45 protein-coding genes and 3 pseudogenes (1 of these 48 cut by a window edge) are annotated in these 56811 nt (G+C 73.9%); 12 read left to right on the top strand and 36 right to left on the bottom strand.

Annotation, left to right across the window (positions count from 1 at the left end; all coding sequences use genetic code 11):
- The first annotated feature begins 450 nt into the window (after positions 1–450).
- Positions 451–1980: a helix-turn-helix domain-containing protein gene (locus DDW44_RS24220; RefSeq protein ID WP_108907725.1), complete on the top strand. Its 1530-nt coding sequence runs from the start codon at positions 451–453 to the stop codon at positions 1978–1980.
- 312 nt (positions 1981–2292) lie between these two features.
- Here the strand turns inward: DDW44_RS24220 and DDW44_RS24215 are convergent, their stop codons facing one another.
- The 10 genes from DDW44_RS24215 to DDW44_RS24170 all read right to left on the bottom strand — a co-directional run bounded on the left by DDW44_RS24215 (position 2293) and on the right by DDW44_RS24170 (position 14327).
- Positions 2293–2772 (bottom strand): VOC family protein, encoded by a 480-nt coding sequence (locus tag DDW44_RS24215; RefSeq protein WP_051437097.1) that lies wholly within the window; start codon positions 2770–2772, stop codon positions 2293–2295.
- 1 nt (position 2773) lies between these two features.
- Entirely contained in the window at positions 2774–3754 is a 981-nt protein-coding gene (locus DDW44_RS24210; RefSeq protein WP_108907724.1) for a DUF5996 family protein, read from the bottom strand.
- Positions 3755–3979: 225 nt separating this feature from the next.
- Positions 3980–5608, bottom strand: coding sequence for an MFS transporter (locus tag DDW44_RS24205; protein ID WP_108907723.1), 1629 nt, complete (start codon positions 5606–5608; stop codon positions 3980–3982).
- 304 nt (positions 5609–5912) lie between these two features.
- Positions 5913–6629, bottom strand: coding sequence for a GntR family transcriptional regulator (locus tag DDW44_RS24200; RefSeq protein WP_108907722.1), 717 nt, complete (start codon positions 6627–6629; stop codon positions 5913–5915).
- A gap of 189 nt (positions 6630–6818) precedes the next feature.
- The gene (locus DDW44_RS24195; protein WP_108907721.1) at positions 6819–7820 is read right to left on the bottom strand and encodes a proline racemase family protein; all 1002 of its coding nucleotides are present in this window, start codon (positions 7818–7820) and stop codon (positions 6819–6821) included.
- Positions 7821–7874: 54 nt separating this feature from the next.
- A complete protein-coding gene (locus DDW44_RS24190) occupies positions 7875–8777 on the bottom strand; it encodes a dihydrodipicolinate synthase family protein (RefSeq protein ID WP_108907720.1) in 903 nt (300 codons plus the stop codon).
- Positions 8778–9047: 270 nt separating this feature from the next.
- Entirely contained in the window at positions 9048–10625 is a 1578-nt protein-coding gene (locus DDW44_RS24185; protein WP_108907719.1) for an FAD/NAD(P)-dependent oxidoreductase, read from the bottom strand.
- A complete protein-coding gene (locus DDW44_RS24180) occupies positions 10606–10920 on the bottom strand; it encodes a (2Fe-2S)-binding protein (RefSeq protein WP_108907718.1) in 315 nt (104 codons plus the stop codon). Before DDW44_RS24180 ends, DDW44_RS24185 begins: the two co-directional genes overlap by 20 nt.
- Positions 10917–12092: an NAD(P)/FAD-dependent oxidoreductase gene (locus DDW44_RS24175; RefSeq protein WP_108907717.1), complete on the bottom strand. Its 1176-nt coding sequence runs from the start codon at positions 12090–12092 to the stop codon at positions 10917–10919. The genes DDW44_RS24180 and DDW44_RS24175 overlap by 4 nt, the downstream gene beginning before the upstream one ends.
- 69 nt (positions 12093–12161) lie before the next feature.
- Positions 12162–14327, bottom strand: coding sequence for a collagenase (locus tag DDW44_RS24170; protein ID WP_108907716.1), 2166 nt, complete (start codon positions 14325–14327; stop codon positions 12162–12164).
- 20 nt (positions 14328–14347) lie between these two features.
- Here DDW44_RS24170 and DDW44_RS24165 point away from each other — a divergent pair.
- Positions 14348–14611: pseudogene (locus tag DDW44_RS24165) on the top strand (ATP-binding cassette domain-containing protein); the annotation flags it as partial.
- Positions 14612–15083: 472 nt separating this feature from the next.
- Positions 15084–16469, top strand: a complete 1386-nt coding sequence (locus DDW44_RS24160; protein WP_108907715.1) for an aminopeptidase P family protein — start codon at positions 15084–15086, stop codon at positions 16467–16469.
- Positions 16470–16605: 136 nt separating this feature from the next.
- Here the strand turns inward: DDW44_RS24160 and DDW44_RS24155 are convergent, their stop codons facing one another.
- Together DDW44_RS24155 and DDW44_RS24150 are read right to left on the bottom strand one after the other, a co-directional pair.
- Complete coding sequence (locus DDW44_RS24155) at positions 16606–17004, bottom strand: RidA family protein (RefSeq protein ID WP_017946680.1); 399 nt, start codon at positions 17002–17004, stop codon at positions 16606–16608.
- Positions 17001–18143: an acyl-CoA dehydrogenase family protein gene (locus DDW44_RS24150; RefSeq protein ID WP_108907714.1), complete on the bottom strand. Its 1143-nt coding sequence runs from the start codon at positions 18141–18143 to the stop codon at positions 17001–17003. The genes DDW44_RS24155 and DDW44_RS24150 overlap by 4 nt, the downstream gene beginning before the upstream one ends.
- Positions 18144–18288: 145 nt before the next feature.
- Between DDW44_RS24150 and DDW44_RS24145 the strand changes: the two genes are divergently transcribed.
- The gene (locus DDW44_RS24145) at positions 18289–19929 is read left to right on the top strand and encodes an AMP-binding protein (protein ID WP_108907713.1); all 1641 of its coding nucleotides are present in this window, start codon (positions 18289–18291) and stop codon (positions 19927–19929) included.
- A gap of 9 nt (positions 19930–19938) precedes the next feature.
- The gene (locus DDW44_RS24140) at positions 19939–20754 is read left to right on the top strand and encodes a PaaX family transcriptional regulator (RefSeq protein ID WP_018888517.1); all 816 of its coding nucleotides are present in this window, start codon (positions 19939–19941) and stop codon (positions 20752–20754) included.
- Between the two features lie 118 nt (positions 20755–20872).
- Here the strand turns inward: DDW44_RS24140 and DDW44_RS24135 are convergent, their stop codons facing one another.
- Both DDW44_RS24135 and DDW44_RS24125 read right to left on the bottom strand, forming a co-directional pair.
- On the bottom strand, positions 20873–23467 hold the full coding sequence (locus tag DDW44_RS24135; RefSeq protein WP_244224100.1) for a bifunctional salicylyl-CoA 5-hydroxylase/oxidoreductase: 2595 nt from the start codon (positions 23465–23467) through the stop codon (positions 20873–20875).
- Positions 23464–24291 carry an enoyl-CoA hydratase family protein gene (locus tag DDW44_RS24125; protein WP_017946674.1) on the bottom strand — a complete coding sequence of 276 codons (828 nt, stop codon included), beginning with the start codon at positions 24289–24291 and terminating at the stop codon, positions 23464–23466. Before DDW44_RS24125 ends, DDW44_RS24135 begins: the two co-directional genes overlap by 4 nt.
- Before the next feature lie 301 nt (positions 24292–24592).
- Between DDW44_RS24125 and DDW44_RS24120 the strand changes: the two genes are divergently transcribed.
- Positions 24593–25042: an ATP-binding protein gene (locus DDW44_RS24120; RefSeq protein WP_108907711.1), complete on the top strand. Its 450-nt coding sequence runs from the start codon at positions 24593–24595 to the stop codon at positions 25040–25042.
- Between the two features lie 158 nt (positions 25043–25200).
- Here the strand turns inward: DDW44_RS24120 and argF are convergent, their stop codons facing one another.
- From argF to DDW44_RS24070, 11 genes and pseudogenes are all read right to left on the bottom strand, one after another.
- Positions 25201–26223, bottom strand: a complete 1023-nt coding sequence (argF, locus tag DDW44_RS24115) for an ornithine carbamoyltransferase (protein ID WP_108907710.1) — start codon at positions 26221–26223, stop codon at positions 25201–25203.
- Positions 26224–26311: 88 nt separating this feature from the next.
- Positions 26312–27562 (bottom strand): arginine deiminase, encoded by a 1251-nt coding sequence (locus tag DDW44_RS24110; RefSeq protein ID WP_108907709.1) that lies wholly within the window; start codon positions 27560–27562, stop codon positions 26312–26314.
- A 130-nt stretch (positions 27563–27692) separates the two neighbouring features.
- Positions 27693–27782, bottom strand: a pseudogene (locus tag DDW44_RS33580) (dehydrogenase); the annotation flags it as partial.
- A 453-nt stretch (positions 27783–28235) separates the two neighbouring features.
- Positions 28236–30788, bottom strand: a complete 2553-nt coding sequence (locus tag DDW44_RS24105) for a polynucleotide kinase-phosphatase (protein WP_108907708.1) — start codon at positions 30786–30788, stop codon at positions 28236–28238.
- Positions 30785–32536, bottom strand: a complete 1752-nt coding sequence (locus DDW44_RS24100) for a 3' terminal RNA ribose 2'-O-methyltransferase Hen1 (RefSeq protein ID WP_244224099.1) — start codon at positions 32534–32536, stop codon at positions 30785–30787. The genes DDW44_RS24105 and DDW44_RS24100 overlap by 4 nt, the downstream gene beginning before the upstream one ends.
- A 94-nt stretch (positions 32537–32630) precedes the next feature.
- The gene (gene mmuM / locus DDW44_RS24095; protein ID WP_108907706.1) at positions 32631–33545 is read right to left on the bottom strand and encodes a homocysteine S-methyltransferase; all 915 of its coding nucleotides are present in this window, start codon (positions 33543–33545) and stop codon (positions 32631–32633) included.
- Positions 33546–33584: 39 nt separating this feature from the next.
- Positions 33585–34508: an LLM class F420-dependent oxidoreductase gene (locus tag DDW44_RS24090; RefSeq protein WP_108907705.1), complete on the bottom strand. Its 924-nt coding sequence runs from the start codon at positions 34506–34508 to the stop codon at positions 33585–33587.
- A gap of 343 nt (positions 34509–34851) precedes the next feature.
- On the bottom strand, positions 34852–35409 hold the full coding sequence (locus DDW44_RS24085) for a DUF6099 family protein (RefSeq protein ID WP_051093073.1): 558 nt from the start codon (positions 35407–35409) through the stop codon (positions 34852–34854).
- 125 nt (positions 35410–35534) lie between these two features.
- A complete protein-coding gene (locus tag DDW44_RS24080) occupies positions 35535–35906 on the bottom strand; it encodes a nucleotide pyrophosphohydrolase (protein ID WP_018888508.1) in 372 nt (123 codons plus the stop codon).
- The gene (locus DDW44_RS24075) at positions 35903–37045 is read right to left on the bottom strand and encodes an AAA family ATPase (protein WP_108907704.1); all 1143 of its coding nucleotides are present in this window, start codon (positions 37043–37045) and stop codon (positions 35903–35905) included. Before DDW44_RS24075 ends, DDW44_RS24080 begins: the two co-directional genes overlap by 4 nt.
- Before the next feature lie 56 nt (positions 37046–37101).
- Positions 37102–37515 carry a cell division protein SepF gene (locus DDW44_RS24070; RefSeq protein ID WP_017946662.1) on the bottom strand — a complete coding sequence of 138 codons (414 nt, stop codon included), beginning with the start codon at positions 37513–37515 and terminating at the stop codon, positions 37102–37104.
- A 452-nt stretch (positions 37516–37967) separates the two neighbouring features.
- Here DDW44_RS24070 and DDW44_RS24065 point away from each other — a divergent pair, with 452 nt between their 5' ends.
- Together DDW44_RS24065 and DDW44_RS24060 are read left to right on the top strand one after the other, a co-directional pair.
- On the top strand, positions 37968–40397 hold the full coding sequence (locus DDW44_RS24065; protein WP_108907703.1) for a SpoIIE family protein phosphatase: 2430 nt from the start codon (positions 37968–37970) through the stop codon (positions 40395–40397).
- Positions 40398–40550: 153 nt separating this feature from the next.
- Positions 40551–42626: a SpoIIE family protein phosphatase gene (locus tag DDW44_RS24060; protein WP_018888503.1), complete on the top strand. Its 2076-nt coding sequence runs from the start codon at positions 40551–40553 to the stop codon at positions 42624–42626.
- A gap of 204 nt (positions 42627–42830) precedes the next feature.
- Here the strand turns inward: DDW44_RS24060 and DDW44_RS24055 are convergent, their stop codons facing one another.
- Positions 42831–44378, bottom strand: a complete 1548-nt coding sequence (locus DDW44_RS24055; protein WP_244224098.1) for an MFS transporter — start codon at positions 44376–44378, stop codon at positions 42831–42833.
- Positions 44379–44800: 422 nt separating this feature from the next.
- On the opposite strand from DDW44_RS24055, the gene DDW44_RS24050 reads away from it, so the two are divergent.
- From DDW44_RS24050 to DDW44_RS24040, 3 genes are all read left to right on the top strand, one after another.
- Complete coding sequence (locus tag DDW44_RS24050) at positions 44801–45346, top strand: 2Fe-2S iron-sulfur cluster-binding protein (RefSeq protein ID WP_017946658.1); 546 nt, start codon at positions 44801–44803, stop codon at positions 45344–45346.
- A complete protein-coding gene (locus tag DDW44_RS24045) occupies positions 45343–47661 on the top strand; it encodes a xanthine dehydrogenase family protein molybdopterin-binding subunit (RefSeq protein WP_244224097.1) in 2319 nt (772 codons plus the stop codon). The genes DDW44_RS24050 and DDW44_RS24045 overlap by 4 nt, the downstream gene beginning before the upstream one ends.
- A gap of 184 nt (positions 47662–47845) precedes the next feature.
- Entirely contained in the window at positions 47846–48847 is a 1002-nt protein-coding gene (locus DDW44_RS24040; protein WP_108908928.1) for an FAD binding domain-containing protein, read from the top strand.
- Between the two features lie 149 nt (positions 48848–48996).
- Here the strand turns inward: DDW44_RS24040 and DDW44_RS24035 are convergent, their stop codons facing one another.
- The 3 genes from DDW44_RS24035 to DDW44_RS24025 form a co-directional block, all read right to left on the bottom strand.
- Positions 48997–49743 carry an aldehyde dehydrogenase family protein gene (locus tag DDW44_RS24035; protein ID WP_108907701.1) on the bottom strand — a complete coding sequence of 249 codons (747 nt, stop codon included), beginning with the start codon at positions 49741–49743 and terminating at the stop codon, positions 48997–48999.
- 592 nt (positions 49744–50335) lie between these two features.
- A complete protein-coding gene (locus DDW44_RS24030) occupies positions 50336–50950 on the bottom strand; it encodes a ribonuclease FAU-1 family protein (protein ID WP_244224096.1) in 615 nt (204 codons plus the stop codon).
- Positions 50951–51036: 86 nt separating this feature from the next.
- Positions 51037–51384, bottom strand: coding sequence for an alpha-amylase (locus DDW44_RS24025; protein ID WP_244224232.1), 348 nt, complete (start codon positions 51382–51384; stop codon positions 51037–51039).
- 336 nt (positions 51385–51720) lie between these two features.
- Here DDW44_RS24025 and msrA point away from each other — a divergent pair, with 336 nt between their 5' ends.
- Positions 51721–52242, top strand: a complete 522-nt coding sequence (msrA, locus tag DDW44_RS24020) for a peptide-methionine (S)-S-oxide reductase MsrA (RefSeq protein WP_017946653.1) — start codon at positions 51721–51723, stop codon at positions 52240–52242.
- Between the two features lie 227 nt (positions 52243–52469).
- On the opposite strand, the gene DDW44_RS24015 is transcribed toward msrA, so the two are convergent.
- The 7 genes and pseudogenes from DDW44_RS24015 to DDW44_RS23985 all read right to left on the bottom strand — a co-directional run.
- Positions 52470–52847 (bottom strand): nuclear transport factor 2 family protein, encoded by a 378-nt coding sequence (locus DDW44_RS24015; RefSeq protein WP_108907700.1) that lies wholly within the window; start codon positions 52845–52847, stop codon positions 52470–52472.
- Between the two features lie 128 nt (positions 52848–52975).
- A pseudogene (manB, locus tag DDW44_RS24010) lies at positions 52976–53293 on the bottom strand (phosphomannomutase/phosphoglucomutase); the annotation flags it as partial.
- Complete coding sequence (locus DDW44_RS24005) at positions 53245–54129, bottom strand: cytochrome c biogenesis CcdA family protein (RefSeq protein ID WP_108907699.1); 885 nt, start codon at positions 54127–54129, stop codon at positions 53245–53247. The pseudogene manB and the gene DDW44_RS24005, both read right to left, overlap by 49 nt.
- Positions 54130–54135: 6 nt before the next feature.
- Positions 54136–54732: a redoxin domain-containing protein gene (locus DDW44_RS24000; RefSeq protein WP_108907698.1), complete on the bottom strand. Its 597-nt coding sequence runs from the start codon at positions 54730–54732 to the stop codon at positions 54136–54138.
- Positions 54733–55097: 365 nt separating this feature from the next.
- Positions 55098–55820 carry a Crp/Fnr family transcriptional regulator gene (locus DDW44_RS23995; protein WP_240800584.1) on the bottom strand — a complete coding sequence of 241 codons (723 nt, stop codon included), beginning with the start codon at positions 55818–55820 and terminating at the stop codon, positions 55098–55100.
- Positions 55821–56008: 188 nt separating this feature from the next.
- A complete protein-coding gene (locus tag DDW44_RS23990) occupies positions 56009–56497 on the bottom strand; it encodes a hypothetical protein (protein WP_017946648.1) in 489 nt (162 codons plus the stop codon).
- A 245-nt stretch (positions 56498–56742) separates the two neighbouring features.
- Positions 56743–56811, bottom strand: the end of a protein-coding gene (locus DDW44_RS23985; RefSeq protein ID WP_108907697.1) for a class I SAM-dependent methyltransferase. Its footprint extends 723 nt past the window's final position; only the last 69 of its 792 coding nucleotides appear in the window; the start codon falls outside the window, past its right edge; it ends in the stop codon at positions 56743–56745.

Below are 56811 nucleotides of genomic sequence, written 5' to 3'. Positions count from 1 at the left end.
CGGTACGCCCCGGAACGGGTGGATAGCGACGGGTATGCGCCCGCGGCACGCACCCGCACCCGCCGGGCGGGACCCGAGGGGCGACGGGGGCGGCCGGACGGCGCGACGGCAGGACCGGCGGGGCGGCGCGACCGCGCGACGACGGGCGACGGGGTGACGACGGGGGACGACGGGGCTGTACGACGACGTGACGGCGGCGGCCCGCCACGAAGACGCCGGGAGCGCAGCCGGACCGGCAGCACCCGCATCCCTCCGAAGGCCGGGCGGACGCCACCGGGCACCCGGCACCCGGCACCCGGCACTCGACACTCGGCACTCGGCACTCGGCACCCGAACGGGCTAACCCACTTTGTCCCGGTTGGGCGGGTGATAGACCATCAAAACCCAGGCATCACCCGCATGGCCCACCCCAGTGGACTCCTCATCTCATATCTGAGATAGCCTGCCCCTATGGCAGACGACTACCTCGTACGCATCGGCAAGCTCATCCGTGACGCCCGTCAGCATCGGGGCTGGACACAGTCGCAGCTCGCCGACGCACTCGGCACCAGCCAGAGCGCCGTCAACCGCATCGAGCGCGGCAATCAGAACATCAGCCTTGAGATGATCGCCCGGATCGGCGAGGCGCTCGACAGCGAGATCGTGTCACTGGGCTACGCCGGTCCCATGCATCTGCGGGTCGTCGGCCGGCGCCGCCTCTCCGGCGCCATCGACGTCAAGACGAGCAAGAACGCCTGTGTCGCACTGCTCTGCGGATCGCTGCTCAACCAGGGACGGACCGTCCTGCGCCGGGTCGCGCGCATCGAGGAGGTCTACCGGCTGCTGGAGGTGTTGCACTCCATCGGCGTGCGCACCCGCTGGATCAACGACGGCACCGACCTCGAGATCATCCCCCCGGCCCGGCTCGACATGGACGCCATCGACGCGGAGGCCGCGCGCCGGACCCGGTCGATCATCATGTTCCTCGGTCCGCTGCTGCACCGTATGGACCGCTTCCGCCTGCCGTACGCCGGCGGCTGCGACCTCGGCACCCGTACCATCGAGCCGCACATGATCGCGCTGCGCCGCTTCGGCCTGGACATCACCGCGACCGAGGGCCAGTACCACGCGGCCGTGGAGGGTTCGGTCGCACCGGACCGCCCGATCGTGCTGACCGAGCGCGGCGACACGGTGACCGAGAACGCACTGCTGGCGGCCGCCCGCCACGACGGGGTCACGGTGATCCGCAACGCCTCCTCCAACTACATGGTCCAGGACCTGTGCTTCTTCCTGGAGGCCCTGGGAGTACGCGTCGACGGCATCGGCACGACCACGCTGACCGTCCACGGCGTGCCCGAGATCGACGTGGACGTCGACTACTCCCCCTCGGAGGACCCGGTCGAGGCGATGAGCCTGATCGCGGCCGCCGTCGTCACCGAGTCGCAGCTGACGATCCGCCGGGTGCCGATCGAGTTCCTGGAGATCGAACTCGCCGTGCTGGAGGAGATGGGCCTCGACCACGACCGCACGCCCGAGTACACGGCGGACAACGGACGGACCCGGCTGGTGGACCTGACCGTGCGCCCCTCCAAGCTGGAGGCGCCGATCGACAAGATCCACCCGATGCCGTTCCCGGGCCTCAACATCGACAACGTGCCGTTCTTCGCGGCGATCGCGGCCGTCGCCCAGGGCCAGACCCTCATCCACGACTGGGTATACGACAACCGCGCCATCTACCTCACCGACCTCAACCGCCTCGGCGGCCGGCTCCAGCTCCTCGACCCGCACCGCGTCCTGGTCGAGGGCCCGACCCGCTGGCGGGCCGCCGAGATGATGTGCCCGCCGGCACTGCGCCCGGCCGTGGTCGTCCTGCTCGCGATGATGGCGGCCGAGGGAACCTCGGTGCTGCGCAACGTCTATGTCATCAACCGCGGGTACGAGGACCTGGCCGAGCGCCTCAACTCGGTCGGCGCCCAGATCGAGATCTTCCGCGACATCTGATACGGCGATGCCGCCCGTCATACGTTGTGTCCCGTATGGCGTGGGCGGAGTTCGTCAAAGAGGCCTGACGGCCGTACGTCAGGCGTGAGCCCTGCCGCCCGATGGAGGACGGCGGGGCTCTTTGATTCGATCAGTGTTCCGGCGTCCGGGACATCGAGCCTGATCGACCTGGACCGCCGGCCGGAGCGACACCTGCCTGCGGCCCTCTCATGGATTCCACTCCGCGGAAGTGGGAGACAGCTCTGGGCGACCAGCCGGCGCAGAGTGTGCCGCCGGGCGACCGGCCGCCCGCGGGCGGACCTGCGAGGGTGCTCAGCCGGTGCCGGAGCCCGCCGGTGGGTCGGCGTAGACGCCCCGCAGTATGCCGGTCGCCTGGCCGACCTCGATGAGGCGGCCGTCGGGATCCCGCATGTAGCAGCGCAGTTCGGCCTTGCGGTCGATGGGCTCGGTCAGGAACCGGGCGCCCTTCTCCTTGGCGCGGGCGCAGAAGTCCTCGATGTCCGCGACGCGGATGTTCATGAACGCCGATACGGGGTCCCCCGGTTCGGGCGCGGTGAGGGTGATGCCGGGCTTGTCCGGGGTGGGGCCGCCGCCGGGGTTCATGATGATCCAGCTGTTCGCGGCCTTCACGATGGCCGGGTTCTCCTCCAGCACCACCTCGCCGCCGAGGACGTCGGCGTAGAAGTCCCGCGAACGGGCCACGTCGCGCACGGTCAGGAAGTGCGTCAGCAGCAGCCCCGTCTCGGGCGCCGGGAGAGCGGGCAGGTCGGGCGTCTGGGGCCGGTCGGGCATGTCAGCTCCCTTGGCGCTGCCGTCGGGGGTGGCGCGGCCGCCGGTGGGCCCACCGGTCCGGGTCGTCCTCGAGTGCCGCCCGGTCCCACCCCCCGTGCACGGCTGCCGCCTCGTAGGTCGTGTGCAGGAAGGACGCGAGGGCCCGATCGGGGTCGTCCGCGGTGCGGACCGCCTCGTAGGGCAGGAGGAACTGGCCGTGGTCCTTGCTGTAGAACGCCTCGTCCGGTGCGACCGCGTGCCCTGCGAAGCCCTCGGGTTCGGGGTAGGCGTAGGAGTAGAAGGCCCCCTCCTCGCCGCCGCCGGGCCAGAAGCCGCAGCTGCTCAGCTCGCGGGAGTAGCCCTCCTCCATCACCCAGTCGCCGCAGTTCGGCGCGCCGCCCGGGTGGGGCGGTGCAGGCCTGCCGGAGAAGCGGGTGCAGGCGAGGTCCATCGCGCCCCAGAAGAAGTGCACCGGGCTGACCTTGCCGACGAAGTACGAGCGGAACTCGCCGATGCCCCGGTCCGCCTGCAGCAACTGCCGCCAGAACAGGCGAGCGGCAGCGGGGTCGTAGGTGTCGTGCCGGTCGTCCTCGGCGAAGGGAACGGCCTCCTCGACCTCGTTCGGCGACGCCTGGATCCTCGTCTGGATCCCGAGTTCCCGGAGGGCCTGCATCGTCTCGCGGTAGAAGTCCGCCACCGGCTTGGGTTCCAGCGCGACGGTACGGACGCCGCCGTCGCTGGTACGGACGACCAGCCGGTGGTCGACGAAGTCGAACTCGACGTCGAAGACGCCCGAACGGTACGGGATCGCGGACGTGGTGAGCCCGCGGGGGCTGACATACGACGTGACCTGCCACCAGTGGTTGACCAGCGGCGCGTGCGCCAGCCTGACCTTGCCCACGATCTGCATCCACATGTGCAGCGTGTCCCGTGTGGCGGTCCAGTCGTCCACACGCAGCGCGGGCCAGGCGCTCGGCGCGCCGGCCGAGGATTCCCCCGTCATGCCCTCTCCTTCCGTCGTGACGGAGTGAGTCCGACAACCGTCCCATCACCGGAGGTGGCGGGCAACCGCGCGGCGCCGCCGTCCTGGGCCGGGGTCCGCAGGGGGCGCCGGCGGGTGGCCCGCTGTGACGGCCCCGGCGCGTAGGGCCACGATGCGGGTACCGGGGACGCGGCGAGTCGGGACGGGCCGTACGGGACGCACGGGACGCACGCGGTGCCGTGTGACTCAGTGCCTGCCCGGTTGCGCCGGTCCCGTGGGGCCCGGCCCGGTGGCGCCCGGTCCCGTCGGTCCCGTGGGGCCCTTCGGCCCCGTGGCGCCCGATCCCGCCCTGCCCTTCAGCCGCTCGATGTCCGAGGGGCGCACCTGGATGACGAGAAGCGCGATCAGCGCGGCGACACCGGTGAAGACGGCGGCGAGCACGAACGCGGCGCTGGTTCCGGCGGCGAGGACCTGCTCGCCCCAGGGCGGCGGCAGCTGTCCGGTGCGTTCGTGGAGCAGCCGTTGCGCCGGGGTGGCCCGGGCGAGGAAGTCCGGCGCCTGGCGGGCCGCCTCATGGGCGGCCGCCGCCCCGAACACCGTGACCAGGACGGACAGGCCGAGCGACCCGCCGATCTGCTGGCTGGTGTTGAGCAGTCCCGAGGCCGCGCCCGACTCGTGCGGCGGGACGTGGGAGAGCGCCATGAGGGTGAGGGAGACGAACTGCAGCCCCATGCCGGAGCCGAAGACGATCATGGGTCCGAGGACGTCTCCCGCGTACGTGGCGTCGACGCCGACACCGGTCAGCCAGGCCAGACCGGCCGTGGCGAGCAACGACCCGGTCACCAGGAAGGGCTTGGGCCCGAACCGGGGCAGCAGGCGCGACGCCAGCCACGCGCCGGTGGCGATCACCGCGCTGACGGGGAGGAAGGACAGCCCTGCCCTCAGCGGGGAGAAGCCGAGGACGTTCTGCACGAAGAGCGTCAGGAAGAAGAACATCCCGAACATGGCCGCGGCGAGGCTGAGCATCATCCCGTACGTGCCCGCACGATTGCGGTCGGCGAACATGTGCAGCGGGGTGATCGGCTGCCGGGAACGGGTCTCCACCAGGATGAACGCCGCGAGCACCACGGCCGCGGTGGCGAACGACGCCAGCGTGAGCGCGTCCCGCCAGCCGTGCTGCGCGGCGCGGATGAAGCCGTAGACGAGCATCACCATGCCGAGGGTGGACGTCAGGGCACCCGCGATGTCGAAGCGCCCGGGGTGGCGCGCCGACTCGCGGACGCGGCGCGGGGTGGCGAGGACGATGAGCAGGCCGATGGGGACGTTGACGAAGAACACCCAGCGCCAGTCGAGCCATTCGACGATGACACCGCCCGCGAGGAGCCCCAGGGCGCCTCCCGCCGCGGAGACGGCGGCGAAGACGCCGAAGGCGCGGTTGCGTTCGGGGCCCTCCCGGAACGTGGTGCTGATGAGGGCGAGCGCGGTGGGGGACGCGACCGCCCCGCCGGCGCCCTGCAGGGCGCGGGCGGCGAGGAGTTGGGGCGCGTTCTGGGCCAGCCCGCCGAGCAGTGACGCGAGGACGAAGACCAGCACGCCGGTGATGAACACCCGCCGCCGCCCGAGGATGTCGCCCATCCGGCCGCCGAGGAGCAGCAGTCCGCCGAAGGTGAGCGTGTAGGCGCTGACCACCCAGGCCAGACCGGTCGTGGAGAACTGCAGCGACCTCTGGATGTGCGGCAGGGCGATGTTCACGATGGTGGCGTCGAGGACGACCATCAACTGGCAGGAGGCGATGAGCAGCAGGGCCGTGACGTTTCCGTCCCCTCGGGAGGGGACGGCGGCGCTCGGTGCGGGGGTGGGCCGGGGCGTGGTCATGGCGTGGCTGCCTGGTCGGATGTCGGGCATCCGCCCTTCGACCGTAAGCCCGGACGGGAGGGCTGACCAGTTGATCAGAGAAGCGGTCGGCCTCGTCGGGCGTGGTCGACCGGCGTGGTCTGTTCGCGTCCGGCCCGTGTGCGGGTCGGTGGACGGCATGGGGCTGCCGGTGGAACGCGGACGGTCACGAACGGTGACGGGCGACGAACGGTGACGGGCGGCGAACGGTGGCCGGACGCCACCCAGGGCAGGATCGCGGACGGCGGGCAGGTCACGGACGGCGGGGGTGCCGGCGGCCGGACGGTCAGCGGGCGCCGAGCGTCCGTTTGCCGCGCGGTTCCGGCTCCACCGCTTCGTCCGCGGGCCGCGCCCACAGGGAGCGGACATGGCCGAGATGGCGGGCCATGCACTCCTCGGCGGCGAGTCCATCCCCCGCGGCCATCAGGTCGAGCAGTTCGTGGTGCTCCTCGGCGGAGGCAACCAGCAGACCGAGTTCGTCGAGCCGGGTCAGTCCGTAGAGCCTGGAGCGCTTGCGCAGGTCGCCCACGGTCTCGACGAGGCGGTCGTTGCCGGCCAGGGCGAGCAGGCCGAGATGGAAGCGTCGATCGGCGTCCAGATAGCCGATCAGATCGTGGTTGCCGGCGTGCTCCACGATCTCCTCGGCCACCGGGCGCAGCGCCTCCAGTTGGGCCCCGGTGGCGATCTGCGTGACCCGGCCGACGGTCGGCACCTCGATCAGGGCGCGCAGTTCGGTGTACTGGTCGAGGTCGTGCTCGCTGACCTCGGTGACCCGGAAGCCCTTGTTGCGGACGGGTTCGACCAGGCCCTCGCGGGCGAGGTCCAGCATGGCCTCGCGGACCGGTGTGGCGGAGATTCCGAAGTCCGCGGCGAGTCCCGGCGCGGAGTACACATGACCGGGGCGGAGTTCGCCGGCGACCAGCGCGGCCCGCAGGGCGTGGGCGACCTGATCGCGCAACCGCGTCTGAGCGGTGATCAGGCCGATTTGCTTCAGGTCCCCCATGGCGCTCCTCCGAGAATCCAGCGGAGGGCCAGCGTACAATGTCACGTTTCGCTGCCCTGTCCGGTCCTGGCCGCGTGATGGACGGCAGCGGCCACGGCAAGATCATGTCGGCGGCGCCGAGGTGGAGTGGGTCCCGTTGGTGCGCCGGGGTGGCCGGAGCGTTCGGCGGGTTCGGCGGGTTCGGCGCGATCACAGAAGGAAGCCTCCGGGGAACGGGTCGGACGGATCGAGGAAGTACTGGGCGGTGCCGGTGATCCAGGCGCGGCCCGTGACGGTGGGGACCACGGCGGGCAGTCCCCCGACGGCGGTCTCCGCGACCAGGCGCCCGGTGAACTCGGTGCCGATGAACGACTCGTTGACGAAGTCCCGGTTGAGGGGGAGCTCACCCCGCGCGTGGAGCTGTGCCATCCGGGCGCTGGTGCCGGTGCCGCAGGGGGAGCGGTCGAACCAGCCGGGATGGATGGCCATGGCGTGCCGGGACCGTGCGGCGTCCGAGCCCGGGGCGGTGAGGTAGACGTGCTTGACGCCCGCGATGCCGGGGGTCTCGGGGTGCACGGGGCGGTCGGTGGTGTTGACGGCGTCCATGACGGCGAGGCCGGCGGCGAGCAGGTCGTCCTTGCGGTCGCGGTCGAAGGGGAGGCCGAGGTCGTCCAGGGAGACGAAGGCGTAGAAGTTGCCGCCGTACGCCATGTCGTAGGTGACGGTGCCGTACCCGGGGACGTCCGCCGTGAGACCGAGTCCGAGGCAGAACGACGGCACGTTGGTGAGCGTGACGGAGCGCGCTGCGCCGTCCTCGACGTGGACGTCGGCGCAGACGAGGCCGGCGGGGGTGTCGAGGCGGACGGTGGTGACCGGTTCGACGACGGTCACCATGCCGGTCTCGACCAGGACGGTGGCCACGCCGATGGTGCCGTGGCCGCACATCGGCAGCAGTCCGGACACCTCGATGAACAGCACGCCGTACTGGGCGTCGGGCCGGGTGGGCGGTTGCAGCACGGCGCCGCTCATGGCGCGGTGGCCGCGCGGCTCGTACATCAGCAGGGTCCGGACGTGGTCGAGGTGCTCGGCGAAGTGCAGTCGGCGCTCGGCCATGGTGGCGCCGGGCACGACACCGACCCCTCCGGTGATGACACGGGTCGGCATCCCCTCGGTGTGGGAGTCGACGGCGTGGTAGACGTGGCGGGTGCGCATGGGTGTCCCCTTCTCGTGCTGCCCGGCCGATGCCGGCTGGTGCCGCAACGCGCCCTAGCGGTGGCCTTCCGCGAGGGCCTTCTCGGTCGCTGTGCGGACGGCGGCCTCCGGTTCGCCGGTGAGGGGCGAGCGGGGCGGGCGGGAGGGGCCGCCGTGCCGTCCGGCGAGGTCCATGGAGAGCTTGACGGCCTGGACGAACTCGGTCCGGGAGTCCCAGCGCAGCAGCGGGTGCAGGGACTTGTAGAGCGGCAGCGCGGTGTCGAGGTCGCCGGTGCGGGCGGCCCGGTAGAGCCTGGTGCACGCTGCGGGGAAGGCGTTGGGGTATCCGGCGATCCAGCCGACGGCGCCGGCCAGGGCGAGTTCGAGCAGCACGTCGTCGGCCCCGATCAGCAGATCGAGACCCGGAGCGAGTTCCGCGATCTCGTAGGCGCGGCGGACATCGCCGCTGAACTCCTTGACGGCGACGATGTTCTGCTCGCCGTGCAGTCGCGCGAGCAGCTCGGGTGTGAGGTCGATGCGGGTGTCGTGCGGGTTGTTGTAGGCGACGACGGGGAGTCCGGACCGGGCGACCTCGGCGTAGTGGGCGGCGACGGCGTCCGGGTCGGCACGGTAGGCGTTGGGGGGCAGGAGGAGGACGGAACCGGCGCCGGCCTCGGCGGCCTGGTCGGCCCAGCGGCGGGCTTCGGCGCTGCCGTAGGCCGAGACGCCGGGCATCACGCGCTGCCCGTCGCCCGCCGCCTCGACGGCGGTGCGGACGACGCGGGCGCGTTCGTCGTCGGTGAGTGTCTGGTACTCGCCAAGTGAGCCGTTGGGGACGACGCCGTCGCAGCCGTTGTCGATCAGCCGGGCGACCTGGGCGGCATAGGCGTCGTAGTCGACACGGAGGTCGTCGCTCAGGGGCAGGGCGGTGGCGACCATGACGCCGTGCCAGGGACGTGTGCGAGGTGCGGATGCCATGGCGACTCCTGGTGTGAGATAGGACGACTTGCTGATCGCCGTGCCGGCGGGCACAGGGCGCGCGGCGCAGGCAAGGGGCGAACGGCACGGGGGCGAGGACAGTGGCAGGAACAATGGCGGGGACGGCGGCTGCTGATGATCCGTCGGCAACCGGCCCCAGCCCCGTGCACGGGCGGCCCGTTCTCGCGCCAACGGCCCGGCGCGAGGGGACGCGTCCCGCGCTCCCCCGGCCCGGATGCCGCTCCCCCGGCCCGGATGCCGCTCCCCCGCTCAGCGGTCCACCGGGTGCGGCGGTGCGGCCCGGTTGGGCGGCCCCTCCCGGGGCAGGGCGGCGAGGTGGCCCAGTGGCACCGGGCAGGACAGGGGTCTGCGGTCAGGGGCGGGATCAGTACCGGCCAGGCGGGCGAGCGCGGCACCGCACACCCGCCCCTGGCACCAGCCCATGCCGGCGCGCGTCAGCAGTTTGACGGCGCGGGCGTCGCGGGCGCCGAGTTCGCCGACCGCCTCCCTGATCACCCCGGCCGGTACCTCCTCGCAGCGGCACACGGGGGTGGTGTCGTGGAGCCATGCGGTCCAGCCCTCGCCCGGCCGGTGCACACCGGCCATCACCTCGCCGAAGGCACGCAGCCGGTCCCGGCGTGCACGCAGCAGCGCGGTGCGGGGCGGCAGCGGGGTGCCGTGCAGGACGCGGGCGATGGTGCGCGCCGCCAGCTCCCCCTCGGCCAGGGCGAGTTCGGCGCCGCCGATCCCGCCGGTCTCACCCGCGGACCAGACGCCCGGTACTGAGGTGCGCTGCTCGCCGTCGAGGACGAGTGCGGGGGTGCCGTCGGCCGTGCGGCGCGTGGCGCAGCCAAGCCCGGTGGCGAGTTCGAGTTGGGGGACCAGCCCGTGGCCGGTGGCGACCGCGTCGCACGGGACGCGGCGGGCGCTGCCCGGCACCGGCCGCCAGGCGCGGTCGACGCGTTCGACGGTCACGGCCTCGACCCGGGCGGCGCCGTGGGCCGCGGTGACCGCGTGGCGGGTGAGGACCCGTACGCCGTGCCGGAGCAGTGTGGCGCCGTGCGCGGCGCCTTCGGCGAGCTTGCCTGGATTGCGGAGCAGGGCGCCGGGACGGCGTCCGTAGGCGGGGTACGCGGCTGCTTCGACGACGGCGGGCACGGTGGCGCCCGCGGTGGCGAGGGCGGAGGCGACGGCGAGCAGCAGGGGCCCGCTGCCGGCGACGACGGTTCTCCGGCCGGGGAGGACGAGTCCGGACTTGAGCATGGCCTGGGCCCCGCCGGCGCCGACGACGCCGGGCAGGGTCCAGCCGGGGAAGGGGAGCTGGCGTTCGTGTGCTCCGGTGGCGAGGAGGACGGTGCGGGCCCGGACGGTGACGGCGGTGCCGTCCCGGTCGTCCCGGTCGCCCCGGTCGCCCCGGTCGCCCGGCGTATGCGCATCCGCGTCCTCGCCCGCGACGGCGTGCAGTCGCCAGACCGGGGCCGGCTCGCCGGGTCGCGCGGGTCGTTCGGGCAGGACGGTCCAGACGTGGTGGACGGGCAGGTGGCGCAGGCGGCCCGCGGCGCTGTGGGCGCGCAGCCGGCGTGCGAGGCGGGTGAACGTCTGCCAGTGGTGGTGCAGGGCCTGGGGCCGGGCGGCGCGGAGGCCGGGTGCGGGGTGGCGGTAGTACTGGCCGCCGGGGCGCTCGCCGGCGTCGAGGAGCGTCACACGCAGCCCGAGTCCGGCGGCGGTGACGGCGGCGGCGAGTCCGGCGGGGCCGGCGCCGACGACGGCGAGGTCGCAGGGTGCTTCCTCGGTGGTGGTGGAGGCGGTGGCGGGTGGTGTGCCGCGTTCAGACCGCGAGGTCGTCATGGCCGGTCCCGTTCTGCGTGGTGATCGCGTCGCCCGGGCGGGCGGGGGTCAGGCAGGCACGCCGGTTGGGGTGCCCGTTGACGGTGGCGAGGCAGTCGTGGCAGGTGCCGATCCAGCAGAAGGCGCCCCGGGGTGCGCCGCCCTGGCGGGTGGTTCGCCAGGCGACGATCCCGGCGGCCCACAAGGCCGCGGCGATGGTCTGTCCGGGCAGGGCGGGCACGGGGCGCCCGTCGAAGGTGATCTCGTACGGGGGGCCGGGGTCGGCGCGGACGAGCCGGGCCGGTGTGGTGGTCATGTCTCTGCTCCTGCTCGGTCGAAGCGTTCGGGCCGGAACGGCCTGAGGTCCAGGGCGGGCCGGTCGCCGGCGAGTGCGGCCGCGACGAGAAGCCCGGTCGCGGGGGCGAGGCCGATGCCCGCGCCCTCGTGGCCGCAGGCGTGGAAAAGTCCGGGGACGCGCGGGTCGGGGCCGATGGCGGGGAGGTGGTCGGGGAGGTAGGGGCGGAAGCCGTGGTAGGCGCGAATGGCGCTGGCGCCGGCGAGTACGGGGAAGAGGGCGGTGGCCTGGCGGGCGAGCCGGCGGAGGGCTTCGGCGGAGAGTGCGGTGTCGAACCCCACGCGTTCGCGGGTGGCGCCGATCAGGACCGGACCGGCGGGGGTGCCTTCGACGACGACGGAGGACTGGAGAGCCGCGGATCCGCTGGCGACGTCGGAGATGTAGTCGGCCGCGTAGACCTTGTGGCGGACGACGCGCGGCAGGGGTTCGGTGACGAGGACGAAGCCGCGCCGCGGGTGGACGGGCAGGTGGGCGCGGGCGAGGCGGGCCAGCCGGCTGGCCCAGGGGCCCGTGGCGTTGACGACGGCGGGGGCGTGGAGCCGGCGGTGGGTCGTGCGGACCCCGCCGAGGGTGCCGTCGGGGCGGGTGAGGATGCCGGTGACCGCTTCACCCAGGTGTACGGAGGCGCCGGATCGCCGTGCTGAGAGCAGGAGTTGGGCGGCGGCACGGGCGGGCTGGAGTTGTGCGTCCTGGGGGTAGTGGAAGCCGCCGGCGAGGCCGGGGGCCAGGTGGGGTTCCACGTCGGGCAGCGCGTCGGAGGGGACTTCGTGTGTCTCGACGCCTGCGGTGCGCTGGGCTTCGGCGAATCGGCGGAGCGCGGTGAGGGCGGTCTCGTCGGGCGCCACGACGAGACCGCCTTTGGGCTCGTACTCCGTCTTCGGCGGGAGGAGGCCGGCGAGTTCGCGCCAGAGCCGGAGGGACAGCAGCGCCAGGTCGAGCTCGGGGCCCGCCTCCTTGTCGGAGACGAGCAGGTTGCCTTCCCCGGCGCCGGTGGTACCGCCCGCCACCGAACCGCGGTCGACGACGGCGACGGCGAGGCCGGCGCGGCTCGCGTAGTGGGCGCAGGCCGCTCCGACGACGCCGGCGCCGACGATGACGGCGTCCAGGGGACCCTGACGGTTTCCAGTGGGCACGGCAGTAATATGTCACATTGTCAGATGCCCGGGAAGGGAAACCGCGGCAGCGGGTCCGGTCCGCACGGCTCAGCTGCGCAGGGGCCCTTCACAGCGGTAAGAGGACGTTCCGGCAAGGCCGTTGGTCCAGATCTCGACCGGCCCGAAGGAGCAGTTCATGTCGGCGAGGTTGGTGGAGGCGGCTGCGGCGCGGTCGAGGATGAAGTAGTCGACGGTCTCGGACATGTCCTTGAAGACGGCGTCCGGGGACGCGGCGTCGGTGAGGTTGGCGGTGATCCGGCCGGTGCAGGTGAAGCGCCGCTTCCCGGGGTCGCCGTTGTCCCCGCAGACCGGGTGGGACCGGGTGGCGGTGACGAAGGACTGGCGGACGGCGTCGGCCGAGGAGTCCCTGAGGAGGTCGTTGGGCACGTAGCCGGTGTGGGGCACGAACAGCTCGTCGACCTTGGCGATCTGCGCGTCGAGGAAGGTGTCGTAGGCCCGCTGGAGTGCCGGGTCGCCGCCGAGCCGGCTGCGCCAGGCGTCGAAGCCCGCGGGATCGTCGGCGCGGAGCAGCCCGTACATCTCCCGGAGCAGTGACGGCCGTTCGGTCCACAGGAGCGAGAAGAAGGTTCCCGCGTAGCCGTAGAAGCGGAAGCCGTCTCCGTCGTAGGTGGCGTGCAGGAGCCGGTCCACGGTCATCCGCGGGCGGCCGCCGGCGGTGTCGGCGATGATGCCCCGGACGAGGGACCTGCGGACGGCTGTGCCGTCGTCGCGGGTGGCGCCGGCGAAGAACTCGGCCGTTCCCTCGTCCATGGCGGTGGTGCGGTCGCCGCTGTACCAGGGGCCCTCGCCGAAGTACCCGGGAACGGCCCAGCGGCCGTTGAGGTAGTGGACGTACTCGTGCCGGAAGAGCTCTTCGAGGGTGAGGGAGGAGTCCTGCGGGACCCGGCGCTGGTAGGTGTAGAACGTGGCACCGCGCTCGATGTAGACACCGCCGTTGCGGGTGCCCATGCCGGTGAGGAGGGGGTGGTAGACCTCGTAGTCGGCTCGGGAGGCGTAGAGCACGATGCGCAGTGAGGTGTTGGTGTCGCCGGCGAGCGGGTCCTCGGCGCCGAGGACCCGGTGGAACTGCGCCTTCACCTGCTTGCTCGCGTAGTAGAGCTGGTCGACGGTGGCGCGGTCGAGGCCGGTGCGCACCGTGATGGCGCCGTTGTCGTAGGTGAGGGTGCTCGGGAAGATCTTCCGCTCGATGTCGTCCTTGCAGACCGCGTAGGGCCTGCAGGCCTCGTAGAAGTCGAGCCAGGAGACGAGTGAGGCCCAGGGGCGGCTGCCGTCGCCGAAGTTGGCGCGGGCGACGGGCAGCAGGGCCCCCAGGTCGGGGACGATCCCGGAGTGGAGTGCGGGGATCTGCCCGAAGCGGCCGTACTCGCTGAGCGCGTCGCGTACCACCCACTCGTTGACGGTGCCCTTGAGATGGGTGTGACCGGCGAAGGCCCGGAAGGCGGCGCGGTACGAGACGTTCCCGGTGACGGCGTCGTGGAACGCGGTGTCCTTGTTGCCCGGGTGGACGCCGAGGTAGTTGACGGAGAGGGCGGCCAGTGCCGCGCCGCCCCAGGAGGCGTCGCCGTACTGGTCCTTGTGGCGCCTGCCCATCGTGGCGAGGACCCTCTTGACCAGTCCGAGCCGGCCGTGCCGCAGACCGGGAGCGCTGCTCGTGTAGAGCGCCTCGCGGAGGGTCTCGGCATTGGCGCGGGTGACGTCGAAGGTGCGGGCGGCCCGGCCGAAGTCGCTGACGGCGCGCCGCAGGACCGCGGTGGTCGGGGCGTCGGTGATGTCGATCTCGGGGCGGGAGAAGTCGTGGTACGCGGTGGCGTGGAGGTAGGTGAACATCTCCAGCAGATGGGTGCCGTTGGTGCCGTCGTGCGAGGCGGCGAGCGAGGATATGCGCCGGCCCACGGCCTGGACGTGGGCGTCGGACATGACCGGGACGAGGCGGGCGTCCCAGCTCCAGAGGAGGCCGGAGAGGTAGCCGTCGGCGGTGACCGCGGGGTCGGCGAGGAAGTCGGCGAGTTGCCGGGGGGCGAGGCGGGTGAGGCCGTCCAGGGTGCAGGGCACGCCGGCCGCGGTACGGGGGGCACCGGCCGGGTCCGGGCCGGTGCGGGCGGCGGGGCCGGCGCTGTGGCGGCCCGGGGTGCGGCCCTGGGCGAGGCCGTCGAACCCGGCCCCCGAACCGGGCGCGGCGCCCGCCTTCTTCATGGACCCCGCCCGGGCGCACAAGGAACCCCCGCGACCGAGTCTTCACGCAGTTCCCGGTACTGGCCGAACGCCGACGGCAGGCCGCCGGGCTGATGTCCGGCGGAGAGCAGCAGATGCTCGCGATGGGCCGCGCGCTGATGGCCGGGCCGCGCCTGCTCCTCCTCGACGAGCCCTCGCTGGGCCTCGCACCGCTGATGGTCCGGCGCATCGCGGAGATCATCCGCGAGATCAACGCCCAGGGGACCTCGATCCTGCTCGTCGAGCAGAACGCCGCCATGGCGCTGGAAGGGCGCGGGCGAGGCGGTCGACCCGGTCGTGGGGGTTCGTGCCGGGCGTGGCGGGTGCGGCGGACGCCGGCCGGCCGGTGGTGGCGTGCCCGGCACGGGCCGGGGGGCCGCCGGGTGCCGCGGTGGCCGCGGTGGCGGTGGTGGCGGCGGTGGCGGGCGCGGTCTGGCCGAGCGGGGCGAGGAGGGTGACGGCGGCGGCTGCGGCGAGCAGGGCTCTGCGCCGGGATCCGGGCCGTGCGCATCGGGGCTGGAACACCGGTGTCTCCTGTGTGGGAGGTGGCTGGGGGTGGTGTGTCAGCGGTGCGGGGTGGTCGTGAACTCCGCCGAGGTGCGCGGGGATTGGCCGTACCAGAGAGATGCGATGTGACCCGTAACATAGTAATGTGAAATTGCACTGACAACCCCTCAGCACCCTTCCCTGTGAGCAGGGTTCGCTGACCCGTGGGTCCCGACGAGCCGAGGAGTCGACATGGCCGGCAGTGTTCCGCTCCCCCAGCACCTCCACACCGGCAGCCATGACCTGCCGGTTTCGGCGGAGTTGGCGGCATTCATGGGCACCGGCTGGGAGGAGCGGGCGCTGCCCGCCGATGCCCGGGTACCGGCGCGTGAAATGACTCCGGCCCGGCGGGACCGGCTCTCGGCGCGCTTCCCGGGGGAACGGCTGCTGGTTCCGGCCGGGGAGGTGAAGGTCCGTTCCGGCGACTGCGACCACCGCTTCCGGCCCCACAGCGCCTACGCCTGGCTGACCGGGCTGACCGGCGAGGACCAGCACGGCCATGTGCTGGTGCTGGAACCGTCCGGTCCGGGCGGCGGGCACGAGGCCGTGCTGTACATCCACCCCCGGCCGGAGCGCGCCTCCGGCGACCGCACGTTCTACCGGGACCGCCGGTTCGGGGAGTTCTGGGTGGGCCGGCGGCCCGACCTGGCCGAGGCCGAGCGGTTGACGGGCATCCGGTGCGTCCGCCTGGAGGGCACCCGGTCGCTCCCGCCGGGCCGTGACGCCGTGTCCGACCCCGTGCTCGCCGCGGTCCTGGCCGAGCTCCGGCTGGTGAAGGACCCGTGGGAGGTCGACGAGTTGCAGCGTGCGGTCGACCACACGGCGGCCGGCTTCGAGGACGTCGTGCGCGCGCTGCCGCGTGCGCTCGCCCATCCGCGTGGCGAGCGGTGGATCGAGGGCGTCTTCGGCATGCGGGCCCGGCTGGAGGGCAACGGCACCGGCTACGAGACCATCGCCGCGTCCGGTGCCCACGCGTGTGTGCTGCACTGGACCCGCAACGACGGCCCCCTCGACCCTTCCGAACTGCTGCTGCTCGACGCGGGTGTGGAGAGCGACACCCTCTACACGGCCGACATCACCCGCACACTGCCGCTGTCCGGACGCTTCTCGCCCGTGCAGCGGCGGGTGTACGAACTCGTCCTCGCCGCACAGGAGGCGGGCATGGCGGCGCTGCGGCCGGGTGCACGGTTCCGCGACTTCCACCGCGCCTGCATGGGGGTGATCGCCGAGGGGCTGGCGGACTGGGGGGTGCTGAAGGACCCCGAGGGCGACCGGCACCGCCGCTACACGCTGTGCGGCAGCGGGCACATGCTCGGGCTCGACGTCCACGACTGCGCCCGGTCCCGCGCGGAGGCGTATCTCGACGGGGTGCTGGCGGAGGGGCAGGTGCTGACCGTGGAGCCGGGGCTGTACTTCCAGCCCGACGACGCGACGCTGCCCGCCGAGCTGCGTGGGATCGGGGTGCGCATCGAGGACGATCTGGTCGTCACCGCGGACGGCGCACGGCTGATGTCGGGGGCGCTGCCGCGTACGCCGGAGGCCGTGGAGGAGTGGATGGGCGCGCTGCTGGGCGGCTGACGCCGGAGGTTCCCGGAGACCGGAGTTCCCCAGTCCCTGAGTTCCCGGCGCCCTTCGGGGCACGGCCCGCCACCCGCACCGTCACGAGCACGGGCCGGCCACGCGCACCCCTCCCCTGCCCGGCCCTGAGGAGCGGTCAGGGCAGTACGGCGATTCCGTCGAGTTCGACGAGGGCCTCCTCGTCCCAGAGGCGTACGGCGCCGATGACCGCCATGGCGGGGTAGTCGCGGCCGGCGAGCCGGTGCCAGACGCGGCCGAGTTCGGCGGTGTGGCGGCGGTAGTCGGCGACGTCGGTGGCGTACACGGTGACGCGGGCGAGGTCGTGGGGGGTGCCGCCGGCCGCGGCGAGGGCGGCGAGGAGGTTGGCGAGGGCGGTCTCGAACTGCTCGACCAGACCGTCGCCGATGACCTTGCCGGTGGTGTCGAGTGCGGTCTGGCCGGCCAGGAAGATGATGCGGGAGCCGGTGGCGGCGACCGCGTGGGAGAAGCCGCCGGCGGGTGACAGCCCGGGCGGGTTGATGCGTTCGAGGCTCATCGGGCGGTCTCCTCGGTGCGGACGCCGGCGTACAGCTCCTTGGCGATGATGCCGCGCTGGACCTCGCTGGCGCCTTCGTAGATGCGCGGGGCGCGTACTTCCCGGTAGAGGTGCTCGAGCAGATGGCCGCGCTGGAGTGCGCGTGCGCCGTGGAGCTGTACCGCGGTGTCGACGACGTACTGGGCGGTCTCGGTCGCGAACAGTTTGGCCATGGCGGAGCGGCGCGGCACGTCGGGGGCGCCGGCGTCGTGGGCGCAGGCGGCGGCGTGGACGAGGAGCCGGGCGGCCTCGGTGCGGGTGGCCATCTCGGCCGTCTGGTGGGAGACGGCCTGGAGGTCCTTGAGGGGGCCGCCGAAGGCGTGGCGGTGCGCGGTGTGGTCGAGGGTGGCGTCGAGGGCGGCCTGGGCCATGCCGACGGCGAACGCGCCGACGCTGGGCCGGAAGAGGTTGAGGGTGTCCATGGCGACGCGGAAGCCGGCGCCGGGCCGGCCGAGTACGTCGTCGGGGGTGACGGGGACGCCGTCGAAGGTGAGGGCGCCGATCGGGTGCGGGGAGAGCATGTCGAGGGGCCGGCCGGTGAGGCCGGGGCGGTCGGCGGGGACGAGGAAGGCGGTGATGCCGCGGGCCCCGGGGGCCTCGCCCGTGCGGGCGAAGACGGTGCAGAAGTCCGCCTCGGGGGCGTTGGAGATCCAGAGTTTCTCGCCGGTGAGCCGCCAGCCGTGGCCGCTGGGTGCGGGCGCGGCGTGGAGGGCGAGCGCGGCGGCGTCGGAGCCCGCCTCGGGCTCGCTGAGGGCGAAGGCGGCGACGGTGCGGCCGGACACGACGCCGGGGAGCCAGCGGTCGCGCTGGGCGGCGGTGCCCGATCGGAGCAGCGGGTGGGCGCCGAGTCCCTGGAGGGCGAGGGCGGTCTCTGCTTCGGTGCAGCCGTGGGCGAGGGATTCGCGCATCAGGCAGAGGTCGAGCGCTCCGGCGGTGAAGAGCCGCTCCAGCAGCCCGAGTTCGCCGAGCGCCGCGAGGAGCGGGCGGTTGACGCGGCCGGGTTCGCCCTTCTCCGCGAGGGGGCGCAGCCGCTGCGCGGCGAGGGTGCGCAGTTCGGCGCACCAGGCGGTCTGTGCCGGTTCGAGCGAGAATGCGGGCATCCGGTTCCCCACTTCCTGCGGCCGGGTTACGGGGCGGGCGGCGGCGCCGCGCGGCGGCCTCCCGAAGCAGGTTATCGCGAACCGTTGACTGTCGTCACCATCACGCTACGCTCGTTGCGCGACCCCACCACGACAAGGGGGCGGAATGGTGCTGACACCCTCGGCCGGCCCGGAGCTGACACCCTCGGCTCATCACGACACGTTCGCGCGGGACCGGCTGCCGCCGCCCGGGCAGTGGCCTCGGCTGCTGTTCGAGCTGCCGGAACTGCGCTACCCGCAGCGGCTCAACTGCGGCGCGGAACTGCTGGACGCCACGATCGAACGCCACGGGGGCGGCCGTGCCGCGTTCCGCGACGGGAAGGGCGCGGTCTGGACGTACGCGGAGCTGCGTGAGCGGGTCGATCGGATCGCGCATGTGCTGACCGGCGAACTGGGCGTGGTGCCCGGCAACCGGGTGCTGCTGCGCGGTCCGACGACTCCGTGGCTGGCCGCGTGCTGGCTCGCGGTGATGAAGGCGGGCGCGGTGGCGGTGACGGTGCTCGCCCAGCAGCGGGCCCGGGAACTCGCGGTCATGTGCGACATCGCCCAGGTGACGCATGCGCTGTGCGACATCCGCTCCGTGGACGATCTGGTGAAGGCGGAGGTGCCGGGGCTGCGGGTCACGGCGTTCGGCGGGGACGGTCCCGGCGATCTGCTGCGGCTGGCGGAGGGCAAGCCGGCCGTGTACCGGGCGGTGGAGACGGCGGCGGACGACGTGGCGCTGATCGCGTTCACCAGCGGGACGACGGGCCGGCCGAAGGGGTGCATGCACTTCCACCGGGACGTACTGGCGGTGGCCGACACGTTCTCGGCGCGGGTGCTCCGGCCGACGCCGGACGACGTGTTCGCGGGCAGCCCGCCGCTCGGCTTCACCTTCGGCCTGGGCGGCCTGGTGGTGTTCCCGCTGCGGGCCGGGGCGTCGGCGCTGCTGCTGGAGCAGGCGGGACCGGGGCAGTTGCTGCCGGCGATAGCGGAGCACCGGGTGTCGGTGCTGTTCACCGCGCCGACGGCGTACCGGGTGATGCTGGACGGTGTCGGCGGTCACGACGTCTCCTCGCTGCGGCGCTGCGTGTCGGCCGGGGAGAACCTGCCGGCCGCGACCTGGGAGGCGTGGCGGGAGCGGACGGGGCTGCGGATCATCAACGGCATCGGGGCGACCGAGCTGCTGCACATCTTCATCTCGGCGGCGGACGGGGACATCCGGCCGGGGACGACCGGCGTCCCGGTCCCGGGCTGGGAGGCCCGGGTGGTGGACGGCGGTTCCGGGGAGCCGGTGCCGGACGGCGAGCCGGGGCTGCTGGCGGTGCGGGGGCCGGTGGGCTGCCGCTATCTGTCGGATCCGCGGCAGGGTGTGTACGTGCGCGACGGCTGGAACCTCACGGGCGACACCTACGTGCGGGAGCCGGACGGGTGGTTCCGCTATGTGGCCCGGGCCGACGACATGATCATTTCGGCGGGCTACAACATCGCGGGACCGGAGGTGGAGGACGCCCTGCTGGCCCATCCGGACGTGCGGGAGGCGGCGGTGGTCGGCCGTGCCGACGAGCTGCGGGGCCAGATCGTGGCGGCGTACGTGGTGCTGCGGGAGGGCGCCGAGCGGGGCGAGGCGGCCGCCGAGTCGCTGCGGGAGTTCGTGAAGACGCGCCTGGTGCCGTACAAGTGCCCGCGGGCGATCGTCTTCATGGACGCGTTGCCGCGCACGCCGACGGGGAAGCTGCAGCGGTTCCGGTTGCGGGACAGCCCTTAGAGTGATCACGTGGCCGAGCAGCACACTCCCCGTTCCCTGATCGTCACCCTGTACGGCGCGTACGGACGCGAGACGGCGGGGCCGTTCGCGGTGGCCGAGCTGATCCGGCTGCTGGGCGCGCTGGGGGTGGACGCCCCTTCGGTGCGCTCCTCGGTGTCGCGGCTGAAACGGCGGGGGCTGCTCGTCGCGCAGCGGACGGCGGCCGGGGCGGCGGGCTACGCCCTGTCGGCCGATGCCCGGCAGCTGCTGGACGACGGCGACGAGCGGATCTTCGGCCGCCGCGCGGCGCTGCTGTCGGACGGATGGGTGCTGGCGGTGTTCTCGGTGCCGGAGGCGGAGCGGCACAAGCGGCATCTGCTGCGGTCGCGTCTCGGCAGGCTGGGCTTCGGCACGGCGGCGCCGGGGGTGTGGATCGCGCCGGCGCGCTTCTACGAGGAGACCCGTCACACGCTGCGGCGGCTGCAGCTGGACCCCTACGTGGATCTGTTCCGGGGCGAGCATCTGGGCTTCGCGGCGACGGCCGAGGCGGTGGGGCGCTGGTGGGACCTGGCGGGGGTGGCCAAGCAGCACGAGGAGTTCCTGGACGCGCACGGCCCGGTGCTGCGGGCGTGGCAGGCGCGTGGGGCGACGCCGGCCGAGGAGGCGTACCGGGACTACCTCCTGGCGCTGGACTCGTGGCGGCGGCTGCCGTACGCGGATCCGGGCCTGCCCGCGGAGCTGCTGCCGGCCGACTGGCCGGGTGGGCGTTCCGCTGCGGTGTTCTCGGGGTTGCACGAGCGGCTGCGGGACGCTGGGGCGGGGTACGTCCGGCCCGGCGCCGGCTGAGCGGCGGGTACGGCCGCCGGTCTCCTTCGCGCCCCGACCCGGTGGGTCACGGCCGCGGTGTCCCGGGGCCGGGCCCGGTATGTCACGGCCGCGGGGTACCGGGCCCGGGGCCGGTATGTCACGGCCGCGGTGTACCGGTGAGGGTGAGGCGCGGCTTGGGGGCGTCGGTGCGGCCGGTGGGGGGAGTGCGGCTGCCGGCGCGGTACGGCGCGGGCCAGGGCGCGGCGGGGCCCGCGTAGTTCTGCTCGGCGGCGGCGTGCAGCGTCCAGTGGGGGTCGTAGAGGTGGGGCCTGGCCAGGGCGCACAGGTCGGTACGCCCGGCGAGGAGGAGGGAGTTGACGTCGTCCCAGGAGGAGATCGCGCCGACGGCGATGACCGGCACCCGGAGGGCGTTGCGGATGCGGTCGGCGTAGGGGGTCTGGTAGGAGCGGCCGTACTCGGGGCGTTCATCGGGCACGACCTGGCCGGTGGAGACGTCGATGGCGTCGGCGCCGTGGGCGGCGAAGGCGCGGGCGATCTCGACGGCGTCGTCGGCCGTGGTGCCGCCGGCGGCCCAGTCGGTCGCGGAGATCCGCACGGTCATGGGCCGGTCGTCGGGCCAGACCGCCCGGACGGCGTCGAAGACCTCGAGGGGGTAGCGGAGGCGGTTGGCGAGGCTGCCTCCGTAGGCGTCGGTGCGGTGGTTGGTGAGCGGGGAGAGGAAGCCGGAGAGGAGGTAGCCGTGGGCGCAGTGGAGTTCGAGCAGGTCGAACCCGCTGTCCGCGGCACGCCGGGCGGCGGCGGCGAACTGGTCGCGGACGAGGGTGAGTCCGGCGCGGTCGAGCTGGTGGGGCGTCTGGTTGACACCGGGCCGGTACGGCAGGGGTGAGGCGGCGACGAGGGGCCAGTTGCCGTCGGGCAGGGGCTGGTCGATGCCTTCCCACATGAGCCGGGTGGATCCCTTGCGGCCGGAGTGGCCGATCTGGACGCCGATGGCGGTGCCGGGGGCCTGGCCGTGGACGAAGTCGGTGACGCGGCGCCAGGCGGCGGTGTGGGCGTCGGTGTAGAGGCCGGTGCAGCCGGGGGTGATGCGGCCCTGGGCGCTGACGCAGACCATCTCGGTCATGACGAGTCCGGCTCCGCCGAGGGCGCGGGCGCCGAGGTGGACCAGGTGGAAGTCGCCGGGGTCACCGTCGGTGGCGGAGTACATGTCCATGGGTGAGACGACGACGCGGTTGCGCAGGGTGAGTCCGCGCAGCCGCAGGGGCGTGAACATGGGCGGGGTGCCGGGCGGGCACCCGAAGTCGTCCTCGACGGCGCGGGTGAACGCGGGGTCGCGCAGCCTGAGGTTGTCGTGGGTGACGCGCCGGCTGCGGGTGAGGAGGTTGAAGGCGAACTGCCGGGGTGGCTGGCCGAGGTAGGTGGGGAGGTCCTCGAACCAGCGGAGGCTGGCGGCGGCGGCGCGCTGGGTGGATTCGACGACGGGGCGGCGTTCGGCCTCGTACGCGGTGAGGGCCTCGGGGAGGGTGGGGTGCTCCTCGACGCAGGCGGCGAGGGCGAGGGCGTCCTCGACGGCGAGTTTGGTGCCGGAGCCGATGGAGAAGTGGGCGGTGTGCGCGGCGTCGCCGAGGAGGACGGTGCTGCCGTGGGACCAGCGTTCGTTGACGACGGTGCGGAAGGCGGTCCAGGCGGAGTTGTTCCCCCGGAGGGGGCGGCCGCCGAGGGCCTCGGCGAAGATCTTGGCGCAGCGTTCCGCGGACTGCTGTTCGTCGCAAGCGTCGAGGCCGGCGGCGCGCCAGACCTCTTCGCGCATCTCGACGATGACGGTGGAGGCGCCGGTCTCGCCGGGCTCGCCGGAGTGCCCGGCCGGTGGGTGGGGGCCGGGTGCCGGGCGTTCGAAGGGATAGCCGTGGAGTTGCATGACGCCGTGTTCGGTCTCGGCGATCTCGAAGCGGAAGGCGTCGAAGGCGAAGTCGGCGGCGAGCCAGATGTAGCGGCAGCGGTGGGTGGTGACGCGGGGGCGGAAGACGCCGGCGTGCGCGGTGCGGGTGCTGCTGTTGACGCCGTCGGCGGCGATGACGAGGTCGTGGCGGCCGGCGAGTTCGGCCGCGGTGGGGGCCGGGGTGCGGAAGTGGACGCGTACCCCGAGTTCCTCGCAGCGGTCGTGGAGGATGCGCAGCAGGGTGCGGCGGCCGAGCGCGGCGAATCCGTGCCCGCCGGAGGTGAGGGTGTGTCCGCCGCGGACGATGTCGATGTCGTCCCAGCGGACGAACGCACGCTGGAGTGCCCGGTGGACGGCGGGGTCGGCGTGCTCGATGCCGCCGAGGGTCTCGTCGGAGAGGACCACGCCGAAGCCGAAGGTGTCGTCGGGGGCGTTGCGTTCCCAGACGGTGATGTCGCGTGCGGGGTCGAGGCGTTTGAGGAGTACGGCCGCGTAGAGGCCGCCGGGGCCACCGCCGATGACGGCGACACGCAGCGGGGCGCTCCGGCGTGGCGGCGTGCCGGGGCGCGGGGTGGTGCGCGGGGCGCCGGGGCTGGCGGGGGTGGTGGTGGCGGCGGCGGACGGCGGGGTTCCGGGGGCGGTGGCGCCGGTACGGGCCGGGGTGTCCGGGGTGCGGGGCGGGGTGTCCGGGGTGCGGGGCGGGGTGTCCGGGGTGCGGGCCGGGGTGTCCGGGGTGCGGGGCGGGGTGTCCGGGGTGCGGGCCGGGGTGTCCGGGGTGCGGGCCGGGGTCATCGTCCCTGCCAGTTCGGGGGGCGCTTCTCGGTGAAGGCCGCGTGGAACTCGGCGTAGTCCTCGCCGTTCATCAGCAGGGCCTGGGTGGCGGCGTCGAGTTCGACGGAGGCGGCGAGCGGCATGTCGAGCTCCGCCGTGAGCAGCGCCTTGGTCTGGGCGTGGGCGAGGGCGGGACCGTCGGCGAGGCGGCGGGCGAGGTCCGCGGCGGCCTTCTGGGCCTGGCCTTCCTCGGTCAGTTCGCTGATGAGCCCGATGCGCTCGGCCTCGGCGGCGCCGACGGGTTCGCCGAGCATCAGCAGCCTGGTGGCGTGGCCGAGGCCGACGACCCGGGGCAGCAGATAGGCGGCGCCCATGTCGCCGCCCGACAGCCCGACCTTGGTGAAGAGGAAGGAGAACCGGGCGGTGGGATCCGCGACGCGGAAGTCGGCGGCGAGGGCGATGACGGCCCCGGCCCCGGCGGCGACGCCGTGGACGGCGGCGATCACGGGGAAGGGGCATTCCCGCAGGGCGCGTACGACCTGGCCGGTCATCCGGTTGAAGTCGAGGAGCTGGGCGGTGTCCATGGCGAGGGTGGCGCCGATGATGTCGTCGACGTCGCCGCCGGAGCAGAAGCCGCGGCCCTCACCGGCGAGCACGAGGGCGCGCACGGAGCGCTCCCGGGACAGCTCGGCGAGCAGGTCGCGCAGGTCGGCGTAGGCGCCGAAGGTGAGCGCGTTGAGTTTCCCGGGGCGGTCGAGGGTGACGGTGGCGACGCCGTCGTGCCTGGTCAGGCGGATGTGGCGCCACTGCTCGGTGCGCGGTGCGGAGCTGGGAAAGGGGCTCATGGACGTGTGGCCTCCTTCGGTGGGGCGGGTCTCGTCCCACGTCTGCCTGCCACTCCAACTTATCACTCTTCCGTGACCTCCGTCACGAGAACGCGATAGGACGTCAGGGTGTCTCGGCCGGGTGGGAGTGTCTCGGTCGGGTGAGGGTGTCTCGGCCGGGTGGAGGCCCTGCCCCGGCCCGGCCGGGGGCTGCGACCGGACCGGACGGCCGCTTCCGGCCCCGCCGGGTACATCTCGTAAGGTGGGGCCGGCACCAGACGCAGTACCGGCCGCATGCGCGGCGTGATCGGAAACCAGACCCTTGCCCCACTCCCCCGGAACCGCTCCTGCCGCCGAGGCCACCGGCCTCTGGCGGATCGCGCTGCCGCACACCACCGCGGCGGTGCCGATCGCGCGCGCCCTGGTGCGTACGGCGCTGGCGGACGTGGACAAGGGCGCCGACTGCGACACGGCGGAGCTGCTCACCGCGGAGCTGGTCGCCAATGCCGTGGAGCACACCGACGGCGCCACCCCGATCGAGCTGGCGGTGGAGCTGCTGCCGGAGGGCTGCCGGGTCGAGGTGCACGACCCCGACCCGTCGCCGCCCGGCGATCTGGCGGGTCCGCCGCCGCACCGGATGCCCGACCCATGGCAGGAGAACGGCCGCGGGCTGCTGCTGGTGCGCACGCTGAGCGCGGCGTGCGGGCACCGCCCGACCGCGCGCGGCAAGGCGGTCTGGTTCAGGCTGCTCGGGGCTCCCGCCCAGGCGTGATCCCGGCCCTTCGAGGCCGCCGACCCGGCCGGACGGACCGGCGCGGGAGGTGGGCGAGGTCCCGGCCGGCACCGTCCGAGCGGGCGGTGAAGGTGCACAACCGGACGCCTGCCATGCCCCGGCTGCCAGATTCGGCACCCGCGCGCCGCCCCTATCCCCTATCCCCGGTGCGGCTGTCCGGCCCGGGCCATGGTCGCGACGAGGACGGCCTTGACCGTGTGCATACGGTTCTCGGCCTCGTCGAAGACGACCGAGTGAGCGGACTCGAAGACTTCGTCGGTGACCTCGAGCGCGGTCAGGCCGTGCCGTTCGTGGAGCTCGCGGCCGATGAGGGTGCCGAGGTCGTGGAAGGCGGGCAGGCAGTGGAGGAACTTGACGTCCGCGTTGCCGGTGGCGCGCAGGACGTCCATGGTCACGGTGTAGGGGGCGAGGGCCGCGATGCGCTCGTCCCACACCTCCTTCGGCTCGCCCATGGAGACCCACACGTCGGTGGCGACGAAGTCCGCTCCCGCGACTCCCCGGGCGACGTCGTCGGTGAGGGTGACCGCCGCCCCACTCGCCTTCGCGGCCTCGCGGGCCGCGGCGACGACCTCGTCGGAGGGCCAGTAGGCCCTGGGGGCGACGATCCGGACGTCCATGCCGAGCAGGGCGGCGGTGACGAGGTAGGAGTTGCCCATGTTGAAGCGGGCGTCACCGAGGTAGGCCAGGACGATCGAGCTCAGCGGCTTGTCGGTGTGCTCGGTCATGGTGAGGACGTCGGCGAGCATCTGGGTGGGGTGCCAGTCGTCGGTGAGCCCGTTGAACACGGGCACCCCGGCGTACGCGGCGAGCTCCTCGACGGCCGCCTGGCTCTCCCCCCGGTACTCGATGCCGTCGAACATCCGGCCGAGCACCCGGGCGGTGTCCCTGACCGACTCCTTGTGCCCCAGCTGGGAGGCGGCCGGGTCGAGGTACGTCGTCGACGCGCCCTGGTCGGCGGCGGCGACCTCGAAGGCGCAGCGGGTCCGGGTGGAGGTCTTCTCGAAGATCAGGGCGATGTTCTTGCCGCGCAGGCGCTGCACCTCGGTACCGGCCCGCTTGGCGGCCTTGAGCTCGGCGGCCAGGTCGATCAGGCCGCGGAACTCCTCGGCCGTGAAGTCGAGCTCCTTGAGGAAGTGGCGGCCTTCGAGTTGTGTCGCCATGGTCGGCTGCTCCCGGATCGCTGACGAGGACTTTGGAAGTCTATACGTACTCCCGTATTGCTATACGACGGGGTGGGTGCGGCGGGTGTCAGGTGCCCGCCCGGACGGCGTCCCGCTCCACCGGGCAGCTCATGCAGCGGGGACCGCCCCGGCCGCGGCCGAGTTCGCTGCCCGGGATCTCTATCACCTCGATCCCCTGCTTGCGCAGATGGGTGTTGGTCGTCACATTGCGGTCGTACGCGACGACGACGCCGGGCTCGACGGCGAGGACGTTGCAGCCGTCGTCCCACTGCTCCCGCTCCGCCGAGTGCACGTCCTGCGTCGCGGTCAGCACCCGGATGTCCTTGAGCCCGAGGGCCGCCGCGATCGCGCTGTGCATGTGCTCCGGCGGATGGTCGGTGACCCGGAGGGACACGGCCTGGTCGCCCGCCGCCGGCTCGATGGTGTACGAGCGCAGCATGCCGAGCCCCGCGTACTGGGTGAACGTGTCGTGGTCCACCATCGTCATCACCGTGTCCAGGTGCATGAACGCGCGGCGCTTGGGCATGTCGAGGGCGACGATCGTCCGGGCGGAGCCCGCCGCGAACAGTCCCCGGGCGAGCATCTCCACGGCCTGCGGGGTGGTGCGCTCGCTCATGCCGATGAGCACGGCTCCGTTGCCGATGACGAGGACGTCGCCGCCCTCGATGGTGGAGGGGTAGTCGTCCTGGCCCTCGGACCAGTGGTGGAACTCGCCCGCCTCGGGGCCGGTGAACAGCGGATGGTGCTTGTAGATCGCCTCGAAGTGCACGGTCTCGCGCCGGCGGGCGGGCCAGCGCATGGCGTTGATGGAGACGCCGTCGTAGATCCAGGCGGAGGTGTCGCGGGTGAAGATGTGATTGGGCAGGGGGCCGAGGAGGAAGTCGTCGAGATCCATGACGTGGAAGCGGACGGACGACGGCTCGGAGTGCCCGGCGAGGAACTCACGTTTCGTCATGCCGCCGATGAGCGCCTCGGTGAGCGCGCCGGTGTCCATCTCGTCGAAGGCGGCCCGCAGATGGTCCGTGGCGAGCGGGCCGTACTCCTTCTCGTCGAAGACCCGGTCCAGGACGAGTTTGCGGGCCGCGGGGAGCTCCAGCGACTCCCGCAGCAGATCGCCGAAGAGATGGACGGCGACCCCCCGGTCGCGCAGCACGTCGGCGAAGCCGTCGTGCTCCTGGCGGGCGCGCCGGACCCAGAGCAGGTCGTCGAAGAGCAGCGCGTCCTTGTTGCTCGGCGTGAGCCTCTTCAGCTCCAGATCCGGCCGGTGGAGAACGACCCGGCGCAGACGCCCGGTCTCGGAGTCGACATGGAATCCCATGCCCCCATCCTGGCCGCCCGGAGGTCACTTCACTCGGCGAACGCCGGGACCGTCGCGGTCGTCTCGGTCAGCACGCGGCCGCGCGGAGGGTTCGGCGGAGGGTTCGGCGGCGGGCTCCCGGGCGAGGGGGCGCCGTCGGCCGGTTCCGGCGGCCGGCCGCCGATCCCGCCGCGGCGAGCATGTCGGTGCGCACCCCCTGCGGGCAGACGGAGTGCACCTCTCCCGGCCGCGCGGCACGGACGCGGGCCACCGGGACCGGCCGACGATCGCCATGGGTCCTTCGGACCCGGTCCGAGACCGGGACCGGGACCGGGACCGGCGGGCCCCTTTACCCGCGGGGCCCGCGGGCCCACCAGCGTGCGGCCCCGTGGATGCGGCGCCCGTCCGGGCGGCGCCGGCGCAGGCCCCCGGGGGCGGCTCAGGTGTCGGCACAGGTGTCGGCACATGTGTCGGCACAGACGCAGACGTCGGCCCAGGCGTCCTGCCTCCGGCCTCCGGCGTCGGGGCACGGCCACCGGCGGCAGCCGGTGGCCGCCGACGCGGTGGGCCTCCCCGTCGTGAGCCGCGGGCACATGGCGTCCGCCGCCGGGGCCGGGTTCCCGGAGGGACCCGCCCCCGAGCTGTGGCCGGCCCGTGCGGGAGGCCGGGCCGTGCCTCCCGCGCTCGGGCCGCGCTACAACCGGGGGTCGACCGGCTCCGACTCCAGCGCGAGGACCGCGAACACGGCCTCGTGGACGCGCCACAGCGGCTCACCTCCGGCGAGGCGGTCCAGGGCCTCGAGACCGAGTGCGTACTCGCGCAGGGCCAGTGAACGCTTGTGGCCGAGGAAGCGGTCGCGCAGCCGGGCCAGGTTGTCCGGGCGGGTGTACTCGGGGCCGTAGATGATCCGCAGGTACTCCCGGCCGCGGACCTTGACGCCCGGCTGGACGAGCCGCCCCTTGGCGTCGCGCGCCAGGGCATGCAGGGGCTTGACGACCATGCCCTCGCCGCCCGCCGCCGTCATCTCCAGCCACCAGTCGGTTCCGGCCTTCACCGAGTCCTCGTCGCCGGTGTCGACGACGAGGCGGCGGGTGCGCTGCAGCAGCCCCGGGCCGTCTGCCGTGCCGTCGGCGTCCACCAGCCGGTCCAGCAGGGCCAGTTGCTCGTCGTGGGCCACGCCGGCCAGGGAGCGGCCCTGCCCGGCGAGGATCTGGAAGGGCGCGAGGCGCACGCCGTCCAGGCCGTCGGTGGTCCAGCAGTACCGGCGGTAGGCCTCGGTGAACGCGGCGGCGTCCGTGGCGCGTTCGCGCTGGCGCGCCAGCAGGCCGCCGGCGTCGACACCGCGGGCCACGGCCGCCTCGAGGGCGGCGGTCGCGCTGGGGAGCACCGCTCGGGACGCGGCGCCGACGGCGGCGTACTGCCTGCGGAGCAGTCCGGAGGCCTTGAGCGACCACGGCATCAGTTCGGCGTCCAGGAGCAGCCAGTCGGTGCCGAGTTCGCCCCACAGCCCGGCCCCGGTGATCGCCGTGCGCAGCCGGTCGAGGATCCGCTCGGTGACGGCGGGGTCGTCGAAGAAGGGGCGGCCCGTACGGGTGTGCAGGACGCCGCCGACGCCGTCCGCGCCGAAGCGCTCGTACGCGACGCCCGCGTCGCGGCACACCAGGGCGACGGCCCGGGAACCCATGTGCTTCTCCTCGCACACGACCCGTTCGACGCCGTCGGCCCGGTACTGGGCGAACGCCTCCTCCGGGTGCTCCAGGTAGCCGTCCCTCCGCGAGGTCGCGGTGGGCGCCATGGTCGGCGGGAGGTAGGCGAGCAGCCGCGGGTCCACCGCGAACCGGCTCATCACCTCCAGTGCGGCGGCGGCGTTCTCCTCGCGCACCGCGACGCGTCCCATGTGGCCGGTCTCCACGATGCGGCGTCCGTGGACGTCGGCGAGGTCCAGCGGGCGTCCCTCACGCCCGCCGGGCGCCTCGGTGAGGAGCGGCCTGACGGGCTCGTACCAGACCTGCTCGGCGGGGACGTCGACGAGCTCCCGCTCGGGCCACCGCAGTGCGGTCAGCCTGCCGCCGAAGACGGCGCCGGTGTCGAGGCAGATGGTGTTGTTGACCCAGGAGGCCGTGGGCACGGGAGTGTGTCCGTACACCACCGCGGCGCGGCCGCGGTAGTCCTCCGCCCAGGGGTACCGTACGGGCAGGCCGAACTCGTCGGTCTCGCCGGTGGTGTCGCCGTACAGGGCGTGGGAGCGGACCCGGCCCGAGGTGCGGCCGTGGTACTTCTCGGGCAGGCCGGCGTGGCAGACCACGAGCCGGCCCTCGTCGAGGACGTAGTGGCTGACGAGCCCGTCGATGAACTCCGCCACCCGCCCGCGGAACTCGGGGTCGGCGGCGTCCTCGCGGTCCAGTTGCCCGATGGTCTCGGCGAGCCCGTGGGTGGGCTGGACGTTCCGGCCCCTGAGCCAGCGTCCCAGCTTGTTCTCGTGGTTTCCGGGCACACAGAGGGCGTTGCCGGAAGCGACCATACCCATGACACGGCGCAGCACGCCGGGGCTGTCGGGTCCGCGGTCGACGAGGTCGCCGACGAAGACGGCGGTGCGGCCCTCGGGGTGTGCGCCGTCCACATAGCCGAGGCGGCCGAGCAGGGTCTCCAGTTCGGAGCTGCAGCCGTGGATGTCGCCGACGATGTCGAACGGACCGGTGAGGTGGCGCAGGTCGTTGTAGCGCTTCTCCAGCACGACCTCGGCGGCGTCGGCCTCCTCGACGCTCCGCAGGACGTGGACCTTGCGGAAGCCCTCCCGCTCCAGGCCGCGCAGGGAACGGCGCAGTTCGCGCCGGTGGCGCTGGATGACATGGCGGGGCATGCCCGCGCGGTCCGGGCGGACCGCGTTGCGTGCGGCGCACACCTCCTCGGGCATGTCGAGGACGATGGCGATCGGCAGGACGTCGTGCCGGCGGGCGAGCTGGACGAGTTCGCGGCGGCTCTCCCGCTGCACGCTGGTGGCATCGACCACCGTCAGCCGGCCGGCGGCGAGGCGCTTGCCGACGATGTAGTGGAGGAGGTCGAAGGCGTCGCCGCTCGCGCTCTGGTCGTTCTCGTCGTCGGCGACCAGGCCGCGGCAGAAGTCCGAGGAGATCACCTCGGTGGGCTTGAAGTGCTTGCGGGCGAAGGTGGACTTGCCGGACCCGGTGGCGCCGACGAGGACCACGAGGGACAGGTCGGTGACGGGCAGTCGGCGGGTGGTGGTCATACCGCACCCTCCTTCATGGTGTTCGTGGTGTTCGTGGTGTTCGTGCTCTGCGTGGTGGGCGTGGCGTCGGTGGCGGGCGCGGCGGATGTGCTGGGCATGGTGGGCGTGGCCTCAGTGGAGGGCGCGGTGTGCGTGGCGGGCGTGCTGTGAGTGGGGTGCGTACGGGACCCCTGGGCCGGGTGCGTCTCGGCGTGCCCGGCGCTCCCGGCGCTCCCGGCGCTCCCGGCGTTCCCGGCGTTCTGGGCCCGGCCGGTGCGCGATGGGGCCGCCGCGCCGCCCGCAGCGGGGCCACCCGCAGCGGGGTCGGCGGACGCCAGGGTGAAGACGGCCATCTGCGTCGGCGGGCCGACCTCCGGATCGTCGTCGCCGACCGGTACGTACACCACGTCGTAGCCATGCCGTTCCGCGGTGCGCGAGGCCCAGCCGCGGAACTCCTCGCGGTTCCACTCGAAGCGGTGGTCGCTGTGGCGTGCGTGCCCGGCGGGCAGCGTCTCCCAGCGCACGTTGTACTCGACGTTCGGCGTGGTGACGATCACCGTACGCGGGCGGGCGGCCCCGAACACGGCGTACTCGAGCGCGGGCAGCCGCGGCAGGTCGAGGTGCTCGACGACCTCGCTGAGGACCGCGGCGTCGTAGCCCGCCAGGCGCTTGTCGGTGTACGTGAGCGAGCCCTGCAGCAGGGTGACGCGGCCGGACTGCCGCTCGCCCAGGCGCTCCAGGCGCAGCCGGCGGGCGGCGACCGCCAGGGCCCGCACGGACACGTCCACGCCGACGATGTCGGTGAACCGGACGTCCTGCAGGAGCTCCTGGACGAGCCGGCCCTGGCCGCAGCCGAGGTCGAGCACACGCGCGGCACCCGCCGTGCGCAGGGCGTCCAGGATCGCGGCGCGCCGCTGCACGGCGAGCGGTACCGGGCGCTCGTCGGTGTCCTTCGTCTCGTCCACCGCGTTGTCCAGCGCCTCCGCCTCGAGGTCGTCGCTCTCGGCGAGGCGTGCGAGTTCGAGCCGCTCCGCTGCCTGCCGGGTGAGGCCCCGGCGGTGGGACAGATAGCGACTGGTGATCAGCTGCTGCTCGGGGTGGTCGGCCAGCCAGCCCTCGCCTGCCCGCAGCAGCTTGTCGACCTCGTCGGGCGCCACCCAGTAGTGCTTGGCGTCGTCCAGGACCGGCAGCAGCACATAGAGCTGGCGCAGGGCGTCGGCGAGGCGCAGCTCCCCCTGGAGTGCCAGCCGTACGTAGCGGGAGTCGCCCCACTCCGGGAACCGTTCGTCGAGCGTGATCGGCTCGGCCTCCACGCTGTCCCAGCCCAGCGGCCCGAACAGCCGGCGGACGAGGTCGGGGCCGCCGCGCGCGGGCAGTGCGGGCACCTCGATCCGCAGCGGCAGCGGGCTCGCGGCCCGCTCCGGCATCGCGGCGCACACTCCGCGCAGCGCGCTCTTGAAGACGGTGCTCATGGCGACGGAGACCAGCGAGGACGCGGCGTAGGGGCGGTCGTTGACGTACTGGGCCAGGGCGGAGTCGGGTGCTCCGCCGCTGCCCCTGCCCCTGCCGCGCCGCACCAGCGCCACGGGGTCCACCTCCAGCAGCAGTGCGGCGGTGCAGCGTTCGGCGCTCGCCTCGGGGTAGAGGATGTGCGCCGTGCCGTGCGAGGTGGAGAACGCCTGCGCCCTGCCCGGGTGCTTGTGGAGCAGGAAGCCCAGGTCGGTGGCGGGACGTTCGGGGGTGCCGGTCGTACTGATCGTCAGGAACACGCGTCCGAGTATCACCGACCCGCCACCGCCCCGAACAGCGGTTTTCCACGGTCCCGGACCGCCGGCGCGGGCGGGCCGGGTGTCCGGGCGGGGCTCAGTGGTGCGACGTCCGGGCGAGCGCGGCGAGGGCGGCGATGCGGTCCGGGCCGACCCGGCAGCATCCCCCGACCAGGCGGGCGCCGGCGGCGGCCCAGCCGGGCAGCCGCGCCGGGTCGAAGGTGATGCCGCCGGACCAGGCACGGGCCCGGGCGTCCCACCGCTCCCCGCTGTTGGGGTAGACCACGACCGGTCTGCCGCTCTCACGGGCGGCGATCTCCACGGCGCGGTCCGCGTCGGCGGGCTCGCAGCAGTTGACGCCGACGGCGATGACGTGGTCGTGGCCCGCGGCGAGCGCGAAGGCCGCCCCGAGGTCCTGGCCTGCGCGGGTGCGTCCGCCGTCGATCGTGTAGGAGAGCCACACCGGCACACCGGTGTCCGCCGTGGCGCGCAGCAGGGCCGCCGCCTCGTCGGTGTCCGGCACGGTCTCCAGGGCGAGGACGTCCGGGCCGGCCTGGGCGAGGGCCTCGGCGCGGGGCCGGTGGAAGGCCTCCAGTTCCCGCACCGTCAGCCCGTAGCGGCCCCGGTACTCGCTGCCGTCCGCGAGCAGCGCGCCGTACGGGCCCACCGACGCGGCCACCCACACCTCACGCGCCGACCGCTCCGCGGCTCCGCGTGCCAGCGCCACACTGCGGGCGAGGAGCGCGGACGCCTCGTCCCGCCGGATGCCGCGGCCGGCGAATCCCTCGTAGGTGGCCTGGTAGCTGGCTGTGATGAGCACCTGGGCTCCCGCCCGCACATACGCCGTGTGCGCGGCCGCGATCTGCTCGGGCCCGTCGGCGAGCAGCCGTGCCGACCAGAGGGCGTCGGAGAGGTCGCAGCCCTGTGCCTCGAGCTGGTTGGACAGTCCGCCGTCGAGGACGAGCGGGCCGCCTTCGGCGAGGGCGGCGGCGAGGCTGCGGGCGGGCTTCACTGGCGGCTCCGGTGGCGGCGTCCGGTACGGCGGTCGGCTTCAGTTCAGCTGGGACTGGATCTGCGAGGAGATGAGCTCCAGGTGGTCGAGGTCGTCCAGGTCGAGGATCTGGAGGTAGACACGGGAGGAGCCCGCGTCGGCGTATCGGCCGAGTTTGTCGACGACCTCGGCGGGCGAGCCGGCGAGGCCGCCGGCCTTCAGCTCGCCGACGTCGCGGCCGATGGCGGCGGCGCGGCGGGAGACCTCCGCGTCGTCCCTGCCGGCGCAGACGACGAGGGCGTTGGAGTAGACGAGGTCGTCGGGGGAACGTCCGGCCTGCTCGGCGGCCGCGCGGACGCGGTCGAACTGGCGCTCCGTGTCCGCCGGCGACGCGAAGGGGATGTTGAACTCGTCTGCGTACTGCGCTGCCAGCCGCGGGGTGCGGGTGGCGCCGTGGCCGCCGACGAGCACCGGGACCTTCCGCTGGGCGGGTTTGGGCAGCGCCGGCGAGTCCTGCAGCCGGTAGTACCGCCCGTCATAGGTGAAGGTCCGGCCGGTCTCCGTGCCCCACAGGCCCGTGAGGATGGCGAGTTGCTCCTCAAGGCGGGCGAACCTCTCCTTGGGGAAGGGGATGCCGTAGGCCTGGTGCTCCTCCTCGAACCAGCCCGCGCCGAGTCCGAGTTCGACCCGGCCGCCGGACATCTGGTCGACCTGGGCGACCTGGATGGCGAGTACACCGGGCAGCCGGAAGGTGCCGGCCGTCATCAGTGTGCCGAGCCTGATCCGTCGGGTCTCGCGGGCGAGTCCGGCCAGGGTGATCCAGGCGTCGGTGGGTCCGGGCAGGCCGTCCGCCGACCCCATGCTGAGGTAGTGGTCCGAGCGGAAGAAGGCCCCGAAGCCCAGGTCCTCGGTGGCTCTGGCCACGGTGAGCAGGGTGTCGTAGGACGCGCCCTGCTGGGGTTCCGTGAAGATGCGAAGGTCCATTCGTCCATCCTGCACCTCGGCCGGCGGCTCAGCCCCCGGCGGTGGCATCGGGGACGGACCGGCCGCGCCCCGCGAACCGCCCCGCACAGGTCGCTTGTGCGAGGCCGGGCCGCGCGTGCAGGCCGGGGCACGTGGCGCGAGGCCGGGCCACCTGGCGCCAGGCCGGGGCCGCGCGTGCGGGTCTTGGGGCGGAGTGGACGCGCGGCGGGATGGACGCACGACGGAGTGGACGCACGGTGAAGCGACACGGCCGCATGGCGCAGCGAACGCGGCCGCGCGCCGGAGCGGCCCTGCGACGACGCGCCGGAGCAGCCGCGCGACGACGCGGGTGCGGTGCGCAGGCTCAGGGCGGGCTCGCCGTCGGCTCCGCAGGGTCCGGACGGCGGGCGGCGCCCTCACGGCCGAGCACCCCGCCGCCTTCCCACTGCAGGTCGCGGTCTCTTCGGCGCTCCCGGTCGCGCTCGCACAGGGCGAGGCGGTGGAGCATGGCGCGGACGTGGTCGCTGGACTCGTCCGCGGCGTCGATCGCCTCGATGCACTGCCAGTAGAGTCCCTCCTCGTCCGTGGCGCAGGCGACGCCGACGAGCGCTATGCCGACCTCGCCGAGCAGGGTCCCGAGCGCGTCCAGCGACCGCCAGGGATCCGTCACTTCGGTGAGCTGCGCGGCTCTCGGGCCGCCGGATCTCAGGACGGCCGGGTCGGCGAGTATGCCGGCCCGGCCGCCTGCCTCGCTCAGTCCGCGCGCCTCGCCTCTCAGCTCCTGGGGTCCGCTCACCGCCAGCCGGCCCCCGATGGCCTGTGCGAGGGCCTGGGCCTGCCAGGCCTCCGCCACGACGTCGAACGCTACGCGGCACTCCGCGAGTGCCCGCCTGCCGATCGCCACGAGTCGTTCCGCATCCATGGACGCCGCCCCCGTTCGTACGACTTTCTGCCCACTGAGTCACTACCCAGAGTGAAGGAGCTCCAGACGAAAAGCCAGGGGAATTCGGAAATCTGTGGACAGCAAGCCGCTTGAGGGAAGATCAGTCACTCCGGAGAGTGACCATCCCGCGCTGAGGGACCGTCGGACGCCCGTTCGGCGGGAGGGAAGCGGAGCTCGTTCCGGTCGATCTTGTCCGAGAGCGCCCGGAGCACGTCGACCCCGACCACCTCGCAGAACTGGAGCAGATACGCGAGTACGTCGGCGACCTCGTCGGCCACCCGGTGGGCCCGGTGCGGATCGTCCATCACCCGTGCCGACTCCTCCGGCGTCAGCCACTGGAAGATCTCCACGAGTTCCGCCGCCTCGACGGTCAGCGCCACGGCGAGGTTCTTCGGTGTGTGGTACGGCTGCCAGTTCCGCGCCGCGGCGAACTCGGCAAGTCTGCGCTGCAGCGCCCGCATGTCCAGTTCCGTCATCGCACCAGGTCTACCACCGTCACGCCCCGGACCTCCCGAGCGGCCGCGGCCTCCCCCACCTCCCCCACCAGCCGCAGATGCCCCTCCGCGCAGACGGAGGCGGCCAGTGCGAGGAGGGTGCCCAACTGGGCGGTGTCCAGGGCGTGGTCCAGGTTCCCGGCGAGTACGGTCAGCGACTGCAGGGCCCGCGGGACCTCCGCGGCCTGATCCACCGCCAGTACACCGGGGCCGGTCAGCAGGACCAGGGCGAGGGCCAGGAAGCGCAGTTCGCCGTCCCCCAGCCTGCCCAGCGGCGTGGCCCGGGCCGGGCCGGCGCCGGACGCGCCACCGCGGTCGAGGACCGCGCGGACCGTACCGTCGGCGAGTTCCTCGACCCCTACCTCGCCGACGGGTCCGGCGCATCCCGCGCGGGCGACGGACGCCAGCCTGGCGTGACGGCGGGCGCACTCGTGCCTGGTCCGGTGGAGCACGGCGGCCAGGTTGCCGCAGCCGGGCCGCAGCCGCCCGTCCCCCGGCGCGACCGGCGCACGCATCCCGTCGGGCCGGGGATCGCAGGGGAACACCGACCGCAGCGCCACCACCACCTGCTCGGCGGCCGCGAGCACCTGCCGCTGCCCGTGCGTGGTGCCCGCGACCCGCAGCGGCAGCAGCGCCGTGCCGAGCAGGTCGCCGGGGAACGGCGCGCGGGTGACCCGGGAGTCGCCGGCGGTGTGCCAGGCCGCCTGGACGCGGGGGCGCCCGGGGTCGCGCAGCGCGGTGCTCAGCAGCGTACGCCCGCGGGCGGTCAACCGCTCACCGGCGATGCGCAGTTCCGGGTCGGCCTGCACGGCGACGTCGAGCCGGACGGGCCCTTCCGGGCCGTCGGCCGTGCAGCCGATCCGGAAACCCCGCCGGCCCCGCGCGTCGCGCGACGCGTCCTCGGGCACACAGCCCACCGGGTCGGGGAACACCTCGCCGAGCGTGGCACCGGCCCCGAGCCGGGCCAGCGCCTCGTACGCGCGCAACGCGGTCGACTTGCCGCTGCCGCTCGGCCCGGCGAGGAGGGTCACCGGGCCGAGCGGCAGCACCCTGCCCCGGTGCCCGGCGAAGGAGGAGAGGCGCAGTTCGGTGACGGCGGGGCGGATGGCGGGTACGTCCATGCGGCGGACGCTACGCAGGGCCCGGCACGCCGAACCGTTCCCTCTGGAAGCGCTTCCTACGAATGGGGGACGGCGGTCGCCGCGAGCCCGTCGACCTCCGTGCCGACGGGCGCGAGCAGGAACACATTGCGGTCCACGCGGTGCATCCCGCAGCCGAGCCCGAAGACGACTCCGCTGCTGAAGTCCAGGACGCGTTGGGCGACTTCGGCGTCCGCGCTCGTCAGGTCGAGCAGCACCGGCACCCGGGCGACGAGGTACTCGGCGATCTCACGGGCGTCCGCGAAGACCTGCACGCGCAGCACGACCATCCGGCGCTGCTCCGCCTCGGCGGCGGACGCGGCGAGCCGGTCCCGGGGGATCGTGCGGTGGTCCACGCGTGACGGCCACGCGTCGCGGCCCCGCAGCGGCACGACCTGGGCCAGGCCCTCCCACTGCTCGTCGGTGACGTCGAACCTCTCGTACCTGCTCATGCGACCATCTTCGCGTCCCTCACCCGTTCGGCCCAACAGCGACACGGGCAAGTCGCTGCCGGCCCGCCGCGGCACCGCACGCCGGGAGCGCCGCCGTATCACCGCACGCCACCGCACGCCGGCGCACGCCGGGAGCGCCGCCACGGCACCGCACACCGGGTGCGCCTCCGCGGCCCGGGATCCGGGGAGGACGAGTGTGTGCACACCTGTTGGCAGCCGCACATGACCGGGAGCACACTGCACGGGCGGACGGCCGCCCTGGCTCCAGGGTGCGCCGGCGTGCGGTCGGGACCGCACGTCGGCGTGCCCCGCCGAGGCCCCGTCCGCCGTCGCGCCCGCGCCGGTCCGCCGCGGCGTGCCCGTGGGTGCCGTACCGGGAACCGCCCGGTGAGGCGGTGTCGGACGGGCCACGGGGCGTGCGCAACCGTCGGAGCCGGTGGAGCATGAGAGTGATGACCGGATCCGTGACCCTGATCAGTGAGAGCCCGGAGGACCCGTTCTCGCTGGGGCGGGCCGTCTCCGTCGTGCTGGACGAGCGGGGATCGGTGGTCGGCTGGAGCGAGCGTGGACGCGAACTCCTGGGCTTCACCGACGAGCAGGCACTCGGCCGCCGCGCGGTGGACTTCCTCGTCGACGTCCGCGACCTCGGCCTCGTGCGGGAGGCCGCGGCGGGATGCGTACGGGACGGCGGCTGGTTCGGGGTGGTCCCGGTCCTCGACCGGGAGGGCCGCAGGTCCCGTTTCGGCGTCCGGGCCGCGCGGGTGGCGCGGGCCGGCCGGGAGCACGAGTGGCTGCTGGTGGGCGCCCCGGCGGAGGAGGTCACCCAGTGGGAGATCGACCGCTCGGTCATGGAGGGACTGTTCCGCCGCTCCCCCATCGGTCTGTCGGTGCACGACCCGAGTCTGGCGATCCTGCGGGTCAACCGGCCGATAGCGCACATCGGCGGCATCACCTCCGACCAGGCGCGGGGGCAGCGCATCGGTGACTTCCTGGTGGCCGCGGACGCCCGGACGATCGAGTCCCGGCTGAGCGAGGTCCTGGAGACCGGGACGCCGATGATCTTCACGGAGCAGTCGTGCCGGCTGCTCGCCGAGCCGGGGGCCGAGCGCTATGTCGCGGTGTCGGCGTTCCGGATGGAGGACTCGGCCGGCCGCACCCTCGGGGTGACGCAGCTGGTGGAGGACGTCACCGACCGGCACCGGGCCCGCCGCCGGCTGGCGATGCTGAACGAGGCGAGCGAGCGCATCGGCACCACGCTGGACGTGGAGGCCACGGCGCAGGAGCTGGTGGACGTCGCCGTGCCCGGTATCGCCGACTGCGTGACCGTCGACCTGCTGCCGGCGGTCGGACTCGGCGAGGCGCTGTTCCCGGAGCGCGGCGGACCGCTGCGCAGGGCCGCGTTCAAGTCGGTCGCGCCGTACCCCGAGCGGGTGATGTACCCGGTGGGAACGCTCAGGTCGTTCCCGAAGGACTCGCCGCAGGCCCGGTGCCTGGTGACCAGGCGCCCCGTGCTGGTGGCCCACATGGACACCGACGGAGCGGAGCTGGGCCTGGACCCCGATCGGGCCGGGCACGCGCGTGCGCTGGGCGTCCACTCGATGATGGTCGTGCCGCTGACCGCCCGGGGCCTGGTGCTGGGGCTGGTCTGCCTGTGGCGGTACGTCGTCCCGGAGCCGTTCGAGGAGGACGACCTGACGCTGGCGAACGAGTTCGCGGCCCGCGCCGGCGTCGCCATCGACAACGCCCGCCGGTACACCCAGGAGCACCGGACGGCGCTCGCGCTGCAGCGCCGGCTGCTGCCGCGCGAGGTGCCCTCGCAGCCGGCGGTGCGCGTCGCGCACCGGTATCTGCCGGCCGGCGGCTCCGCGGGGGTGGGCGGTGACTGGTTCGACGTGATCCCGCTCTCCGGGGCCCGGGTGGCGCTGGTCGTCGGCGACGTCGTCGGCCACGGCATCAACGCCGCGGCGACGATGGGGCGGCTGCGCACCGCGGTGCACACCCTGGCCGATCTGGACCTGGAACCGGACGAGGTGCTGTCCCACCTCGACGACCTGGTGACGCGGCTGGCCGGTGAGCAGGAGCAGGGCGACGACGGCGGTCCCGGCGAGCAGGTGGTGGGCGCCACCTGCCTGTACGCCGTGTACGACCCGGTGTCGCGGATCTGCTCCGTGGCCCGCGCGGGCCATCCGCCGCCCGCGCTCGTCGCGCCGGACGGCCGGGTGAGCCTGCCCGAGCTGCCCGCCGGGCCCCCGCTGGGCCTCGGTGGGCTGCCGTTCGAGTCCGAGGAGCTGGAGCTGCCGGAGAACAGCGTGCTCGCCCTCTACACCAACGGGCTCGTCGAGGGCGACGCGCACGACATCGACGCCGGTCTCGACCGGTTGTCGGAGGCGCTGAGCGGCCCGGACCGTCCGCTGGAGGACATGGCCCAGTCGGTGGTGGACACGCTGCTGCCCGCGCGGCCCGCCGACGACGTGGCGCTGCTGCTGGCCAGGACCCGCACCCTGGCGTCCGAGCAGGTCGCGACCTGGGTACTGCCCGCCGAGCCGACCACTCCGGCCCGGGCCAGGGCGCTGACCGCCCAAAAGCTCGCCGAATGGGGTCTGGAGGAGATGGTCTTCACGACGGAGCTGGTGGTGAGCGAACTCGTCACCAACGCCTACCGCTACGCGGGCGGCCCGGTGACCCTGCGGCTGATCCGTCTGCACCGGCTGATCTGCGAGGTCTCCGACCCCAGCAGCACCTCGCCGCATCTGCGGCGGGCCCGCAGCACCGACGAGGGCGGCCGGGGACTGCTGCTGGTGGCACAACTGACGTCACGATGGGGTACACGACACATGCATGAGGGCAAGACTGTCTGGACCGAGCAGGAGCTGCCCGGCTGACCGGCGTGGCCGGAGCTGCGCTGACCGGCGTGGCCGGAGCTGCACGGAACGTGGCGCGGAGGGACGATGGAGAGCGCGAGCGCCCGGGTTTCCGGCGGGGTGGGCATGACCTGCACAAAAGCCCTGTGACGGTGGCGGGAGGAGCGGCTGCGGATGGGTGGCACCGAAGCGTTCCCCGGTGACCTGGTACCGAGCGTGGAGGCCGGCCCCGCCCCGCCCGGCGGGCTGCTCGACGTGCTCGGCCTGGCACCGGTGGTGCTGGACGCGGAGGGGCGGATCGCCCTGTGGAGCCGTCAGGCGGAGGAGCTGCTGGGCTACACGGCTCAGGAGGCGCTCGGGCAGTACGCGCTGCGGCTGCTGGTCGAGGAGGAGCACTTCGAGACCGTCCTCGACCTGTTCTCCAGCGTGATGGAGAGCGGTGAGAACTGGGCCGGGGTGTTCCCGGTCAGGCGCAAGGACGGCGCGGTCCGGCTGCTCGAGTTCCGCAACATGCGGCTGCAGGACCGGCACGGCGGCTTCTACGCCCTGGGGCTGTCCACCAGCCAGGAGGCCCTGCGGCAGGTGGAGCGGGACCTGGCGCTGTCGGTGCGGCTGGTGGACCAGTCGCCGATCGGTCTCGCCGTGCTCGACCCCGATCTGCGCTGCGTGACGGTCAACCCGGCGCTGGCGGCCGTCAGCGGGCTGCCGGCGGAGCAGCATGTGAACCGCCGGGTGAGCGAGACCCTGCCGTTCCTGGACGCCACCCGGCTCGAGGCCGCCATGCGCCGGGTACTGGAGACGGGCACGCCCATGGTGGACCGCCAGGTCGTGGGGCGTACGCCGTCCGACCAGGACACCGAGCACGCCTGGTCGGTGTCCCTGTACCGGCTGGAGGACCCTCGCGGCCGCATCCTCGGCGTCGCGGTGTCCGTGGTGGACGTGACGGACCGGCACCACGCCGCCAGGGAGGCGGAACGGGCCCGGCACCGGCTCGCCCTGGTCGCCGACGCGTCGATGCGGATCGGCACCACCCTGGACCTGTGGGAGACCGCCAGGGAGCTGGCCGACGTGGCCGTGCCGGAGCTCGCCGACATCGCCGCGGTGGACGTGCTGGACTCGGCGGTGGAGGGGCGGCGCGAGGCGGTGCGGGCCGACGGCACGGCGGTGTTCCGCGCGCTCGCCGTGTCGGCGGCGCACCCGACCGTCGCGGTGCAGGCTGCGGATCCGCCGGGCGAGCTCACCCGCTACGACGCCGACCGGCTGGTCACCCAGTGCGTACGGACCGGCGAGCCGATCGTGGTGCCGCACGTCGAGAGCGAGGACCTGCCGCGGATCGCGCGGGACGCGGCGGCGTCGGTGCTGCTGGCGGCGGCAGGGGTGCACTCGTACCTGGCGGTGCCGCTGATCGCCCGCGGGGAGGTGCTGGGTGCGCTCGACCTCAAGCGGTTCCGCAACCCGGTGCCGTTCGACTCCGACGACGTGCTGCTGGCCGGGGAGCTCGCCAGCCGGGCGGCGGTGTGCATCGACAACGCCCGCTGGTACCAGCAGCAGCGCGACGCGGCGCTCGCCCTCCAGCGCAGTCTGCTGCCGCGGCATCCGCCGAACCTGGTCGGGCTGGAGGTCGCCTCCCGCTACCAGCCCGCGGGAGCGGTCAGCGAGGTCGGCGGCGACTGGTTCGACATCCTCCCCCTCACCGACGGCAAGACCGCGCTGGTGGTGGGCGATGTGATGGGCAGCGGGATCAACGCGGCGACGGCCATGGGGCGGCTGCGCACCGCCACCCAGACCCTCGCCTCCCTGGGTCTCGGGCCCGAGGAGGTGCTGCGGCACCTGGACTCGATCACCGCCGGGCTGGAGCCGTACATCGCGACGTGCCTGTACGCGCTGTACGACCCCCACCGGCACCGGGTGTGCGTCTCCACGGCCGGGCACCTGCCGCCGGTGCTGCTGCGGCCCGGTGAGGCGCCGGTGCTGCTCGACCTGCCGACCGGGGTGCCGCTGGGCGTCGGCGGGGTGGAGTTCCGCTCGGTCGACTTCTCCCTGTGCCCCGGGGACACCCTCGTCCTCTACACCGACGGCCTGGTGGAGACCCGTGACCAGGACATCGACACCCGGCTGCATGTGCTGCTCACCCTCATGGCGGGCCCGGCCGCGGGGCTGGAGGAGACGTGCGACCGCCTGCTGGGCTCGCTGCGGCGGGGCACCGTGGAGGACGACGTGGCGCTGCTCATCGCGCGGGTGCGGGAGTGAGCTTCCCGGCGCTCCCGGCCACCCCCGGAGACCGCGTCCCGTCCGGAGCCGGCCCGGAGGCCGCGCGTCCTGTCCGGAGCAGGTCCGGAGGCCGTCCGAAACTGTCCGGAGCCGGGCCGGAGCCCGCGTCCTGTCCGGAGCCCGTCCGGAACCGACCGGCACCTGTCCGGCGCCTCTCGGCAGCCCCGTGCCGGCGCCCCCCGGTCAGCCGGGGCGGCCCGCTTCCCCGGTCAGGCCGCTCATCCGGTGGCGGAGAGCCACCAGCATGCTCGCGCTGCCGAGGGCGAGCAGCCCCGCGTTGACCAGGAGAACGGTGAGGAACCCCGCGGTGTAGGCCCCGCTCGCGGTGTCGAGCACGGCCTGCGCCGACGGCGGGGACAGCGAGTCCAGCAGCCGGCGGCCCCGCTCGCCGTCGGCGACCAGGCTGTCCAGGTCGTGCTGCTGCACCGAACCGAGCCCCTCGGTACGGGTGAGGCGGGTGAGCGCGCCCGCCTGCACCTGGGCGAAGAACATCCCGGAGACGGCCAGGCCCAGGACCCCGCCCAGCTGGCGGGCCGTCGTGGTGAAGCCGCCGATCAGCCCGTAGGCGGCGGTGGGCACGGCGGACATGGCGAAGCTGTTGGCCGGTGTGTAGACCAGGGGCGTCGCGAAGCCGAAGGCGAGCAGCGCCAGCATCAGCGTCACGAGGTGGCCCCGGTCGACGGCCAGGGCGACCAGCATGAGGGACACCGCGCCCAGAAGCGCTCCGCCGACGACGGTCCACCAGTTGGGTGCGTAGTCGTGCAGCCGTCCCACCAGGCGGGGCAGCAGCAGCGGCCCCAGGGCTCCGGGCAGGGCGACCAGTCCGGCCTGCAGGGCGCTGTAGCCGAGCACCTGCTGCAGATAGAGGCTGAGGTAGATCGACAGCGCGAGGCTCGCCCACTGGGTGAGCGCCAGGCCGGCGCCGGCGGCGATCACATTGGGGCGCCGGCACATCCCGAGGTCGATGAGCGGATCGGCCGTCGCCCGCTCGACGAGGGCGAACAGCAGCAGAAGGGCCGCGCCGGCGAGGAGCAGCAGCAGGGCCGGAAGGTCCCGGTGCCCCCAGGCCGCCACTCTCTCCAGCGAGACCACGACCAGGGTGAGTCCGCCCGTCAGGGTGAGCAGTCCCTTCCAGTCCATGGGAACCGCCGTCCGGCCCGTCCCGTAGCGCTCGCGTCCGGCGAGGACGAGCAGGACGAGCCCCGCCGCCGTGTAGACGCCGAAGCCCCAGCGCCAGTCGGCGAAGTCGGTCAGCGCCGCGACGAGGTACGGAGCCGTCGTACTGGTCAGGGTGATCGACAGAGCGAGCGTGCCGAGGGCCCACCCGCGCATGCGCAGGGGGATCTCCCTGGCCAGCAGGGCGATTCCCAGCGGAGCGGCCAGGGCCACGGCGACCCCTTGGAGGACCCGCCCGGCGATCAGCCAGTGGCCGGTGGGCCCCACGGCGCAGAAGGCGGAGGCGACGGCGAAGCAGAGCAGGGCGGAGCGGAGCACCGTCCGGTATCCCAGCAGGTCGGCGAGGCGTCCCGAGGCCGCCGCCAGGCAGCAGAGCGGGAGCTGCGCCGCGATCACGATCCAGCGCAGGGTGGACGCGGTGGCATCGAGATCGCGCTGGATGGTCGGCAGGGCCAGTGTGATGCTCGGGGCGCTGGAGAAGAGGACGGAGGTGGTGACGCACGCCAGCGCCATCGTCATGCGTTGCCGCTGATCGAACGCACGGGAACGCCTCACCGGCCCATCACAGCACGGGCCGGGTCGCCATGCACCTCCGCCGGCTCCGGTGACTGGGGGGCCTCCGGTGGGTGCGGTGGGTGCGGTACTGCTGGTGGCTGCGGTGGCCATGCGGTGGCCATGCGGTGGCCATGCGGTGGCTCCGGTACGTCCGGTGACCGTCGGTGGCTCCGTGCCCGCCGGGGCGGGTGGGAGGCGGTCGGCGCCGTGCGGGTTCGGGTTCGGGTTCGGCCACGTCGCGGTCGGCGACCGGCGGTTCAGCGGTCCGGTGCACTCCGATGCGCCGGGGGTGGTTCGGGGATAGTGTGCGAAGCGGGAGGGCGGAGGTACCGCAGGGGGCCGAGCACCGGGGTCCGTGGCCCGCGACCCGTGGCCGCACCGGACCGCACCACCCCGGGCACAATCGCATCCGGAGCCCGCCGATGGCACACGCGCAGACGCTCCCGGGGCCCGACGTCGACCCGCCGGTCCTCGTGGAGCTCGCCCTGTACGTCAACGGCGAGGCCCGGCAGCTCACGATCGACACCAGGATGTCGCTGCTGGACGTGCTGCGTGACCGGCTCGGCCTGACCGGTGCGAAGGCCGGCTGCGACCGGGGGCAGTGCGGCTGCTGCACCGTGCTGGTCGACGGCCGGCGCGTCTACAGCTGCCTGAGACTGGCCGTGACCTGCGACGCCGTCGGCGTGGTGACGGTCGAGGGCCTTTCCACGGCGGAACTCCACCCTCTGCAACGGGCCTTCATGGCACACGACGCCCTTCAGTGCGGGTTCTGCACACCCGGGCAGCTGTGCTCGGCGGCCGGAATGCTGGACGAGGCCGCGCACGGCTGGCCGAGCGCCGTGACGGACGGGCCCACCGGTGCCCCCGAGCTCACCGACGCGGAGATCCGGGAGCGCATGAGCGGCAACCTCTGCCGGTGCGGCGCCTACCAGAACATCGTGGCGGCGATCCGGGACACACTGCGATGACGCGCATGCGGCGGACCGGACCCGGGCAGGGACCCGAGCAGGGACCCGAGCAGGGATCCACCGGCGGTGGGGCGCCACCGGCCGCCCGGGACGGGCTGCCCGTATCGCCCGGGAGCACCGCCGCCCCGCCCCCAGCCCCGACCCCGACCCCGACCCCGGGCGAACGCTCCGCCGGTGTCTCCGTGCCACGGCGGGAGGCCGGGGAGAAGGTCACCGGCCGTGCGCGCTACACGGGTGACGTGAGGATGCCGAGGGCGGCGTATGTCGCGGTGGTCCCGGCGACGGTCGCCCACGGTCGGGTTCGGGCGGTCCGTCCCCAGCGGGCCCTGGCCCTGCCCGGTGTGACGGCCGTGATCTACTTCGCCAACTGCCCGCGCCTGCGCAGGACGGGCGACGGGGAACTCTCCCTGTTCCAGTCCCCCGGCATCGCCTACCGGGGGCAGTTCGTCGCGGCGGTCGTCGCCGAGTCCCCGCTCCTCGCCCGGGAGGCAGCGCTCCGCGTCGGCGTCGAGTACGCCGCCCGCCCGCACGAGGTCCATCTGGCCACGGAGGGCCCCTCGCTGCACCCGCCTCCTGAGCACGGCCCGTGGTTCCCCACCGACTGCGTGCACGGCGACCCGGAAGCCGCGCTGCCGTGCTCCGACGTACGCGTGGACGCGGTGTACCGCACGCCGCCGTACCACCACCATGTGCTGGAGCCGCACGCGTCGCTGGCGTACTGGAACGACGGGTTCCTGACCGTCCACGACACCACGCAGGGGCCGTCGGGAACACGTGACGTCCTGGCCCGCCTGTTCGGGATCAGGCCCGACCGGGTGCGGGTCGTCGCCCATCACATCGGCGCGGGTTTCGGCTCGAAGGCGGCGCCGCGCGCCCAGGTGGTCCTGGCCGCTCTGGCGGCCCGTGTCGTACGGCGGCCGGTCGTCACCGCCCTCAGCCGGGAGCAGCTCAGCGCCGTCGTCGGGTACCGGACGCCGACCATCCAGCGGATCCGCCTCGGGGCCGGGACGGACGGCCGTCTGGTGGCCGTGTCCCATGCGGCGTTCGAACAGACGTCCATGATCAGGGACTTCTCCGAGTGCTCGGCCGCGCCCACCCGCACCATGTACGCGGCGCCCCACCGGATGACCAGCCACCGGCGGGCGCGCCTGCACGTCCCGTCCCCCACGTGGCTGCGGGCGCCCGGCGAGTGCCCGGGGATGTTCGCGCTGGAGTCGGCGATGGACGAACTCGCCGAGGCGTGCGCCCTCGACCCCGTCGAACTCCGGCTGCGCAACGACACGCCCGTCGACCCCCACAGCGGACGGCCCTTCAGCTCCCGGAACCTGGCCGCCTGCCTGCGCCTGGGCGCGGAGCGCTTCGGGTGGGCCGAGCGGGACCGGCTGCGGGCGCGGCGCAGCGACCGGCGGCAACTGGTGGGCCTGGGCGTCGCCGCGTCGACGTTTCCGCAGTACCGGTTCCCCTCGCGGGCGACCGTGCACGCCGACCCGCACGGCCGCTATGTGGTGCGCATCGCGGCGGCGGACGTCGGCACGGGAGCCCGGACGGTGCTGGCGCAGATCGCCGCCGACACCCTCCGGGTGCCGCCGGACCGCGTCACCGCGGAACTCGGCGACAGCGCCTACCCGTCGGCGAGCTGGGCCGGGCGCTCCAGCGGGACGACCTCCTGGGGCACGGCGGTGGTGCGGGCGTGCGAGGCGCTGCGCACCGAGATCGGGCGGCGCGGCGGCGACGTGCCGCCCGGCGGCGTCGAGGTGTCCTGGGACACCTCCGACGAACTCGCCCCGCCGCGCGCCTTCTCACAGCACGCCTTCGGTGCGCAGTTCGCGGAGGTCACCGTGGACAGGGCCACCAGGGAGGTACGGGTGCCCCGCCTCCTCGGCGTCTTCGCCGTGGGCCGGGTCATCAACCCGGCCACCGTGCGTTCGCAGTTGATCGGCGGCATGGTCATGGGCGTGTCCATGGCCCTCTGCGAGGAAGGCGTCATGGACCCCGCTCACGGTCACTTCCTCACCCGGGACCTCGCCGCCTACCGCGTCGCGACGTACGCGGACGTCCCCCACGTCGAAGCCGTCTGCGTCGACGAGGAGGACTTCCACACGAGCCCCATGGGAGCGAAGGGAGTCGGCGAGATCGGCATCGTCGGCACGGCGGCCGCGATCGCCAACGCGGTGCACCACGCCACCGGGCACCGGTTCCGTGAGCTGCCGCTGAGTCCCCGGCGGCTGGTGGAGGTGATGGGTCCGGGGGTGCGAGCGGGGCCTCCGGGGGCGCCCCCGGAGGCCCCGCCGTCGCGGTCGCCGGAGCAGCCGTGACCGGGCCGGGCCACGGTGGGCACGGTGAGCGCCGTCGGCACCGTCCTCGCCGTGAGCGATGTGAGCGCCGCGATCACGATGAACGCCATGAGCACGGTGGACGCCGTGGTTCACCGGCCGGCCGCTCGCGCCCCTCGCCGGGACCGGCCGTCCCGGGCGCCGCCCACGACCGCGGAGGCGGATGATGCGGCCCTTCGCCTACGAGCGCCCCGCGACGGCCGAGGAAGCCGTCGCGCTCGTCGCGACCCGCCCGGGCGCGGTGTTCCTGGCCGGCGGGACGAACCTGGTCGAGCACCTGAGACTGGGGATCGCCCGGCCCCAGGTGCTGGTGGACGTCACCGGACTGCCGCTGGACTCCGTCGAGGAGCTTCCCGGCGGGGGCCTGCACATCGGGGCGACGGTACGCAACGCCGACCTGGCGGCTCACCCGGCGGTGCGCGAGTGCTACCCCGTGGTCTCCCAGGCGCTGGTGTCGGGCGCATCGCCCCAGTTGCGCAACGCCGCCACCATGGGCGGGAATCTGATGCAGCGCACCCGCTGCGCGTACTTCCAGGACCCGGACACCCCCTGCAACAAGAGGCAGCCCGGCTCGGGCTGTTCGGCGCTGAGCGGTGTCACGGCCGACAGCGCGGTCCTCGGAGTCTCGGAGCAGTGTGTGGCGGTGCACCCCTCCGACGTGGCGGTCGCGTTGTCCGCCGTGGACGCCGTCGTCCTGACGGTGGGCCCCTCGGGCCCCCGCAGGGTGCCGCTGACCCGGCTGCACCGGCTTCCCGGCGACGCGCCGGAGCGGGACACTCGGCTGGAACACGGCGAGCTCATCACGGCGGTCCAGTTGCCGCCGCTGCCACCGGGGACCCGCTCGCGCTACCGCAAGGTGCGGGATCGGGCCTCGTTCGCCTTCGCGCTGGTCTCGGTCGCCGCGGTGCTCGACCTGGACGGCGGCACGGTCCGCGACGTGCGTGTCGCGTTCGGAGGGGTCGCGCCCAAACCGTGGCGCGCGACCAGGGCCGAGGCCGCCCTGCGCGGTGCTCCCGCGACGGCGGACTCGTTCGCCGCCGCGGCCTCCGCGGAGCTGGCCGCGGCACGCACCGTACCGGGGAACGCCTACAAGGTCCCTCTGGCGCGCGACACGTTCGTCGCCACGCTGCTCGACCTCTGCGAGGCAAGCCGAACTCCGCCCCGCTGACGACGGGCCCGGCGTGCGGACGCGCGAGTGGGCTTCCGGCTGCACGGGTCCACGGGCGTACGGGCGTACGGGCGTACGGGCGTACGGGCGTACGGGCGTACGGGCGTACGGGCATGGTGCGGAACGGCGCGAGCGCCCGCCGGCGCCCGCTAGCGCTGGATCGTTCCCGGAGTGATCGTCACCCGTTCGCAGTCGACGAAGTCGTCCATCACCGACGCTTCCCGGGCGGCCCCGTCGAGGGCGCACGGCACATCGGCGGCGGCGACCAGATACCGGGCGCCCGCGCCGTCCTCCTCCGTGAAACCGTTCACGACGCCACGGGGCAGCGACTCGGTCTCGGAGAAGATCCCGAAGACCAGGGCGTTGACGCGGGCCGTCTGGCTCGGCATCCGCACCACGCTGGTCGTACCGGCCGCCAGGGCCGGGGCCAGGGAGCAGATGAGCAGGACGACCGGTGACCGGCGCGGCACGACGATTCCCGCGACGCCGCGGGGGCGCCGCAGGACAAGGGAGCACTGTCCCGAGGCCGCTTCCAGGGCGCGGCCGTGCTCGGTGCGTACGAGCGAGGCGAAGTACCGCAGCCGCGACGGCACCGTCTCCGCCTCGAAGCGCGCGCGCCGCCTGCTTCCGTCCACCTGGGCCAGCGCGTCGGTCAACTGCCCCCGGCGCGCGGCGAACAGGTCGGCCATCTCGTGCAGGGTCCTGGCGCGCAGGTGCCGGTCGTCCTTCCAGCGCGTCTCGCCGAAGGCCCGCCGGGCGGCGGCGAGCGCCCGCGCCGCCATCTCGCGCCCGTCGGACCTCTGCTCCCCCGGTGCCGGACGGGCTTCGGCGCCGTCCCGCTCTCCTGGACCGACCCAGGTTCCGTCGATCCAGTGCAACGCGGTCCCAGTGGTCATGGCTCACTCCCAGCTTCGTCCGGAGCGATGAGTGAACGGACACGTCGTTGTTCGGTGCAGTGCCGGTCCGACATGGCCGCCGTACCGGACGGCGCCCGGCGCGGTGCTACCGCGCCGCGGCCCGTGTCGGCCGCCTCGGCGACGCCGCCGGTGTACCCGAGTGGCAGATCCGTCTCGTGCAAGAACGCTGATCGGTCTCGTGGTGGAGTCGCTCGGACTTCCGTGGCGCCCGAGGCGCCCGCTCAGCCGGTCCCGGGGTCCGTCCGGCTGATCTGGGGGAATCGCCGCATCGCCTGCACGCCGGGGGTTCCGGCGGTCGCCGCCGGCTCACCGGCGGGGGCCCGTGCCGCGGGCCGCCTCACCATGCTGCCGCCCCCGGGTGGCGTGCGCAACGCGAGCCCGCGACGCCCCGGTCCCGGGGCTTGCGCCGCACACCGGTCCCCGCGGGGCCGGCCGTCGGGCCCGCCCCGGCCCGGGGCGGGCCGGTACTCGCTGCCGGGGCGGGGGCGATACCGGTACCGGCTGCCGCACCGCGCAGGGGTCCGCTTCGGTCGGTGCCGAGAAGGGCGGCCGCGGTGGGCCGCGGCGGGCCTCAGCCCGCGCCCGGCGCGCCGCCGCCTTGCGCCGTCAGGGCGACGGCCGCGGGGACCTCCCACCCGGCGGGCGGCGCCCACTCCCGCCACCGCTCCCACCAGCACTCACCGCGTTCGACGAGATCGGCGACCCGAGAGGCGGCCGCCCGCACACCGGCCGCCTCCTCCGCCGTGAAGCCGCCGGTGCGCACCCGCTCCTCGAAGGCCTCGACGTCCTTCCAGCGGTACGGGGAGCCGTCGCCGGGAATGATGAGGTCCAGTTCGTGGTCGAGCGTGTCGAACCCGCGCTCCGTACGGATGAACGGAGCCTGGAAGTTGACGTACCACTCGCGTAGTCCGTCCCCGTCCCAGCGGCCCCACACCGCGTAGCCGTCGCCCGGGCGCTGGAGTTGGAGCACGCCGCCCGACTGCCATTCGGGCGCGAGCGCCCGCCAGGGGTGCGGGCCCCAGCGGAAGTCGCCGTGGCCGAAGGTGAGGGGCGTGCCCCGGGCCAGGTACACGGCGAGGGCGTGCTCGTCGTCACCCGCGACCCGCACGGGGTGGACCAGCCACTCGAGTCCGTCGAGCATCTCTCGGCGGACGATGACCTCGCCCACGCGGAATCGTGTGTCCATCCGGCGCAACCGTAGCACCCTCCCCGGCGGGCGGACCTGGCCGGGGCGCGGGCCCAGGCGGGGCGCGGGCGCGGGCGCGGGCGGGATCAGTGGGGTGGCGGGCACAGCCGGACCCGCACGACGCCGTTGCCGCCGGGGCCGTACCCGGGGAAGGTGACCGTCGCGCCCGGCTGGGCCTCGCGACAGGGCACTCCGGTGCCGTCGGTGTACTCCACCGTCAACCGGTACGCGGTGTCGCAGGCGTTGGTCACGTGGGTGTAGCGCCAGGTCGCCGCGTAGTGGACGCACTCGGGCGCGGGCTCGTCTCCTCCGGCCGCCGGCGCTGCCTGGGCCGCACCGGCCGCCGTCAGCACCGTCAGCACCGTCAAGACCGTCAGCCCCGTCAGCACCGACAGCACCGCCGCACCGACAACTGAAGCGGCCGTCCGCAACATCGAAGCTTCTAATTCAGAAGTTGAATGCATGGAGACAAGTCTGCCCCCAACCCGTGCGAGTGGGGCCGGATTTGGCCAGCTCGGCGACTTCAGTTCATGAACTGTTCGAGTCGATCTCCCTGAACCGCTCCCATCCAGGCGAACCCGCCGCCGCGCGGCGACACCATGCGCCGCGGATCCCCGGGGCCTCCCGCACCGTTCCGTTCCGCCCAGCCCGGCCCGGTGCGGCCCGGTGCAGGGCAGTGCAGGGCAGTGCAGGGCAGTGCAGGGCAGTGCGGGGCGGAACGGTGCGGAACGCTGCGGGAGACTGGGGTCCGGACAGAAAGGACATGGGACATGACTTCCCGAACCGAGAAGGCCGTTCTGGCGGGCGGCTGCTTCTGGGGCATGCAGGACCTCATCCGCAGGCAGCCGGGCGTGCTGGCGACCCGAGTCGGCTACACCGGCGGCGACACCCCCGACGCGACGTACCGGAACCACGGGGACCACGCCGAGGCGATCGAGGTGGTGTACGACCCCGAGGCGACCGGCTACCGCGATCTGCTGGCGTTCTTCTTCCAGATCCACGACCCGACCACCAGGGACCGCCAGGGCAACGACATCGGCCGGAGCTACCGCTCGGCGATCTACTACGCGGACGAGGAGCAGCGGCGGATCGCGGTCGACACCATCGCCGACGTCGAGGCGAGCGGCCTGTGGCCGGGTCCGGTGGTGACCGAGGTGGAGCCGCTGGGCGACTTCTGGGAGGCGGAGCCGGAGCACCAGGACTACCTGGAGCGCTACCCGGACGGGTACACCTGCCACTTCCCGCGCCCCGGCTGGAAGCTCCCCCGCCGGGGCGCCGGGGCGGCGAGCTGACCGACCGGCCCCGCCGCCGTCCCCCGCCCCGGGAAGGCGCGGCGGCGCGGGTCCCCGGCGTCCCCGGACGCCGCGCGGACGCGCCTTCGGGGCGGCCCCGCCGAGACCGGAAGCGACTCCGGCCGGCTCGCCCGGACCCGGGCGCGGCACCGTGCCCCCACCGGGGAACCCGTGCCCGGCACCGGGCCCCACCGGGGAACCCGTCCCGGGCCGCGCCGCCGTGCGGTCTACTGCGGGACGGGGGTGGCCTGGTGGTAGTACATCCGCCAGCCGGTACCGTCGCTCCGGTCGCGCCAGAGCGAGCTGCGGCGTGCCCGCCGGCCGTCGAGCGAGGTCTCGTACGTCAGGTGCACCACCCCGGGCGCCAGAACCGCCCCCGTGATGTCCGACGGCCGGTACCGGGGGCCTTCCTCGGAACCGCACGCCATGTCCGGCAGCGCGGCGAGCATCTCCTCGCGGGTCCAGCGCCGGCCTGAAGCACCGACCTCGACGAACTCGGGGTCCAGCAGTTCTCCGGCGAGGGACCGCGACGCCCGCACGCGGGGGTCCATGAGCCGCAGCTCGCCCGCGACCGCCTCGTTCACGTCGTTCGATGCATGCTTCACAGCGGCATTCTCGCCCCGGCCGCCCCGGCCACGGCCATCGCCCCACCCCGGCCACGGCCATCGGGTTTCCGCCGGCCGGCCCTGGCGACGCGGCTGCGCCGCGGGGCGGGCCGAGGCGCGGCGAGATGGCCGAGGTCCACGCCCTCCTCCCGTACCCGCTTCTGGAGGTCCACGAGGTTCTTGGGGTCGAGGGGGTTGGCTTCGTGGTTGGGGAACGTACCGTCCAGTTCGAAGTACATCGGGATGAGCTCGACCGGCAGGGACGCGAAGACCTTCGGCACGGTGTGGCCGCCCATGCCGTTGCCCGCGTCCACGACCACCCTCAGCGGGCGGATCGTCGCCAGGTCCACCAGGGAGAGCAGGTGGGAGGCGTAGTCGTCGAGGGTGTCGCGCTCGGTCACCGAGGTGCGGGCGGCGCGGCCGTCGCCCGGGCGCGCGGGCGACGGGCCCGCCGCAACCGGGCCAGCGCCACCGCCGTGACCAGCAGGGCCGCGAACAGGGCGGCGACGCCCGCGGGGCCCACCGTGTCCAGGGCGTCGGCGATGGTGCGCTGGAGGGCGCCCGCGGCGTCGATGACCGGATCCCGGGTGGCGGGGTCGCGCTGGACCCGGATCTCGTACCAGCCGTAGTACGCCACATACGCGCCCACGAGGAGCAGCAGCGCGCCGCCGAGGCGGGGGGCGGCGGCGCCGAGGCGGCGCAGCCGCGTGACGGCGGTGGTGCGGGTGAGGGCGACGGTGAGGGAGGCGGCTCCGACGATCAGGCCCATGCCGGCGGCGTAGGCGACGAAGAGGGCGACCCCCTCGCCGGTGGAGCCGCTGCGGACGGCGGACACCACGATCGCGAGGAACGGGGCGATGGTGCAGCCCAGGGAGGCCGCCGCGTACGCCATCCCGAACAGTGCCATGGAGGGCACGGAGCGGGTGAGGCCGGGCGCCCGGCGGACCTTGGGCGCCGGGGAGGGCAGCCGGCGGCCCGCGAGCAGCCAGGCCCCGGCACCCGCCATGAGGAGCCCGAAGGCGATGGTGAACCAGGGCAGATGCTGCTGCACCTGACCGGCGACGGGCTGCACGGCCAGTCCGAAGATCCCGAAGAGGGCGGCGAATCCGGCGGTCATGGCGGCGGTCGCGGTCAGGGCCCGGCCGATGGCGACGGCCCGGCTGGGGCTGTCGTCGCCGAGGACGAGGAGGGACAGGTAGGCGGGGAGCAGGGCGAAGCCGCACGGGTTGACGGCGGCGAGCATGCCCGCGGTGAGCGCGAGGGCGAGGGGCAGATCGGGCATCGCGGTTCAGCCGGTGAGTCCGGCGACCTTCTCGGCCAGTCCGTCGCCGCCGGGCAGGACGCCCTCGTAGACGGTCTTGCCGTTCTTGTCGAGGATGACGTAGTGGCTCTGCTCGGTGACCTCGAACCGCTTCCACACGTCGCCGGCCTCGTCGGACAGGTGGGGGAAGCCCGCCGTCTTCGTGTCGGCGACGAAGTCCTTCATGGCGGCGTTCCCGTCCAGACCCGCCACACCGACCACGTTGGCCTTGCCGGTGTACTCGGCCGCGACCCTGGCCGTCTCGGCCGCCTGCGCCCTGCACTTGGGGCACCAGGGCGCCCAGAACCACAGCACGGTCGGCTTGCCCGCGAGGGTCTTCGCGTCGAACGGCTCGCCGTCCACGGTGGTGCCGGTGAACCTCAGCGCCTCGGGCGCATCGGCGCCGCCGCCGGTGTCACCGCCGTCCGACGCGGGGGGCGGGGCCGGTGACGGCTCCGCCGAAGGCACCGCCCCGGTGTCGCCACCCGGGCCGGAGCCGCCCGGGGAGCCGCCTTCGGCACCGCATCCGGCGACCGTGAGCAGCGTGGCGGCCAGGGCGGCGGGGAGGAGGGTGCGGGCGCGCATGGCGGACTCCTGTCGGGTACTCGGCTCGGTTCCGGTGCGACTGTAGGTCCCACCGGACCGGCGCGGGCGGAGTGCGGTCCTTACGGTTCGATGACGGCGGTGTCGGTGGCGGCCGGGTCCGGCGGTCGCCCGGCCCGTGACGGCCGGGTCCGGCGACCGCCCGGTCCGGTCCGGTGCGGGACCGGACCGGCGGAGGCCCGGCACCGCGAAGGCCCGGTCCGGTGACCGCCCGGCCCGTGACGGCCGGGTCCGGCGACCGCCCGGTCCGGTGCGGGACCGGACCGGCGGAGGCCCGGCACCGCGAAGGCCCGGTCCGGTGACCGCCCGGCCCGTGACGGCGACGGCAGCGCGGCGGCTCGCGGGCGTCAGCCCCCGGCGTCCCTGAGCCGGGCGGCGTCGAGGACGGTGATACGCCCGCGGGCGAGGCGGATCATCCCCTGGTCCGCGTAGTCGTGGAGCACCTTGGTGCAGGTCTCCCGCGAGGTCCCCGCGAGAGCGGCGATCTGCTCGTGGGTGAGCGCGATCTGCGGGTGGCGCCCCACGGGACGCAGCGGACCGGCGGGGGGCTGGGCGGCGGTGAGAGTGCCCAGGGTGGTGGCGATGCGCTGGGCTACGGTCTTGAAGACGCTGTCGGACAGGCGCTGTTCCAGCTCGGCCAGGCGGCGTCCCAGGATCGCGGTGATACGGGCCGCGATACGGGCGTCGGACAGCAGCAGCCGGTTCACGTCGGCGCGGCTCATCACGCAGACGATGACGTCGTCCAAGGCCTCGGCGTAGTTGTCGTACATGTGCTGCCCGAGCAGGACCATCTCCCCGAAGATGGTGCCCGGGGTGATGATCGCGGTGGTCAGCGCCCGCCCGTCGGCGGACACCCGGAACACCCGCACCCGGCCCTTCTTGAGGATGAACAGCACCTCGCTGGGCTGGTCCGGCGAGTGGAGGATCTCGCCCGCGCCGTAGGTCTTCATCGGCGCCGCCTCCGCGATGGCGGCCATCTCCTGCTCCGACAGGTCGCAGAAGATGTCCACTTCGGCCATGCACCACGTCCCCTGCCCGCCCGCGTCGCCGTCCGTGTAGGCGTGGGTCATCGTGTGCGTCTCCTCCCGTCGTCCCGGGGCCCAGGGCGGGGGCGCGGCGCCCCACGCCGGGCCGGCCAGCGCGTCGGCGCTGTCGGCCAGACAGTAGGACACCGCGATGCCGTCGTCGCGTGACCGACGCGGCGCGGCGCCCGGCCCTGGGCCATCGGGGCGCGGGGCCGGCGCGGACGGTGCAGGGTTCATCGGACGGCCGGACCTGTGTCCCGGTCGCTCGCGGCCTGGGCGATCGCGGCGTAGGTCAGACCGGCGAGCAGCCCGAAGACCAGATGGGCACCGAGGCTGGAGGCGGTGACGGCGTTCCACTCGAAGACCGGCATGCCCATGTTGGCGGGCATGATCCACAGTGCGCCGACGAACCACCACAGCACGCCGTAGGCCAGCCCGAGGACGGCACCGGCGGCGAGGCGCCGGGCGTACTGCCCGGCCAGCACGCCGAAGACGCCACCGGCGAAGAGCGCGATGGCCAGGTGCACGATCCAGCCGACGAAGGCGTTGGTCGAGCCGAGGAGCCCGGCGACCATGGTGATCATCGCGGTGTCCGCCATCGGCCGCGACACCGACATCCAGATGCCCATTCCGACCCCGCCGACCAGACCGGCCGCGGCTCCCCACACCGCGTGGACCGGGATGACGGCCGTACTCGGGGATACGTGCGTGGTGGCTGCCATGGTGAGCGCCCCCTCATGTGGGAGTGGTGTGTGTCTCTGGCGATCCACGCTATGGGCGGCACCGGGGGCGGGTATGTGAGGCCGCTTACGTACCCGGTGGTAGCTCGGCGCCGGGGGCCGGTACACGGTGTCGGTTTCACGGGGCCGGTTTCACAGGGCCGGCTTCACAGGGTCGGTGCCATGGACCGGTGTCACGGGACCGGTGTCACGGGACCGGTTCCATGCGCCGGTTCCATGCGCCGGTTTCACGGGGCCGGTTTCACGGCGGTCAGCAGGGCGTAGCCGAGGGCGCCGTCGGCCACGGCGGTGCGCGC

Source organism: Streptomyces tirandamycinicus, from assembly GCF_003097515.1.
In the GTDB taxonomy this organism is placed as follows: Bacteria; Actinomycetota; Actinomycetes; order Streptomycetales; family Streptomycetaceae; genus Streptomyces; species Streptomyces tirandamycinicus.
The sequence above is the reverse complement of the archived record's forward strand: the minus strand, read 5'-3'. Positions and strand labels throughout refer to the sequence as shown.

What these genes read in the sequence shown, in the direction of transcription:
- DDW44_RS24145 (WP_108907713.1), top strand. Translation starts at nt 18,289, where the DNA reads ATGGTGCTGACACCCTCGGCCGGCCCGGAGCTGACACCCTCGGCTCAT.
- msrA (WP_017946653.1), top strand. Translation starts at nt 51,721, where the DNA reads ATGACTTCCCGAACCGAGAAGGCCGTTCTGGCGGGCGGCTGCTTCTGG.
- DDW44_RS24205 (WP_108907723.1), bottom strand. Translation starts at nt 5,608, where the DNA reads ATGACCACGCCCCGGCCCACCCCCGCACCGAGCGCCGCCGTCCCCTCC.
- DDW44_RS23990 (WP_017946648.1), bottom strand. Translation starts at nt 56,497, where the DNA reads ATGGCAGCCACCACGCACGTATCCCCGAGTACGGCCGTCATCCCGGTC.
- DDW44_RS24050 (WP_017946658.1), top strand. Translation starts at nt 44,801, where the DNA reads ATGGCACACGCGCAGACGCTCCCGGGGCCCGACGTCGACCCGCCGGTC.
- DDW44_RS24040 (WP_108908928.1), top strand. Translation starts at nt 47,846, where the DNA reads ATGCGGCCCTTCGCCTACGAGCGCCCCGCGACGGCCGAGGAAGCCGTC.
- DDW44_RS24125 (WP_017946674.1), bottom strand. Translation starts at nt 24,291, where the DNA reads ATGAGCCCCTTTCCCAGCTCCGCACCGCGCACCGAGCAGTGGCGCCAC.
- DDW44_RS24075 (WP_108907704.1), bottom strand. Translation starts at nt 37,045, where the DNA reads ATGGACGTACCCGCCATCCGCCCCGCCGTCACCGAACTGCGCCTCTCC.
- DDW44_RS24035 (WP_108907701.1), bottom strand. Translation starts at nt 49,743, where the DNA reads ATGACCACTGGGACCGCGTTGCACTGGATCGACGGAACCTGGGTCGGT.
- DDW44_RS24160 (WP_108907715.1), top strand. Translation starts at nt 15,084, where the DNA reads ATGGCCGGCAGTGTTCCGCTCCCCCAGCACCTCCACACCGGCAGCCAT.
- DDW44_RS24110 (WP_108907709.1), bottom strand. Translation starts at nt 27,562, where the DNA reads ATGGGATTCCATGTCGACTCCGAGACCGGGCGTCTGCGCCGGGTCGTT.
- DDW44_RS24030 (WP_244224096.1), bottom strand. Translation starts at nt 50,950, where the DNA reads ATGGACACACGATTCCGCGTGGGCGAGGTCATCGTCCGCCGAGAGATG.
- DDW44_RS24135 (WP_244224100.1), bottom strand. Translation starts at nt 23,467, where the DNA reads ATGACCCCGGCCCGCACCCCGGACACCCCGGCCCGCACCCCGGACACC.
- DDW44_RS24190 (WP_108907720.1), bottom strand. Translation starts at nt 8,777, where the DNA reads ATGGCATCCGCACCTCGCACACGTCCCTGGCACGGCGTCATGGTCGCC.
- DDW44_RS24180 (WP_108907718.1), bottom strand. Translation starts at nt 10,920, where the DNA reads ATGACCACCACACCGGCCCGGCTCGTCCGCGCCGACCCCGGCCCCCCG.
- DDW44_RS24150 (WP_108907714.1), bottom strand. Translation starts at nt 18,143, where the DNA reads ATGCCCGCATTCTCGCTCGAACCGGCACAGACCGCCTGGTGCGCCGAA.
- DDW44_RS24080 (WP_018888508.1), bottom strand. Translation starts at nt 35,906, where the DNA reads ATGACGGAACTGGACATGCGGGCGCTGCAGCGCAGACTTGCCGAGTTC.
- argF (WP_108907710.1), bottom strand. Translation starts at nt 26,223, where the DNA reads ATGGCGACACAACTCGAAGGCCGCCACTTCCTCAAGGAGCTCGACTTC.
- DDW44_RS24065 (WP_108907703.1), top strand. Translation starts at nt 37,968, where the DNA reads ATGACCGGATCCGTGACCCTGATCAGTGAGAGCCCGGAGGACCCGTTC.
- DDW44_RS24170 (WP_108907716.1), bottom strand. Translation starts at nt 14,327, where the DNA reads ATGAAGAAGGCGGGCGCCGCGCCCGGTTCGGGGGCCGGGTTCGACGGC.
- DDW44_RS24045 (WP_244224097.1), top strand. Translation starts at nt 45,343, where the DNA reads ATGACGCGCATGCGGCGGACCGGACCCGGGCAGGGACCCGAGCAGGGA.
- DDW44_RS24220 (WP_108907725.1), top strand. Translation starts at nt 451, where the DNA reads ATGGCAGACGACTACCTCGTACGCATCGGCAAGCTCATCCGTGACGCC.
- DDW44_RS24005 (WP_108907699.1), bottom strand. Translation starts at nt 54,129, where the DNA reads ATGCCCGATCTGCCCCTCGCCCTCGCGCTCACCGCGGGCATGCTCGCC.
- DDW44_RS24155 (WP_017946680.1), bottom strand. Translation starts at nt 17,004, where the DNA reads ATGAGCCTCGAACGCATCAACCCGCCCGGGCTGTCACCCGCCGGCGGC.
- DDW44_RS24085 (WP_051093073.1), bottom strand. Translation starts at nt 35,409, where the DNA reads ATGGATGCGGAACGACTCGTGGCGATCGGCAGGCGGGCACTCGCGGAG.
- DDW44_RS24210 (WP_108907724.1), bottom strand. Translation starts at nt 3,754, where the DNA reads ATGACGGGGGAATCCTCGGCCGGCGCGCCGAGCGCCTGGCCCGCGCTG.
- DDW44_RS24200 (WP_108907722.1), bottom strand. Translation starts at nt 6,629, where the DNA reads ATGGGGGACCTGAAGCAAATCGGCCTGATCACCGCTCAGACGCGGTTG.
- DDW44_RS24060 (WP_018888503.1), top strand. Translation starts at nt 40,551, where the DNA reads ATGGGTGGCACCGAAGCGTTCCCCGGTGACCTGGTACCGAGCGTGGAG.
- DDW44_RS24025 (WP_244224232.1), bottom strand. Translation starts at nt 51,384, where the DNA reads ATGTTGCGGACGGCCGCTTCAGTTGTCGGTGCGGCGGTGCTGTCGGTG.
- DDW44_RS24185 (WP_108907719.1), bottom strand. Translation starts at nt 10,625, where the DNA reads ATGACGACCTCGCGGTCTGAACGCGGCACACCACCCGCCACCGCCTCC.
- DDW44_RS23995 (WP_240800584.1), bottom strand. Translation starts at nt 55,820, where the DNA reads ATGACCCACGCCTACACGGACGGCGACGCGGGCGGGCAGGGGACGTGG.
- DDW44_RS24105 (WP_108907708.1), bottom strand. Translation starts at nt 30,788, where the DNA reads ATGACCACCACCCGCCGACTGCCCGTCACCGACCTGTCCCTCGTGGTC.
- DDW44_RS24215 (WP_051437097.1), bottom strand. Translation starts at nt 2,772, where the DNA reads ATGCCCGACCGGCCCCAGACGCCCGACCTGCCCGCTCTCCCGGCGCCC.
- DDW44_RS24195 (WP_108907721.1), bottom strand. Translation starts at nt 7,820, where the DNA reads ATGCGCACCCGCCACGTCTACCACGCCGTCGACTCCCACACCGAGGGG.
- DDW44_RS24070 (WP_017946662.1), bottom strand. Translation starts at nt 37,515, where the DNA reads ATGAGCAGGTACGAGAGGTTCGACGTCACCGACGAGCAGTGGGAGGGC.
- DDW44_RS24090 (WP_108907705.1), bottom strand. Translation starts at nt 34,508, where the DNA reads ATGGACCTTCGCATCTTCACGGAACCCCAGCAGGGCGCGTCCTACGAC.
- DDW44_RS24000 (WP_108907698.1), bottom strand. Translation starts at nt 54,732, where the DNA reads ATGCGCGCCCGCACCCTCCTCCCCGCCGCCCTGGCCGCCACGCTGCTC.